50 protein-coding genes and 1 other RNA gene (2 of these 51 only partly in view) are annotated in these 56,658 nt (G+C 65.0%); 21 read left to right on the top strand and 30 right to left on the bottom strand.

The features are described 5' to 3' along the window. A protein-coding gene (locus KMZ68_RS24625; protein ID WP_371741389.1) for a mechanosensitive ion channel family protein crosses the window boundary here: on the bottom strand, positions 1–850 show its 5' portion. Its footprint begins 464 nt before the window's first position; the window shows 850 of its 1,314 coding nt (coding positions 1–850); the start codon lies at positions 848–850; its stop codon lies beyond the left edge, outside the window. A 221-nt stretch (positions 851–1,071) separates the two neighbouring features. On the opposite strand from KMZ68_RS24625, the gene KMZ68_RS24620 reads away from it, so the two are divergent. Both KMZ68_RS24620 and KMZ68_RS24615 read left to right on the top strand, forming a co-directional pair. Next, positions 1,072–2,865, top strand: a complete 1,794-nt coding sequence (locus tag KMZ68_RS24620; protein WP_215613693.1) for a potassium/proton antiporter — start codon at positions 1,072–1,074, stop codon at positions 2,863–2,865. Between the two features lie 77 nt (positions 2,866–2,942). Beyond that, the gene (locus tag KMZ68_RS24615; RefSeq protein ID WP_215613692.1) at positions 2,943–4,130 is read left to right on the top strand and encodes an MFS transporter; all 1,188 of its coding nucleotides are present in this window, start codon (positions 2,943–2,945) and stop codon (positions 4,128–4,130) included. Between the two features lie 32 nt (positions 4,131–4,162). Here the strand turns inward: KMZ68_RS24615 and KMZ68_RS24610 are convergent, their stop codons facing one another. Continuing rightward, positions 4,163–4,768 carry a GNAT family N-acetyltransferase gene (locus KMZ68_RS24610; RefSeq protein ID WP_215613691.1) on the bottom strand — a complete coding sequence of 202 codons (606 nt, stop codon included), beginning with the start codon at positions 4,766–4,768 and terminating at the stop codon, positions 4,163–4,165. Between the two features lie 153 nt (positions 4,769–4,921). Between KMZ68_RS24610 and KMZ68_RS26260 the strand changes: the two genes are divergently transcribed. After that, positions 4,922–5,644: an N-acetyltransferase gene (locus KMZ68_RS26260; RefSeq protein ID WP_371741388.1), complete on the top strand. Its 723-nt coding sequence runs from the start codon at positions 4,922–4,924 to the stop codon at positions 5,642–5,644. Here KMZ68_RS26260 and modC read toward each other — a convergent pair whose 3' ends face one another. The 4 genes from modC to mepA all read right to left on the bottom strand — a co-directional run bounded on the left by modC (position 5,645) and on the right by mepA (position 8,931). Then, a complete protein-coding gene (gene modC, locus KMZ68_RS24595) occupies positions 5,645–6,328 on the bottom strand; it encodes a molybdenum ABC transporter ATP-binding protein (protein WP_215613690.1) in 684 nt (227 codons plus the stop codon). It lies immediately after the preceding gene. 2 nt (positions 6,329–6,330) lie between these two features. Further along, positions 6,331–7,026, bottom strand: a complete 696-nt coding sequence (gene modB, locus KMZ68_RS24590) for a molybdate ABC transporter permease subunit (protein WP_215613689.1) — start codon at positions 7,024–7,026, stop codon at positions 6,331–6,333. Continuing rightward, positions 7,026–7,805 (bottom strand): molybdate ABC transporter substrate-binding protein, encoded by a 780-nt coding sequence (modA, locus tag KMZ68_RS24585; RefSeq protein ID WP_215613688.1) that lies wholly within the window; start codon positions 7,803–7,805, stop codon positions 7,026–7,028. Before modA ends, modB begins: the two co-directional genes overlap by 1 nt. A 178-nt stretch (positions 7,806–7,983) precedes the next feature. Continuing rightward, positions 7,984–8,931, bottom strand: coding sequence for a penicillin-insensitive murein endopeptidase (gene mepA / locus KMZ68_RS24580; RefSeq protein WP_215613687.1), 948 nt, complete (start codon positions 8,929–8,931; stop codon positions 7,984–7,986). A gap of 391 nt (positions 8,932–9,322) precedes the next feature. Between mepA and KMZ68_RS24575 the strand changes: the two genes are divergently transcribed. Further along, the gene (locus KMZ68_RS24575; protein WP_249779465.1) at positions 9,323–9,679 is read left to right on the top strand and encodes a L,D-transpeptidase; all 357 of its coding nucleotides are present in this window, start codon (positions 9,323–9,325) and stop codon (positions 9,677–9,679) included. 388 nt (positions 9,680–10,067) lie between these two features. Next, positions 10,068–12,308 carry a putative bifunctional diguanylate cyclase/phosphodiesterase gene (locus KMZ68_RS24570; RefSeq protein WP_215613686.1) on the top strand — a complete coding sequence of 747 codons (2,241 nt, stop codon included), beginning with the start codon at positions 10,068–10,070 and terminating at the stop codon, positions 12,306–12,308. Positions 12,309–12,424: 116 nt separating this feature from the next. Here the strand turns inward: KMZ68_RS24570 and KMZ68_RS24565 are convergent, their stop codons facing one another. After that, a complete protein-coding gene (locus KMZ68_RS24565; RefSeq protein WP_215613685.1) occupies positions 12,425–12,907 on the bottom strand; it encodes a DUF1801 domain-containing protein in 483 nt (160 codons plus the stop codon). Next, a complete protein-coding gene (locus KMZ68_RS24560; protein WP_215613684.1) occupies positions 12,904–14,049 on the bottom strand; it encodes an acyl-CoA dehydrogenase family protein in 1,146 nt (381 codons plus the stop codon). Before KMZ68_RS24560 ends, KMZ68_RS24565 begins: the two co-directional genes overlap by 4 nt. Positions 14,050–14,478: 429 nt before the next feature. On the opposite strand from KMZ68_RS24560, the gene KMZ68_RS24555 reads away from it, so the two are divergent. Beyond that, positions 14,479–14,970 carry a GNAT family N-acetyltransferase gene (locus tag KMZ68_RS24555; RefSeq protein WP_215613683.1) on the top strand — a complete coding sequence of 164 codons (492 nt, stop codon included), beginning with the start codon at positions 14,479–14,481 and terminating at the stop codon, positions 14,968–14,970. Between the two features lie 37 nt (positions 14,971–15,007). On the opposite strand, the gene lepA is transcribed toward KMZ68_RS24555, so the two are convergent. Then, the gene (gene lepA / locus KMZ68_RS24550; protein WP_215603900.1) at positions 15,008–16,819 is read right to left on the bottom strand and encodes a translation elongation factor 4; all 1,812 of its coding nucleotides are present in this window, start codon (positions 16,817–16,819) and stop codon (positions 15,008–15,010) included. Between the two features lie 113 nt (positions 16,820–16,932). Here lepA and KMZ68_RS24545 point away from each other — a divergent pair, with 113 nt between their 5' ends. Continuing rightward, positions 16,933–18,558: a glycosyltransferase family 39 protein gene (locus KMZ68_RS24545; protein WP_215613682.1), complete on the top strand. Its 1,626-nt coding sequence runs from the start codon at positions 16,933–16,935 to the stop codon at positions 18,556–18,558. A 36-nt stretch (positions 18,559–18,594) separates the two neighbouring features. Here the strand turns inward: KMZ68_RS24545 and KMZ68_RS24540 are convergent, their stop codons facing one another. From KMZ68_RS24540 to KMZ68_RS24520, 5 genes are all read right to left on the bottom strand, one after another. After that, positions 18,595–18,924: an HPr family phosphocarrier protein gene (locus tag KMZ68_RS24540; protein ID WP_215613681.1), complete on the bottom strand. Its 330-nt coding sequence runs from the start codon at positions 18,922–18,924 to the stop codon at positions 18,595–18,597. Then, a complete protein-coding gene (locus KMZ68_RS24535) occupies positions 18,921–19,322 on the bottom strand; it encodes a PTS sugar transporter subunit IIA (protein WP_024509305.1) in 402 nt (133 codons plus the stop codon). Before KMZ68_RS24535 ends, KMZ68_RS24540 begins: the two co-directional genes overlap by 4 nt. A gap of 131 nt (positions 19,323–19,453) precedes the next feature. Next, a complete protein-coding gene (locus tag KMZ68_RS24530) occupies positions 19,454–19,981 on the bottom strand; it encodes an HPr kinase/phosphorylase (protein ID WP_215613680.1) in 528 nt (175 codons plus the stop codon). Beyond that, positions 19,978–21,795 (bottom strand): sensor histidine kinase, encoded by a 1,818-nt coding sequence (locus tag KMZ68_RS24525; RefSeq protein WP_215613679.1) that lies wholly within the window; start codon positions 21,793–21,795, stop codon positions 19,978–19,980. Before KMZ68_RS24525 ends, KMZ68_RS24530 begins: the two co-directional genes overlap by 4 nt. Positions 21,796–21,910: 115 nt before the next feature. Further along, entirely contained in the window at positions 21,911–22,612 is a 702-nt protein-coding gene (locus KMZ68_RS24520; RefSeq protein ID WP_044412750.1) for a response regulator transcription factor, read from the bottom strand. Positions 22,613–22,829: 217 nt separating this feature from the next. Here KMZ68_RS24520 and KMZ68_RS24515 point away from each other — a divergent pair, with 217 nt between their 5' ends. Together KMZ68_RS24515 and KMZ68_RS24510 are read left to right on the top strand one after the other, a co-directional pair. Beyond that, positions 22,830–23,564, top strand: a complete 735-nt coding sequence (locus tag KMZ68_RS24515) for a HugZ family pyridoxamine 5'-phosphate oxidase (RefSeq protein WP_215613678.1) — start codon at positions 22,830–22,832, stop codon at positions 23,562–23,564. 368 nt (positions 23,565–23,932) lie between these two features. Further along, the gene (locus KMZ68_RS24510) at positions 23,933–25,546 is read left to right on the top strand and encodes a phosphoenolpyruvate carboxykinase (RefSeq protein ID WP_215613677.1); all 1,614 of its coding nucleotides are present in this window, start codon (positions 23,933–23,935) and stop codon (positions 25,544–25,546) included. Positions 25,547–25,618: 72 nt separating this feature from the next. On the opposite strand, the gene rocF is transcribed toward KMZ68_RS24510, so the two are convergent. The 4 genes from rocF to KMZ68_RS24490 all read right to left on the bottom strand — a co-directional run bounded on the left by rocF (position 25,619) and on the right by KMZ68_RS24490 (position 30,821). Next, positions 25,619–26,587 carry an arginase gene (rocF, locus tag KMZ68_RS24505; protein WP_215613676.1) on the bottom strand — a complete coding sequence of 323 codons (969 nt, stop codon included), beginning with the start codon at positions 26,585–26,587 and terminating at the stop codon, positions 25,619–25,621. A gap of 1 nt (position 26,588) precedes the next feature. Beyond that, positions 26,589–27,410 carry an acyl-CoA thioesterase gene (locus KMZ68_RS24500; protein WP_215613675.1) on the bottom strand — a complete coding sequence of 274 codons (822 nt, stop codon included), beginning with the start codon at positions 27,408–27,410 and terminating at the stop codon, positions 26,589–26,591. A 176-nt stretch (positions 27,411–27,586) separates the two neighbouring features. Continuing rightward, on the bottom strand, positions 27,587–30,076 hold the full coding sequence (locus KMZ68_RS24495; RefSeq protein WP_215613674.1) for a glycogen/starch/alpha-glucan phosphorylase: 2,490 nt from the start codon (positions 30,074–30,076) through the stop codon (positions 27,587–27,589). 451 nt (positions 30,077–30,527) lie between these two features. Then, positions 30,528–30,821, bottom strand: coding sequence for a GIY-YIG nuclease family protein (locus KMZ68_RS24490; RefSeq protein ID WP_215613673.1), 294 nt, complete (start codon positions 30,819–30,821; stop codon positions 30,528–30,530). Positions 30,822–30,995: 174 nt separating this feature from the next. On the opposite strand from KMZ68_RS24490, the gene KMZ68_RS24485 reads away from it, so the two are divergent. Beyond that, positions 30,996–31,427 (top strand): hypothetical protein, encoded by a 432-nt coding sequence (locus tag KMZ68_RS24485; protein ID WP_215613672.1) that lies wholly within the window; start codon positions 30,996–30,998, stop codon positions 31,425–31,427. A 123-nt stretch (positions 31,428–31,550) separates the two neighbouring features. Here the strand turns inward: KMZ68_RS24485 and KMZ68_RS24480 are convergent, their stop codons facing one another. Beyond that, positions 31,551–32,309, bottom strand: coding sequence for a DUF2865 domain-containing protein (locus tag KMZ68_RS24480; protein ID WP_249779464.1), 759 nt, complete (start codon positions 32,307–32,309; stop codon positions 31,551–31,553). 315 nt (positions 32,310–32,624) lie between these two features. Continuing rightward, positions 32,625–33,188 carry an orotate phosphoribosyltransferase gene (pyrE, locus tag KMZ68_RS24475; RefSeq protein WP_215613670.1) on the bottom strand — a complete coding sequence of 188 codons (564 nt, stop codon included), beginning with the start codon at positions 33,186–33,188 and terminating at the stop codon, positions 32,625–32,627. Positions 33,189–33,370: 182 nt separating this feature from the next. On the opposite strand from pyrE, the gene KMZ68_RS24470 reads away from it, so the two are divergent. Beyond that, a complete protein-coding gene (locus KMZ68_RS24470) occupies positions 33,371–33,997 on the top strand; it encodes a glutathione S-transferase family protein (protein ID WP_215603884.1) in 627 nt (208 codons plus the stop codon). A 116-nt stretch (positions 33,998–34,113) separates the two neighbouring features. On the opposite strand, the gene KMZ68_RS24465 is transcribed toward KMZ68_RS24470, so the two are convergent. From KMZ68_RS24465 to polA, 3 genes are read right to left on the bottom strand one after another with little or no spacing between them, the layout of a single operon-like run. Continuing rightward, complete coding sequence (locus tag KMZ68_RS24465; protein WP_215613669.1) at positions 34,114–34,749, bottom strand: LysE family translocator; 636 nt, start codon at positions 34,747–34,749, stop codon at positions 34,114–34,116. 54 nt (positions 34,750–34,803) lie between these two features. Then, positions 34,804–35,367, bottom strand: a complete 564-nt coding sequence (locus KMZ68_RS24460) for an NADPH-dependent FMN reductase (RefSeq protein ID WP_215613668.1) — start codon at positions 35,365–35,367, stop codon at positions 34,804–34,806. Positions 35,368–35,423: 56 nt separating this feature from the next. Further along, positions 35,424–38,459, bottom strand: a complete 3,036-nt coding sequence (gene polA / locus KMZ68_RS24455; protein ID WP_215613667.1) for a DNA polymerase I — start codon at positions 38,457–38,459, stop codon at positions 35,424–35,426. 149 nt (positions 38,460–38,608) lie between these two features. Between polA and KMZ68_RS24450 the strand changes: the two genes are divergently transcribed. After that, positions 38,609–39,199 carry a hypothetical protein gene (locus tag KMZ68_RS24450; RefSeq protein WP_215613666.1) on the top strand — a complete coding sequence of 197 codons (591 nt, stop codon included), beginning with the start codon at positions 38,609–38,611 and terminating at the stop codon, positions 39,197–39,199. A gap of 140 nt (positions 39,200–39,339) precedes the next feature. Here KMZ68_RS24450 and KMZ68_RS24445 read toward each other — a convergent pair whose 3' ends face one another. Next, a complete protein-coding gene (locus tag KMZ68_RS24445; RefSeq protein ID WP_215613665.1) occupies positions 39,340–40,407 on the bottom strand; it encodes an acyltransferase family protein in 1,068 nt (355 codons plus the stop codon). Positions 40,408–40,575: 168 nt separating this feature from the next. Here KMZ68_RS24445 and KMZ68_RS24440 point away from each other — a divergent pair, with 168 nt between their 5' ends. From KMZ68_RS24440 to KMZ68_RS24425, 4 genes are all read left to right on the top strand, one after another. Next, positions 40,576–41,895: a UDP-glucose dehydrogenase family protein gene (locus tag KMZ68_RS24440; RefSeq protein WP_215613664.1), complete on the top strand. Its 1,320-nt coding sequence runs from the start codon at positions 40,576–40,578 to the stop codon at positions 41,893–41,895. Between the two features lie 136 nt (positions 41,896–42,031). Then, on the top strand, positions 42,032–44,521 hold the full coding sequence (gene hrpB, locus KMZ68_RS24435; RefSeq protein WP_215613663.1) for an ATP-dependent helicase HrpB: 2,490 nt from the start codon (positions 42,032–42,034) through the stop codon (positions 44,519–44,521). A 224-nt stretch (positions 44,522–44,745) separates the two neighbouring features. Beyond that, the gene (locus tag KMZ68_RS24430) at positions 44,746–45,264 is read left to right on the top strand and encodes a TIGR02281 family clan AA aspartic protease (protein WP_215603876.1); all 519 of its coding nucleotides are present in this window, start codon (positions 44,746–44,748) and stop codon (positions 45,262–45,264) included. 120 nt (positions 45,265–45,384) lie between these two features. Next, positions 45,385–46,884 carry a phosphomannomutase/phosphoglucomutase gene (locus tag KMZ68_RS24425; protein ID WP_215613662.1) on the top strand — a complete coding sequence of 500 codons (1,500 nt, stop codon included), beginning with the start codon at positions 45,385–45,387 and terminating at the stop codon, positions 46,882–46,884. 129 nt (positions 46,885–47,013) lie between these two features. Here KMZ68_RS24425 and KMZ68_RS24420 read toward each other — a convergent pair whose 3' ends face one another. The 4 genes from KMZ68_RS24420 to KMZ68_RS24405 form a co-directional block, all read right to left on the bottom strand. Next, positions 47,014–47,517 carry an Lrp/AsnC family transcriptional regulator gene (locus KMZ68_RS24420; RefSeq protein ID WP_215613661.1) on the bottom strand — a complete coding sequence of 168 codons (504 nt, stop codon included), beginning with the start codon at positions 47,515–47,517 and terminating at the stop codon, positions 47,014–47,016. Between the two features lie 70 nt (positions 47,518–47,587). Beyond that, positions 47,588–48,553, bottom strand: a complete 966-nt coding sequence (locus KMZ68_RS24415) for a sugar kinase (protein WP_215616456.1) — start codon at positions 48,551–48,553, stop codon at positions 47,588–47,590. Positions 48,554–48,634: 81 nt separating this feature from the next. Then, complete coding sequence (nudC, locus tag KMZ68_RS24410; protein WP_215613660.1) at positions 48,635–49,585, bottom strand: NAD(+) diphosphatase; 951 nt, start codon at positions 49,583–49,585, stop codon at positions 48,635–48,637. Positions 49,586–49,589: 4 nt separating this feature from the next. Further along, positions 49,590–50,015 carry an HIT domain-containing protein gene (locus KMZ68_RS24405; RefSeq protein ID WP_215613659.1) on the bottom strand — a complete coding sequence of 142 codons (426 nt, stop codon included), beginning with the start codon at positions 50,013–50,015 and terminating at the stop codon, positions 49,590–49,592. A gap of 194 nt (positions 50,016–50,209) precedes the next feature. Here KMZ68_RS24405 and ffs point away from each other — a divergent pair. The 5 genes from ffs to KMZ68_RS24380 all read left to right on the top strand — a co-directional run bounded on the left by ffs (position 50,210) and on the right by KMZ68_RS24380 (position 53,772). Beyond that, positions 50,210–50,306: signal recognition particle sRNA small type (gene ffs / locus KMZ68_RS24400), an RNA gene on the top strand. 106 nt (positions 50,307–50,412) lie between these two features. Further along, positions 50,413–52,266, top strand: coding sequence for a DNA polymerase III subunit gamma/tau (locus tag KMZ68_RS24395; RefSeq protein ID WP_215613658.1), 1,854 nt, complete (start codon positions 50,413–50,415; stop codon positions 52,264–52,266). Positions 52,267–52,386: 120 nt separating this feature from the next. Continuing rightward, positions 52,387–52,707, top strand: a complete 321-nt coding sequence (locus tag KMZ68_RS24390; protein ID WP_215613657.1) for a YbaB/EbfC family nucleoid-associated protein — start codon at positions 52,387–52,389, stop codon at positions 52,705–52,707. 5 nt (positions 52,708–52,712) lie between these two features. Beyond that, entirely contained in the window at positions 52,713–53,318 is a 606-nt protein-coding gene (gene recR / locus KMZ68_RS24385) for a recombination mediator RecR (protein ID WP_215613656.1), read from the top strand. Between the two features lie 25 nt (positions 53,319–53,343). Then, positions 53,344–53,772: a hypothetical protein gene (locus tag KMZ68_RS24380; RefSeq protein WP_215603868.1), complete on the top strand. Its 429-nt coding sequence runs from the start codon at positions 53,344–53,346 to the stop codon at positions 53,770–53,772. Positions 53,773–53,950: 178 nt separating this feature from the next. Here the strand turns inward: KMZ68_RS24380 and KMZ68_RS24375 are convergent, their stop codons facing one another. Continuing rightward, positions 53,951–55,324 carry an AmpG family muropeptide MFS transporter gene (locus KMZ68_RS24375; protein ID WP_215613655.1) on the bottom strand — a complete coding sequence of 458 codons (1,374 nt, stop codon included), beginning with the start codon at positions 55,322–55,324 and terminating at the stop codon, positions 53,951–53,953. A gap of 245 nt (positions 55,325–55,569) precedes the next feature. Beyond that, a protein-coding gene (locus tag KMZ68_RS24370) for a DNA recombination protein RmuC (RefSeq protein ID WP_215613654.1) crosses the window boundary here: on the bottom strand, positions 55,570–56,658 show its 3' portion. 120 nt of this gene lie beyond the right edge of the window; only the last 1,089 of its 1,209 coding nucleotides appear in the window; its start codon lies off the right edge, out of view; it ends in the stop codon at positions 55,570–55,572.

Below are 56,658 nucleotides of genomic sequence, written 5' to 3'. Positions count from 1 at the left end.
AGCTGTCGCCGATGGTGACGAGATCGCCCGGCTTCACCGATTTGTCCGCCAAAAGGATGATGCCCGAGATGAAGTTGGCGACGATCTTCTGCAGGCCGATACCGATACCGACGCCGACCGCGCCGGAGAACACCGCCAGCGCCGAGAGGTTGATGCCGACCGCGCTGAGCGCGATCGCGATCGCGACCACCATCAGCCCCATCCGGATCATCTTGACCAGCAGCACCTGGATCGACGGGGTCAGGTCGGCCGAGCGGTTGATCCGGCTTTCGACGAAATTGCTGGCGATGTTGGTCAGCCACAAGGCCAGGATCAGCAGCGCGCCGAGCTTGATCAGCACCAGCGGCGTCAGCCTGAGGTCGCCGAGCACGATCGAAACCGAGTCCAGCGCGTCGATCGCCGGCCCGAGCTGGCCGATGATGCTGAGCGCTGCGATCGCCCATGCCGACAGCGATACCAGCCGGACGATGAAGGCGTTGCGGATCACCGAAGTAATCAGCCGGATCAGCAGCCAGGCGAGCGCGAGCTTGGCGGCGACCGCCAGCAGATAGCTGCGGCTCGGCCAGGTCGACGCCAGCATGACCACCCGCGCCAGCGTCATCAGTGCCGCGAACACCGCCGTCGGCGCGCTGCCGACCAGCACGCGCATGAACAGCCGGAACGGTGCCGGCCAGCCCATCGCAACCGAGGTGACGTCGACCTTGGCGCGCACGGCCGCGCCGGAGGCGTAGGCGATCCCCGCGGCGGTCAGGATCAGCCCCAGCTGCAGATAGAACCACGGCGAGGTGACCTCCGCGCCGACCGAACGCGCCGCGGATTGCAGGAATTCGGTGATCTCGTTCAGGTCCATCGTCAAAATCTCGTCGCAGGCAGATCGGGAGCAAACTTGATTCGAATAACCGGCAGATTCCCATAATGGCGGCGCCGGCGCCATCGATACGACACCCCGGTGAAGTCAATTAAGGCCGGAAAATCGGGCACATCGCGGCTCCCGACAGAAATGGGTTGGCGTCCAACTGTGGCGACGATAAGGATGAAAGTGCAAGTATTTGCACGCATTTCCGGAGGTTCATGGCTTCTCTCGACCAGGTCAGCATAGCCATCCTGCTTGGCGCGGTTCTGGTGATGGCCGGCATCCTGTCGAGCCTGCTCGCGCTGCGCTTCGGCGCGCCCTTGCTGCTGGTATTTCTGTTCATCGGCATGCTGGCCGGCGATTCCGGCCCCGGCCAGGTGCGGTTCGACGACGTGCGCTCCACCTATCTGGTTGGATCAGTGGCGCTGGCCCTGATCCTGTTCGACGGCGGCCTGCGAACCCGGTTTCAGAGCATCCGCGCGGTGCTGGCGCCGTCGATGGTGCTGGCGACCATCGGCGTGCTGCTGACGGCGCTGATTACCGCGCCGATCGCCAAATACGTGCTCGATCTGAACTGGACCGAGGCGCTGCTGGTCGGCGCCGTGGTGGCCTCGACCGATGCCGCCGCGGTGTTTCTGCTGGTGCATGCGCAGGGCTTGCGCCTGCGGCCCCGCGTCGGCGCGACGCTGGAGGCCGAATCCGGCACCAACGATCCGTTCGCGGTGTTTCTGACCTTGATGCTGGTCGAACTGATTTCGATCGGCGAAAGCTCGGCCCTGCATGTGGCGCTGGAATTCACCCGCGAACTCGTGCTCGGCACCATCGTCGGCGTGGTCGGCGGCCGGCTGGTGGTGCTGGCGCTCAATCGCGTCGCGCTGCCGCAGGGCCTGCACGCGCCGTTCGTCGCCACCGCAGCACTGGTGGTCTTCGGCGCGGCCCAGATCGCGCACGCTTCCGGGTTTCTCGCGGTTTACCTCGCCGGCATCATCATCGGCAACCGGCCGACCCGGGCGCATAATTCGGTGGTGACCTTTCTCGACGCCGCGACCTGGCTGGCGCAGATCGTGATGTTCGTGCTGCTCGGCCTGCTGGTCTCGCCGCAGCGGCTGGTCAGCAGCATCGTTCCGGCCGTGATCGTGGCGTTCGCGCTGATGCTTCTGGCGCGGCCGATCGCGGTGTTTTTGTGTCTGGCGCCGTTCCGCTTCAACTGGCGGGAAAAGCTCTTCATCGCCTGGACCGGCCTGCGCGGCGCGGTTGCGATCTTCCTGGCCTCGATCCCGATGCTGGTCGGGCTGTCGAAGGCCTACCTCTATTTCGACGTCGCCTTCGTCGTCGTCATCATCTCGCTGCTGCTGCAGGGCTGGACGCTGGCGCCAGCCGCGCGTCGGCTGCATGTGGCGCTGCCGCGCGCCGATCGCGGGCCGCGGCGGGTCGAACTCGATCTGCCCGGCCAGCTGGAGCAGCAACTGGTCGGTTATTCCGTCCGCTCCAAGAGTCTGTATTTCCGGCGCGGCCTCATTCCATCCTGGTCGAAGCCGACGCTGGTGATCCGCGACCAGCGCATCCTGTCGCCCGCGGAAGCCGATCCGGTCGCGCCGGGCGACTACATCTATCTGCTGGCGCCGCCGGAAAAGGCCGAAGCGCTCGACCGTTTCTTCGTCGACATGGCGCCAAGCCCGGCGCCCGATCCGCATCTGCTCGGCGACTTCATGGTGTCGGGCGAACACACCCTTGGCGAGCTTGCCGGGATCTATGGCGTGGCGATTGATGAAGAGCAGGCGAAGCTGACGCTCGCCGACTATTTCGACGTTCATCTCGACCGCGCGCCGAAGGAAGGTGCGACGCTCGAACTCGACTCCATCGTGCTGGTGGCGCGCAGCATCTCGGGCGGCAGGGTCAGCGTTGTCGGTCTTCGGCTGCCCGAAGACGAGGAGGAGACGGCGCCGCTGACGCGGATGGCGTCCCTGAAGCGCAGGCTGTCGGAAATGTGGTCGTCGGTGGCGGGGATTTGAAGCGTGGGCTCACATGCTGAAGGGTGTCGGGTGAAATCTGGCCAAAGCGGGCGAGTGGATGCGAACGGCGGCCGGTCATGAAGGACGCCAGCACCGGCCATGCCGGACCCTCCGGTTCGCTGCCCGTCATCCTGGCGCTGGGCACGACGCAAACCATCGCATGGGCGTCGAGCTATTATCTTCCGGCGATACTCGCAGCACCCATCGCGCGCGATCTTGGTCTGGTGCCGACCTTCGTGTTCGGCGCGCTGTCGGGCGCGCTGGTGATCGCGGGTTTGCTGGGGCCGCGGGTCGGCCATGCCATCGATACCTTCGGCGGGCGCGGCCTGCTCGCGATCTCGAACGGCATCCTCGCGGCCGGACTGTTGTTGCTGTCCTTTGCCGGCGGCGCCTATGGACTGATCGCGGCCTGGGTCGTCATTGGCGTCGGCATGGGCATGGGGCTTTATGAGGCGGCGTTTGCGAGCCTGACCCGGATCTACGGAACCGCCGCGCGCCGGCCGATCACGGGCATCACGCTGATCGCGGGCTTTGCCAGCACCGTCGGCTGGCCGCTGACGACATGGCTCGACGTCGAGCTTGGCTGGCGCGCCACCTGTCAGGTGTGGGCGCTGATTCATCTCGTGCTTGCGCTGCCGCTCAATTTCATTCTGCCGCGCGTCGGTCCCCTGCAGCCGGTCACGGCTGCGGAAGAAGGTCCGGGGGTGACCAAGCGCAGCGAGGCCTTCACGATGACCGCGTTGGCCTACGTGTTCGCGGCGACCGGCTTCGTCAGTTCGGGGCTCTCGGCGGTGCTGCCGACCATGCTGGTGCAATTCGGCGCGACGCCGGCGGCGGCATTGTTCGCAGGCACGCTGGTCGGGCCTGCACAGGTCGCCGCGCGCCTGGTCGAGGCAGGCTGGCTCGCGCGCTATCACCCGCTGGTTTCGGCGCGACTCGCGACGCTGACGACCCCGGTTGGCGTCATCGCGCTTGCCCTCGGCGGGCCGCTGCTGGCGCCGGTCTTTGCGGCATTCTACGGCGCCGGCAACGGCATCCTCACGATCGCGCGCGGCACCCTGCCGCTGGCGCTGTTCGGGCCGCAAGGTTTCGGCCGCCGGGTCGGGCTGCTCTCGCTTCCGGCGCGCGCCACCGGCGCGCTTGCGCCGCTCGCGGTTGGCCTGATGGTGGAGCATATCGGCACCGGCGCGCTCTGGGTCTGCGCGCTCGCCTCGGTTTCGGCCTTCGGCGTGCTGCTGCTGCTGAGGTCGGGCCGCGCGGCATAGCCCCCGCAGCTATCGATAAGAACAGGCGGCGGTCATGCCGCCGACGGCATCGCCTTATGCATCAGGATGCTGCCGCCATGGTGCGGGAGCCTCGGATGCGGCGGAATCGCGGCGACGGCGACCTCGACGAAGCCCCTCAGCTTGTAGAATTTCAATGCGGGCGAATTATCGGCCCATACGTGCAGGCTCAGGCGGTCGTAACCGGCTTCCGCCGTGCGGGTTTCGGCCCAATCGAGCAATCTTGCCCCGATGCCTGAACCGCGATGTGCGTCGCTGACGGCCAGGCTGTTCAGGAACATGCTGCCCCAATCCTGCAGTTCCAGCATCGGCCGGACGTGGTCATGGCGCTCGGAGCCAAGCAACACATAATTGTCATCCTTCAGCATGTCGGCGGGAAAGACATTGGCGGCGCCGATGATCGCGCCGTCGTCGCCGAGGGATGCAATGCAGCAATTGCGGTATGAGACGGGATAGCGTTCGCTGCCGATGCCGGCCGACAACATATCCACTGCCGTCACGAACGGGATCAGTTCGTCGAACAGGAATTCGTAGAGGCCGCCGCCGGCGATGCACATGTAGCGCGCGAGCTCGCCGCTGTCGTCGGGGCGGGCCATGCGGTAGGTGATCTGAACCGGCATTTCCTGGGTGACTTTCAGAAGGACCAGCGGAGAGGCTCGAGCCTGCCCGAAAGCAGGTACGTGATTCCTGCAATTTTTCGCAATTCGATGCAACCGCACCTCTTCCGTTGCTATAATAATCAATGGCTTCAAATGCCGGGGCTAGGAGGACGCATGGCCGGGAATTTCCACGACAATGAGGGTCGCCAGCGCTTCGAACTCGACGTCGAGGGCCACATCGCCTTTGTCACCTATCGCAAATCGCCCGGCGCCATCACCCTGGTTCATACCGAGGTGCCGCCGGAACTGGGCGGGCGGGGAATTGGCTCGAAGCTCGGACGCGCGACCCTGGACGCGGTGCGGGCGCAGGGGCGGAAACTCACCGTCGAATGCGATTTCATCCGCTCCTATATCGACAAGCATCCCGAATACAGCGATCTGCTGGCTCCCGGCGCGAAAGAGAAGCCGGTTGCCGCCGTCCACAAGGCTGGTTGCTTTTGCGGCGCGGTCGAGATCGAGGTGACGGGCAAGCCGACGTTCGCGGGCTATTGTCATTGCCGCGACTGCCAGGCCTGGTCTGCCGCGCCGATCAACGCCTTCAGCCTGTGGCCTTCGAGCAGCGTGCGGATCACCAAAGGCGAGGCCGATATCGGTACCTTCCACAAGACCGAGAATTCCTACCGCAAGTTCTGCAAGGTCTGCGGCGGACATGTCATGACGGAGCATCCGCGCCTGCGGCTGATCGACGTCTATGCCAATCTGCTGCAGGGCTTTGCGCATCAGCCGACGCTGCACGCCAATTACGGGAGCAAGATGGTTTCCGTGAAGGACGGGCTGCCGAAGTTCAAGGATCTGCCCGCCGAACTCGGCGGCTCCGGCGAGACCTTGCCGGACTAGCTAGCCGGGGTTTGAGGCGGCCGATGGCAACACCTCTGGTCCGCCGAACGCGACCACCCGGCCGCGCCTGAGCATCACGACCTGCGTCGCCAGCCGGCGCATTTCGGCGGCGTCGTGGCTGACATAGACCATCGGCACATTGGCCTCGTCGCGCAGGCGCACCAGATAGGGCAGGATCTCCACCTTGCGTTCTTCGTCGAGCGAGCCGAGCGGCTCATCGAGCAGCAGCAATCTCGGCTGCGCCAATAGCGCCCGCCCCAGAGCGACGCGCTGGCGTTCGCCGCCGGAGAGCTGGCCTGGACGGCGGTCGAGCAGGCCGCCGATATCGAGCAGGTCGGTGACGCGCGTGCGCTGCGCGGCATCGTCGGCCAGCCGGTTCATCCGCCGGCCGTAGTCGAGATTTTGCCTGATATCGAGATGCGGAAACAGCCGCGCATCCTGGAACACGTAGCCGATGCGGCGGCGATGCGCCGGGACATGGACATGGCGAGCGGTGTCGTCGAGCGTCTCGCCGTCGACGGCGATGACGCCGCGATCGGGCCGCAGCAATCCGGCGATGATGTTGATCAGCGAGGTCTTGCCGGCGCCGGAGGCGCCGAACAATCCGGTGACCCGGCCTTCGCTGGCGAACGAAGCTTCGATCGAGAACTCGCCGAGTTGTTTTGCGACGTCGACGCGCAGCATGGTCAATTCCCGTGCAGGCGTTTTGTGGCGCGCCGCGCGAACCATTCGGAGGCGACCAGCGCGGCCAGCGCGATGACGATGGATACCGCCACCAGCCGCAGCGCCGCGGCGTCGCCGTCCGGCGTCTGGATCAGCGAATAGATCGCCGACGAGATGGTCTGGGTCTCGCCGGGAATATTCGACACGAAGGTGATGGTCGCGCCGAACTCGCCGAGCGCCTTGGCAAAGCCCAGCACCATGCCGGCCAGCACGCCCGGCAGCGCCAGCGGCAGCGTGATGGTCAGGAACACGCGCCAGGGTGCGGCGCCCAGCGTGCCCGCCGCCTGCTCGAGCTTGCGGTCGACCGCCTCGATCGACAGCCGGATCGGCCGCACCAGCAGCGGAAACGCCATGATGCCGCAGGCCAATGCCGCCCCGGTCCAGCGGAACGCGAACACGATGCCGAGATGATCGGCGAGCCACGCGCCGACCAGGCCGCGCCGGCCGAAGGTCAGCAGCAGCAGATAGCCGGTCACGACCGGCGGCAGCACCAGCGGCAGATGGATCGCCGCGTCGACCAGCGACTTGCCCCAGAAGTCGCGCCGCGCCAGCAGCCACGCCAGCGCGATGCCGAGCGGCGTCGCCACCAGCGTCGCGACCGCGGCGACCCGCAGCGAAAGCTGGATCGCCGTCCATTCGGTGGGCGAGAGGTCGAACATCAGGAAGTCGGTCGGATCAGGAACGAGAAGCCGTATTTCTCGAAGATGGCCTTGGCCGCCGGCGAGCGCAGAAAGGCGAGGTATTCGGCGGCTTGCGGCCTGGCGGTCGCCGTCGCGGCCACGGGATAGATGATGGCGGGGTGGGAATCCGCCGGAAAGGCGCCGACGATCTTGACGCCGGGTTCGACTTTGGCGTCGGTCGCATAGACGATGCCGAGCGGCGCTTCGCCGCGCGCCACCAGCGTCAGCGCGGCGCGCACGTTCTCGGCCATCGCGAATTTCGGTTCCGCCGCCTGCCAGGCGCCGAGTTTCTCCAGCGCCGCCCTGGCGTATTTGCCTGATGGTACCGCCTTCACATCGCCGGTGGCGATCCGGCCGTCGCCGGCGAGTTTTGAAAGATCGAAGCCCGGTCCGATCGCCACCTTGTCGAGTTTGGATTCCTTCGGCGCGATCAGCACGATGCTGTTGCCGAGCAGATTGACCCGCGTCGGTTCGTTGATGGTCTTTTTTGCGATCGCATAGTCCATCCAGTCGGTGTCGGCGGATACGAAAACATCCGCCGGCGCGCCCTGCTCGATCTGTTTGGCCAGTGCCGAACTCGCGGCGTAGCTGGCGACGATCCTGATTCCGCTCCTGGCGGTATAGGCGGCGTCGACCTCGTCGAGCGCGTTCTTCATCGAGGCTGCGGCGAACACCGTCAGGCTCTCGTCCTGCGCCAGCACAGGGGCCGCTCCACACAAGAGGGCGAAGGCGGCAAGAAGTCCGGCGAGACGACGCATCGTGGCGCTCCATGCGTGAAGGCGGCGCGTTTTGCGCGCGCAAGTCAGGCGGTGATGGTGGAATGCGACAGGCGGAAGCGCCGTTCCGCTGCTCCGGAGGATTTACGATCCGTCCGGACATCGCCGAAAGAAAGCTTACAGCATTGCCGGGCCCGCGCAAAGGGCTCCGCGCGACCGGCTATTGCCTGGCGTCCGGCGCGTGCAACACCGCTTTGCAGGCGGGCGGCAGTTGCGCCAGCGTCATCGGCGGCCGCGGTTTCGGCGGCTCCTTCGGCGGCTTCGGGTGGATGATGGCATCCTTGAACCAGTAGGCAAGATCGCCGGGGCTGCAGCCCTCGCTTGCCGTCGGCTCCGGCTGGCTCTCGCATTCATCGCTGCCCGGCGGGCACTTGATGCGGACATGGAAGTGATAGTCGTGGCCGTACATCGGCCGCACCTTGTGCAGCCAGCTGCGGTCGCCCTTGGCTTCGCGGCACAGCGCCTTCTTGATCGCGGCGTTGACGAAGATGCGCTGCACGGTCGGCTCCTGGGCCGCGGCGCGGATCACATTGAGATGGGTCGGCGTCCAGGTGCTGGGCTCGATGTCGAGCCGGTCGGAGCGCACCATCATGACCGCGGACATTTCCTCGCGCTCGTTGCGCGACAATTGCCGGTTCGGCATCGGCGTCAGCCAGATGTCGGCATCCAGCCCGACTTGATGGCTGGCGTGCCCGGTCAGCATCGGGCCGCCGCGCGGCTGCGACATGTCGCCGACCAGTATGCCCGGCCAGCCGGCGTCCTTGTGCGCCTTGGCCGCCAGCCGCTCCACCAGCTTCACCAGGTCGGGATGTCCCCAGTTGCGGTTGCGCGACAGCCGCATCACCTGCCAGGTCGGGCCGTTGATCGGCAGCGCATCCGAACCCGCGATGCAGCCCTTGGCATAGAACCCTACCACGCGCGTCGGCATCGCCGTCGGCAGTATCTTGCGGCCGAACAGTTCCTTGGCGCCGAGCTTGGGATCGTTGGGGTTGGCCAGCGGCGGCAGCGGCTTCGGATTGACGCTGCCCTTGTCTTGCGCCAGTGCCATGCCGGAACTGACGGCGACGGACAGCAGAACGAGCAAAGTGAGAATCGGGCGGGGGCTCATCAATCGGATCACTCTATCGCGCGAAGCCTAATACCCGGAATCATAAATCGGTAATGCAGCCATCCTTCGAGACGGCCGCTTCGCGGCCTCCTCAGGATGAGGTCTAACTTGTTGATACACAACAACCTCATGCCCGGATGAGCGCTTCGCGCTCACTCGGGAGGAGCGAGCATCGCGAGCGTCTCGAAGCATGGGCAACAAGCGACTCACTGACCATTGATAATGAATACTAACACGCAATTCGACGACCGGCGATAAGCCGCGCCGGGCGCAACGGCCTGATTTTTCGGGCCGGGTTTTTGCGAATGCACTGCCGGCGGCAGGTTAAGATTAGCCGCTGACGCCGGCGCGCGCCGGTGTTGTCGTCCAGATCGACAAGTCGTCGCAGCGCATGGCCGTGAGCGTCGACGGCATGACGCGATACTCCTGGCCGGTTTCGACCGGCCGCAACGGCTACGGCACGCCGAGCGGCGTATTCCATCCGCAGATGATGGCGCGGCGCTGGTACTCGCGGCGTTATTACAACTCGCCGATGCCGCATTCGATCTTCTTCTATCATGGCTTCGCCATTCACGGCACCACCGAGCTGGCGCGGCTCGGCGGCCCGGCGTCGCATGGCTGTGTCCGGCTGCATCCGTCGCATGCGGCGGCGTTGTTCGCATTGGTGGAGCGCAGCGGCCCGCGCAACACGCGGATCGAGATTTCGAACCAGAGAGCGTGTTCGAGCGAAGCATGCCCTCGGACTTGATCCGGGGGTGGAAGCCGGTTCGCGTCAAGAACACGCGTCAAAACAGAGACTGGCGACGCGTTCCTTAACTGTCCGATAACCCTGTCGGGCATTGACGAAAATTCGTGCGACGCCGCGGAAATTCGCGCGTCCATTGTGCAGTCTTGATCTAGATCAACTATCCGCCGGCGATTCTGCCGCGCGCATTCGCCGATACCGCCGATCTTGCACCGTGGGACAACTTTCGTTGCGCGGATGTCCGGGAACTCGCCACTTAAACGGGCAGCCGAAACTTTAGTCTACCGACCGCGAACCTCGCCGGCACGGTGCCCCGGCAGGTAAGTGTTACCATTTTTTTCAGACACTTATCGGAGAACAGGCGGCGCAGAATGCGAGTGGACGTAAGCGAATGAAAAGTCATCGGCCAAAGCCAGCCAAGAAGAAATCGAAGCACGCGGCGATTGCCCGCCTTCCCGGCCGGCCGGCAAAACCCAGTCCCAAACTCTCTTCCTCGAGCCGGCGCGTTGCCGCCGAGATCGGCGAGATCGTGCGCAAGCGCGCCGAGGCGGAAGCCGCGATCGCCGAAGCGCGAAAATCCCACGAGCGGCTGCGCGAGGCGATCGACATCCTGCCGCAAGGCATCGTGTTCCTCGACGCCGAAGGCCGCTACATTCTCTGGAACAAGAAATATGCCGAGATCTACAATCGCAGCTCGGACCTGTTCAAGCCGGGCGCGCGGCTGCAGGACACGATCCGCATCGGCGTCGAGCGCGGCGACTATCCGGAAGCGATCGGCCGCGAAGAAGAATGGATCAAGGAGCGGCTGACAAGACTCTATCAGCCCGGCGAACGGCACGAGCAGACCCTCAGCGACGGCCGCTGCATCCTGATCGAGGAGCGGCTGACCGAAGACGGCGGTATCGTCGGCCTGCGCGTCGACATCACCGAGCTGAAGCAGCGCGAGGCTTCGTTCCGACTGCTGTTCGACAGCAATCCGGTTCCGATGATCGTCTGTGCACTGGACGACGAGCGCATCCTCGGCGTCAACGCCGCCGCCATCGAGCATTACGGCTACAGCCGCGCCGAATTCGAGAAGCTGACCATCCGCAGCGTGCAGGCCTTCGAAACCGAATTGCCCTGGGGCGGGGACCGCTCCAGCGACGAGCAGACCGCGCGGACCTGGAAGCACGTCCGGGCCGACGGCGCGCTGATCGATCTGGCGATCTATTCGCGCCAGCTGGTCTACAACGACCAGCCCGCGGTACTGCTGGCGCTGATGGATATCACCGAGCGCAAGCGTGCCGAGGCGCGGCTCGCCTTCATGGCCCAGCACGACAGCCTGACCGGGCTGCCGAACCGCAATCTGCTGCGTCAGCAGATGGATGACATCCTGCTGCATACGCGGCGCAGCGCCGAAAAGGTCGCGGTGCTGGTGCTCGGCCTCGACAATTTCAAGGCGGTCAACGATACGCTCGGCCACGGCATTGGTGACAAGCTGCTGCGCGGCGTCGCCAAGCGCCTGCGGTCGAGCTTGCGCGAGGAAGACGCGCTGGCCCGCCTCAACTCCGACGAGTTTGCGATCATCCAGAGCGGATTGACGCGCCCCGAGGATGCGGTGCTGCTGTCGAAGCGGTTGCTTGCGGCGATCGGAGAGACCTTTCTGCTGGACGGCCATTCGGTGGTCATCGGCGCCAGCGTCGGCATCGCCATGGCGCCGGGTGACGGTGACGATTCCGAGAAGCTTCTCAAGAGCGCCGACATGGCGCTGTCGCGCGCCAAGAACGAGCAGCGCGGCACCTTCAGCTTCTTCGAACCCGGCATGGACGCCCGTGCTCAAAGCCGCCGCAGGATCGAAATCGATCTGCGCGACGCGATCCAGAACGACGTATTGCGGCCGCATTATCAGCCGCTGATCGATCTGGCGACCGGTCGCATCACCGGCTTCGAGGCGCTGGTGCGCTGGCCGGATCCCGAGCGCGGCATGATATCGCCGGCCGAATTCATTCCGGTCGCCGAAGAGACCGGCCTGATCAATGCGCTGGGCGGATTGATGTTGCGCCGCGCCTGTACGGACGCCGCGCTCTGGCCCGACGACGTCCGTGTCGCGGTCAACCTGTCGCCGCTGCAGTTCCGTGTCGGCAACCTGCTGTCGCTGGTGATGGATGCGCTGAAGCAATCCGGCCTGCCGGCCAAGCGGCTGGAGCTGGAAATCACCGAAACGCTGCTTCTGGAAAAGAGCAGCCAGGTGCTGGCCACGCTGCACGCGCTGCGCGCGCTCGGCGTCCGCATCTCGATGGACGATTTCGGCACCGGCTATTCCAGCCTGAGCTATCTCAGGAGTTTTCCGTTCGACAAGATCAAGATCGATCAGTCGTTCGTGCGCGGCCTCGGCTCCAATCGCGATGCCCAGGCGATCGTGCGTTCGATCATCAGCCTCGGCAAGGGCCTCGGGGTCACGATCACCGCCGAGGGCGTCGAGACCGAAGCCGAATTGAGCTGCCTGCGCGCCGAAGGCTGCCACGAGGGGCAGGGCTTTCTGTTCAGCCGCGCGCGGCCGAACGCCGAGATCGTCAGCTTGCTGCAGGCACAGCGCGGCGCGGCGCCCGTCGCGCCGGTGGATACCGGCGAGGAAGCCGCGCTGGTGGCGTGAGGCAGTCATTCCGGGGCGATGCGAAGCATCGAACCCGGAATCTCGAGATTCCCCGGTGCGCAATTGCGCACCTGCGGTCTGGTGCTAGCGCACCATCCCGGAATGACAGCGGAATGCTATTTCCAGCGTCCCGCCTTGCGCTTGCGCCGATGATAGGTCAGCGCCAGCGCCACGCAGTGGCGCAGCGCCTGTTCGGGAATATCATCGTCCGCATTCAAGAGGATGCTGCGGTTGCCGCCATAGCTCAGTTCGGTCGGGTACAGCTCGCGAAAAGTCTCGACCAGGCCGGTCTGGCAATGGAAGAACACCGCGTAGCGGTTGGCGGCGGATTTTACCCGGTCGATCCGGATCGTGCTGCCGCTTTTGGTCTCTGACGTGAGATAGCTCGGCTGCCCCCATTTCAGGGCTTCCTCAAGCGCGCCGACGCCACCGGTGGTCCTGGCGGTGTCGAAGATCAGCCGGCGCAGCGCCAGCAATCTCGCCCGGAGCGGTTCCGGATAGGCGCTGAACACCGCAGCCACCGCGGGATCGGCAAATCCCGCGCCGGACTTCTTCGCGGGGTTCTTTCCCCCGCCGATCTTCCTTGCTGGGCGCTTCATCGGGAAAGGATCGCCTTGCCGACATCCTCGTAATGGCTGTCGCGGGCCTGGAGCTGCTGGGCGATGGCGTGCATGTCGCGAAAACGGCGCTCGAACCTGTTGGCGCTGAACACCGCAGTGGCGCCGGCCATGTGATAGGCGGCATCGACCACGGCGGCCGCCTGGTGAATAGTCCAGGTCGTGGCGAGCCGCAGCGCCATGCGGTGCTGTTCGGTGACAACGCCGTCGCGCGTCAGATCGCCCCAGACTTCGCGGGTCGTGGCATAGAGATAGGCGCGTGCCGCGCGCAAATTGCCTTCGAGGCGCCCGATCTGTCCCTGCACGGCATTGTTCTCGCGCATCGCCTTGATGCCGGCCGGGGTTTTGCTGCGCGCAAGCTCGATGGCGGCGTCCAGCGTGGCGCGGGCGACGCCGACCGAGACCGCGGCAAATCCCTGCGCGTACACCAGGTTGGTGGGGATCCGGTAGAGCGGCCCCTGTTCGCGCAAGGCCGTGGGCTCGTCGCGTAGCGCTGCGAATTTTTCCGGAATGAACAGGTTGTCGACCGAATAGGAGTCGGTGCCGGTGCCCTTCAGGCCGATCACGTCCCAGACGTCGTACATCGTGGCGCTGCTCGCCGGAAACAGGATGGTGCGTATTTCCAGCGCACCGCCGGGGCCCCGCCGCCGCGTGCCGTCGGCTTCGACGACCTGGACATGGGCGCCGAGCCAGCTCGCCTGACGGGAGCCGCTGGCGAAATTCCAGCGCCCGGTGGCGCGGTAGCCGCCGGGAACGGCATGAACCTCGTTGGCGATGGCGCCCCAGGCAAGGATATCGGTTGGCCGGGCGAAAATCTCGCGCGCCGCGTCGGCGTCAAGCCAGGCCGCAGTCATGGCGCAGACCGAGCATTGGCCGAGGCACCACGCCGTGGAGGCATCGGCTTTTGCAACCTCCTCCAGCATCTGCATGAAGATCTCGGGCGGCGCCTCGGTGCCGCCGAGGCTTTGCGGCAGCAGCGCCCGATAGAGCCCGTTCTCGATCAGGGCGGAAACCACCGGCTGGGTCAGCCGCCGCGTCCGCTCGATCTCGTCGGCCTCCTGCGCGATCAGCGGCGCCAGCGCCCGCGCGCGCTCGATCAGTCCGAAGCCGGGAAGTTTGTTCATGCGTTTCCTCGCCCTTTTTGGGTTTTTTGGCTGGCGAAGCCGCAATGGTGGTCCATCCGCCGCCGCCGATCAAGATGGCTGGAGCATGGGAGGAGTCCGGATTCGGGGCTGCGCGTTTCAAAACGCCGCAACTTCCTGCTAGGATATCCGTATTTCGCGTCGTGATCCCTTGCGTGATCCCTTGGGAGTACGGGCCTTGGCGCAAAACGGCTTTCTGCTCATTGCCGATATTACCGGCTACACCATGTTCCTGACGCGCCTCGAAGATCGCGCGGGAGCGGCTGGTAGCGGAAGACATCGCGGCTCCCGTCGCGTAGCGCGAGCAGACGGCGATGCCTGATTGTCCTTCATGGCACCTCGTGCTAGTCAGCCGCGCCCAAATCTGTCACCGCGCATCTGCGCCAGTTGGCTGGAACGGCCGGGACATCGATGTCGAAAATCAATATCGCCACGTTTGCCGCCGCCGATCAGCGTGGAGTCCTGGATGTCATCCTGCCGATCCAGCAACGGGAATTTGGCGTTCCCATCACCGAAGCGGATCAGCCGGACCTCACGAACATTCCCGAGTTCTACCAATCGGGGACCGGCGGCTTCTGGGTGGCTCGGTCTAATGACGAAGTGGTCGGAACCGTCGGATTGAAAGATATCGGTCTGCGGCAGGCGGCGTTGCGAAAGATGTTTGTTGCCGCTCCGTTTCGTGGCCGGGAGTTCGGAGTGGCGGGAAAGCTTCTGGATGCCTTGCTGGCGCATGCTCGCGCGCAGGGTATCGCCGAGATCTTTCTCGGCACCACGGACAAATTCCTGGCGGCGCATCGATTTTACGAAAAGCAGGGATTCAAGGAGCTGGAGAAAGCCGGCCTGCCCAAGGCATTCCCGATCATGGCCGTCGATTCGAAGTTCTATGTCCTGAGCGTGCCGTAGGGACTGCGAGTGCCATCAGGACGGCGATCGATTTTGCTCAGCTATCCACCTTCAGCGCCGCAATGAACGCTTCCTGCGGGATGTCGACCTTGCCGAACTGCCGCATCTTCTTCTTGCCTTCCTTCTGCTTCTCCAGAAGTTTGCGCTTGCGGGTGATGTCGCCGCCATAGCACTTGGCGGTGACGTCCTTGCGCAGCGCGCGGACGGTTTCGCGGGCGATCACCTTGCCGCCGATCGCGGCCTGGATCGGGATCTGGAACATGTGCGGCGGGATCAGTTCCTTCATCCGCTCCACCATGGCGCGGCCGCGGCCTTCGGCGCGGGTGCGATGCACCAGCATCGACAGCGCGTCCACCGGCTCGTTGTTGACCAGGATCTGCATCTTGACCAGATCGGCCGGCTTGTAGTCGGTGAGGTGGTAGTCGAACGAGGCGTAGCCCTTGGAGACCGACTTCAGCCGGTCGTAGAAATCGAACACCACCTCGTTGAGCGGCAGGTCGTATTTCACCATCGCGCGCGAGCCGACGTAAGTCAGCTCCTTCTGCGAGCCGCGGCGGTCCTGGCACAGTTTCAAGACGCTGCCGAGATATTCGTCGGGGGTCAGGATCGTGGCCTCGATCCACGGTTCCTGGATCTCGGCGATCTTGACCACATCGGGCATGTCGACGGGGTTGTGGATCTCGATCTCCTGGCCGTCGGTGAGGTGCATCTTGTAGATCACGCTCGGCGCGGTCGCGATCAGGTTGAGATCGAACTCGCGCGACAGGCGCTCCTGGATGATCTCCAGATGCAGCAGCCCGAGGAAGCCGCAGCGGAAGCCGAAGCCGAGCGCGGCGGAAGTTTCCATCTCGAACGAGAAGCTGGCGTCGTTGAGGCGCAGCTTGCCCATCGCCGCGCGCAGCGTTTCGAAGTCGTCGGCGTCGACCGGGAACAGGCCGCAGAACACGACCGGGATCGCCGGCTTGAAGCCGGGCAGCATCTCGGTGACCGGCTTCCTGTCGTCGGTGATGGTGTCGCCGACGCGGGTGTCGGCGACTTCCTTGATCGCCGCGGTGATGAAGCCGATCTCGCCGGGGCCGAGTTCGTCGACCTGCGTCATCTTCGGCGTGAAGAAGCCGACGCGCTCGACGTCGTAGGCGGCGTTGGTGCCCATCATCCGGATGCGGCTGTTCTTCTTCATCACGCCGTCGACGATCCGCACCAGCACCACGACGCCGAGATAGACGTCGTACCAGCTGTCGACCAGCAGCGCCTTCAAGGTGGCGTCGCGGTCGCCCTTCGGCGGCGGCAGTCGGGTGACGATCGCCTCCAGCACGTCGGGAACGCCCAGGCCCGTCTTGGCCGAAATCATCACGGCTTCCGACGCGTCGATGCCGATGACGTCCTCGATCTGCTGCTTGACCTTCTCGGGTTCCGCCGCGGGCAGGTCGACCTTGTTGAGGACCGGCACGATCTCGTGATTGTTGTCGAGCGCCTGATAGACATTGGCGAGCGTCTGCGCCTCGACGCCCTGGCTGGCGTCGACCACCAGCAGCGATCCTTCGCAGGCCGCCAGCGAGCGCGAGACTTCGTAGGCGAAGTCGACATGGCCCGGCGTGTCCATCAGATTGAAGATGTAATCCTTGCCGTCCTTGGCGTGATAGTTGAGCCGGACGGTCTGCGCCTTGATGGTGATGCCGCGCTCGCGCTCGATATCCATGGAATCGAGCACTTGTTCCTTGCCCGCCATTTCGCGATCGGTCAGGCCCCCGGTCATCTGGATCAGGCGGTCGGCCAGCGTCGATTTGCCATGGTCGATATGGGCGACGATGGCGAAGTTGCGGATGTTGGAAATGGGGACGGTTGTCATGGGCGCGGGATAGCATTCGCGCCCCCCAGCGGCAACCATATTGCGCTGTTTTTGCAGGCTTCTTCACGCCAAGCTGATTCCACTTGAGGCCAAAACGCGCTACGCACTGGGTCATGTCGACTGCATCATTTTTGCCCGCGGCTTCGCGCGCGCGCCGCAGGCCAAGCCTCAGGCGATTGGCGGCCTGGCTCGCGGCGAATGCCTGCGATCCCAGGGCCGGGCTCTGGCTGGTGATCGGCTTTGCCGCCGCCCATGCGGTGCTCTGGACCCTCATCCTGATCAATCTCAAGGCGGCGCAGGACGTCCATATGGACGTCGCCGAAGCCTTCGCCTGGGGCCAGAAGTTCCAATTCGGCTACGGCAAGCATCCGCCGCTGTCCGGCTGGATCGCCGGTCTGTGGTTCAAGGTGTTCCCGGTTGCCGACTGGGCGACCTATGCGCTGGCGATGACGACGCTCGGCTGCGGGCTCGTGATCTCCTGGCTGATCGCCTTGCGCGTGGTCGATCGCCGCCGCGCCTTCTTCGTCGTGGTGATGCTCGCGCTCTATCCGATCTTCAATTTCAAGGGCTTCAAGTACAATGCGGACCTGCTGCAGCTCGTCACCCTGCCGCTGGTGGTGCTGGCCTATCTGAATGCGTTTGAAAAACGCAGCGTGAAATCGGGTCTGTGGCTGGGCCTCGCCGGCGCGCTGGCGCTGATGACCAAATACTGGGTGCTGACCATGATCGGCGCCATCGGGCTCGCCGCACTGCTGCATCCCGACCGCTTGTTGTTCCTGCGCTCGCCGGCGCCGTGGGTCGCGATCGCCATCCTGGCGGCGGCGATGCTGCCGCATCTGTGGTGGCTGCGCGAAGTCGATTTCGTGCCGCTGACCTATGCCGGCGATGTCTATGGGCTGTCGAACCGCGCGCAGAGCATCCAGCTCGTATTCGGTTACATCGGCCACAATCTTGCGCTGCTCGCTATTCCCGTGGCGCTGGCGGGGCTGGCGCTCGCCTGGCGACCGTTGTCCTGGGCGACGCTGACGCGACGGCCGTCGGCATGGATCACGCGCAACTGGTCGCGCGGTGCGAACGGGAGCGTGAACCTGCCGCAGGCGCGCAATATCTGGATCATCCAGGCGATCGTCGCGATCGGGCCGCCGCTCGGCGGCTTGTTCTTCACGATCTATATGAAGACCGATTGGGGAATTTCGCTGTTCTTCCTGACGCCGCTGGCGCTGGCCGCGATCCCTGCGTTGCGCGTGCAGAAGATGGCGCTGTTTCATTTGGCCGCGATCTGGCTGGCGATCACGCTCGCGGTGCTCGCCGCTTCGCCCTGGATCGCGGCAAAGGAGATGGCGATCAATCCGAACGGGGCGGCGACCTACGGTGCGCGCTCCGAACTCGCCCGCGAACTGACGGCAGCCTGGCGCACGCGGTTTCATTCACGCTGGGCGGTGGTCGCGGGCACCACGGAAATGGCCGAGCCGCTGGCGTTCTACAGCCCGGATCATCCGGCGCCGTTCACGCCCGGCGAAGTCTGGTCGTCGGGGCTGACGTCGCTCGAAGAGGCCAAACGGCTCGGCTTCATCGGCGTCTGCGATACCACCGACGGCCGTCTGCCGATCTGCGAAGCGTGGATGAAGGCCAACGGCAAGGACGCCGAGCAACTGACCATTACCACGCAGCGCTTCTTCAAGGGACGGCCGGGACCGGCGATCACCTGGAAGGTCTTCATCGCGCCGCCGGCGAGGTAGTCTTGCCGATTCGCACGTCTCGAAGTTGAGGTCCGCTCAAACGCCTTCTTCGTTGAACTTGCTGCCGACCAGCTCGGTGATCGCGTCGAGGGCGGCTTGCGCCTCGGGGCCGGTGGCGGAGACGAGGATGGATGTGCCCGGTCCCGCCGACAGCATCATCAGTCCCATGATCGAGGTTCCGCCGACGGTCTCGCCGCCCTTGGTCACCCAGACCTCGGCGTTGAAGCGCTCGACCGTCTGGACGAATTTCGCCGAAGCGCGCGCGTGCAGACCGCGCTTGTTGATGATGGGAAGTTCCCGTGACACCGCGCCCGGCGGGACACCCGGCCCGGCATCGTTGGGAGGTGCCGCGCCATCCTCGCTCATTTGCCGGCGAGAACCCGGCTGGCGATGGTCACGTATTTGCGGCCGGCTTCCTGGGCCATGGCGATGGCGTCGGGGAGCGAACGCTCCTCGCGAACCTTGGCAAGCTTGACCAGCATGGGGAGATTGATGCCTGCGAGCACTTCCACCTTGGGACGGCTCATGCAGGAGATCGCGAGGTTGGAGGGCGTGCCGCCGAACATGTCGGTGAGGATAGCAACGCCGTCGCCACTGTCGACGCGGTTGACCGCTTCGATAATGTCACTTCGACATAAATCGGAATCGTCCTCGGCACCGATCGTGACGGCTTCGATTTGTTTTTGCGGACCCATGACGTGTTCGAGCGCCGCCTTGAACTCGTCGGCAAGGCGCCCATGGGTCACAAGTACTAGACCAATCATCGGAAACTCCTCGCGGGTGCTTTTTGGTGCACCGCACGAACGCGCCACTTTGACCATCCAGAGCCCCCGCGCAAGAGGGGATCTTTGCGATTCTCCCGGAAATAGCGGTAGGGAGGGAAGCCGGGGCCGGTCTATTCGGTCGCGATAGTGGGGCTGATATGGTTACCAATTCCCTTCGGGCAATCAGCCGAAGGTCGGGGTGAAGGTGAATTCGCGGTCATGGTCAGTGCAGCGATGACGAGTGGTGCCGCCGCGTAACCAATTCCCACGGGAATTCTAGGTATTTCAATACCATGGATTCGTGTCCACAGCGCTTCCGGCTGCGGCAGGCGATCCGCATCGGGCGCAGAAAGATCGACCGCCAGGCCGACGATGGCCTCGGGCGCGAAGTCGCAACTGCGGATCCCGAGCCCGCGAATCTCGATCAGGCCGGCCAGTTCGGCCGCCGGGTGGACCACCAGTTCCCCGCCACGCGCCTCGAGATGGACGCGATCGTCGCCGACCAGCACGGCCGGCGGGATCTGTCCGGCGCGCCCGGCAAGGATCAGATCGAGCGCGAGACGGGATTTGCCGGCGCCCGAGGCCCCGCGAATCAGCACCGCGCGCTTGCCCACCAGCACGGCGGATGCGTGCACGCTCGCTGTTGCCGCCGCCGTCATGGCGCGGGCAGCCTGACCACGAAGCGCGCGCCGGCTACCGTCGGCTCGCCATCGGGTCCGGTGGGACCCGGGCGATTCTCGGCCCAGATGCGCCCGCCATGAGCCTCGATGATCTGCTTGGAGATCGACAGGCCCAGTCCGGAATTCTGCCCGAAGCCCTGATGCGGCCGGTCGGTGTAGAAGCGCTCGAAGATCCGCTCCAGCGCATCCTCGCCGATCCCCGGCCCGTCGTCGTCGACCACGATTTCGATTTCATTCTTCACGCGGCGGCAGACGATGCGCACTTTGCCGCCGGCTTCGGAAAACGACTGCGCGTTGGAGAGCAGATTGGAAATCACCTGTCCGAGCCGGGAATCGTGGCCCGGCACCGAGAAGGTGTCGTTGGGCCCGCGGCCCTCGAAGCGAACCTCGACGGCGACGTTGTTGCCGCGCCTTGTTTCGTTGGAGACCGTGGTCAGCGCGGTCAGCAGGCGGCGCAGATCGACCGAGGTCATGTCCTGGCGCTGCAGTTCGGCATCGAGCCGGCTGGCGTCCGAGATGTCCGAGATCAGGCGGTCGAGCCGCTTGACGTCGTGCTCGATGACGGCCAGCAGCCGCGAGCGGCTGTTCTCGTTGCGCGCCAAAGGCAGCGTTTCGACCGCCGAGCGCAGCGAGGTCAGCGGGTTCTTCAATTCGTGGGCGACGTCGGCGGCGAACATCTCGATCGCCTCGATCCGGTTATAGAGCGCATCCGTCATGTCGCGCAGCGCGCCGGAGAGATGCCCGATCTCGTCGCGGCGGCGGGTGAAATCCGGAATCTCGACGCGGGTGCGGATGCGGCGGCGGACGCGCTCGGCGCTGTCGGCGAGCCGGCGCACGGGCCCTGCGATGGTGCTCGCCAAGAGCAGCGACAGCACGATCATCACCGCGGCGGCGACGCCGCCGATTTTCAGGATCGCGAGCCGTTCGGCCGTCACCATCTGGTCGATGTCGTCGCCCTGCGTCGACAGCATCAGGGCGCCGTGCACCGCGCGAAACCGCTGCACCGGGACCGCGACCGAAACGATCACCTCGCCGCGGTCGTTGATGCGCACCATGCTGCTCTTCAGGCCGTCGAGCGCCTGCACGACTTCCTGATAGCCCTTGCCATTCTCCGGCCCGAGCTCGCGATAGAGCGGCAGGTCGCCGCGGTTGAGCCAGGTGCGGATCGCGATCATGGAGCGCTCGGCCATGCCCGGCTTGTCGGACGACGGCGGCGGCAGTTCGAAGCGCATCACGTCGCCGCGACCGTAGAGGCTGCGGCTGTCGAGGATCAGTCCACCGTCGCCGCCATAGATGCGGGCGCGGGTCTTGGTCGGCGAAATCAGCCGTCGCAGCACCGGCGCGACGCGCTCCGGATTGATCGGAAAATCCAGCCCGGAATATTCGTCCGGAACGCCGTAGGTCTCGCCCGGCTTCAGGTCGAGCAGCCGGTCGGGATCGATGGTGATGGTATTGGTCTCGACGGTGGCGGACGCCGCGATCGCACCGGCGATGATCTCGGCCTGCACCAGAAGGCTCTGCGCCTTCGCGTCGATCAGGCCGGCGCGGAACTGCGAGAGATAAAGAATGCTCGCCACCAGCGCGACGAGGCCGGCGATGTTCAGGGAAACGATTCGGCGGGTGAGGCTGGAGAAGGACAGCGCGAAGAAAAACTGACCGGCGCGGCGCAAAAAGCCGAGCACCCGTTGCCCGCTGTGCTGCGGCGGGGTGTCGACGGCAGCATCGCCCAAGGCGAGTGACGGCAAGGCGCCCTCGGCATTCAGGCTTGGATCAGGCTGCGTTCGATCGAGCAATGGCCAAAACTGCCGGTTGTTTCGGGTTCCGTCATCGGGATGTGCGTCGCCTTCGCATCCTACCCGAGATGCGCGGGGGCGTCAGTCAACAAAACGCCCGTCGAACGCCCTCAAATCAGGTTTCCTTGAAGCGGTAGCCGACGCCGTACAGGGTTTCGATCATCTCGAAATCGTCGTCCACCACCTTGAACTTCTTGCGCAGCCGCTTGATGTGGCTGTCGATGGTGCGATCGTCGACATAGACCTGATCGTCGTAGGCGGCGTCCATCAGGGCGTTGCGGCTCTTGACGACGCCGGGGCGCGTCGCCAGCGCCTGCAGGATCAGAAACTCGGTCACCGTCAAGGTCACCGGCTCGTTCTTCCAGGTGCAGGTGTGGCGCTCCGGGTCCATCCGCAGCAGGCCGCGGTCCAGCGCCTTGGCGTCGGTCTCCTTCGGCGCCGCGGTCGGATCCTTCGGCGCGGCGCGGCGCAGCACAGCCTTGACGCGCTCGACCAGAAGGCGCTGCGAGAACGGCTTGCGGATGAAATCGTCGGCGCCCATTTTGAGGCCGAACAATTCGTCGATTTCCTCATCCTTGGAGGTGAGGAAAATCACCGGCAGGTCGGACTTCTGCCGCAGCCGCCGCAGCGTCTCCATGCCGTCCATGCGCGGCATCTTGATGTCGAGGATCGCAAGGTCGGGCGGTGAGGTGCGGAAGCCGTCGAGTGCGGAGGCGCCATCCGTGTAGGTCATGATGCGATAGCCCTCGGCTTCGAGCGCGATCGAGACGGATGTGAGAATGTTGCGGTCGTCGTCGACCAGGGCGATTGTGGGCATGAGCCTGCTTTCAGATACACGTGTGGCTGAAACGGCAGCAATCCAGTGATGCGCCGCATATTTGGGCTTCGAACGCGGTCAACGAGCAATGCAAGCTGGGCTGAAGTGTGACCGAATTCCGTAAAACGCCCGAGCTATCGAAGGGTCCCAGACCTATATAGATACCCTTTCTGCCGGGAAAAGGCCCTTTTTGCAATGAGATATGGGGAACTGAGCAATGCAGCCCACCGCTGATTTCGATGCCGGCCGGCTGGTCCGGTCGCTATTGCGCCGCAGCCGGCAGGGGGCGCTGGCGACCCTGATGGCCGGCAGCGGCGACCCCTATTGCTCGCTGGTCAACGTCGCCAGCGCCCCCGATGGCTCCCCGATCCTGTTGATTTCCCGGCTGGCGGTGCATACCCGCAATATTCTCGGCGATAGCAGGGTGTCGCTGATGCTGGACGAGCGGGCCGAGGGCGACCCGCTGGAGGGGGCCCGGATCATGCTGTTGGGCCGGGCCGAAGAGGCCGGGTCCGAAGAAGGGGCGGTCCTGCGCCGCCGCTACCTCAACGCCCATCCGTCCGCCGAAGGCTTTGTCGATTTTAAGGATTTCTCCTTCTTCCGGATCCTGCCTTCGGGCATGCATCTGGTGGCGGGTTTCGGGCGCATCGTCGACCTCCGGCCCGATCAGTTTCTGACCGATATCTCCGACGCCGGCGCGCTGGTGGAGGCCGAGCAGGACGCCATCGACCACATGAACGCAGATCACCGCGACGCGACTAAGCTGTACGCGACCCGGTTGCTCGGCGCGGAGGTCCTCGATTGGCTCTGCACCGGCTGTGATCCCGGCGGGCTCGACCTGCAGGCCGGCTCGAAAACCCTGCGGCTGGATTTTCCGGAGCGGGTGACCGGGCCGGCCGAGTTGCGAAAGATGCTGGTCAGGCTGGCAGGCGAGGCGCGGGCGAAGGCCTGACGAAAACTCACCTCAACGCAAACGAGGCGAAGAGAGAACGCATCATCATGATCGGCGAAGGCGCCGCGCGTTAACAAATGTGGATTGTGCGTCGCAATAAGGTGACGATCGCGGTGAATGGTCGCGCTACCGTGCGTCCAAACCTTTGAATATCGGCCGGTTTGGCTCGCGTTGCGGCGCGCCATGAGCGGCCTCAACGAGTCGCCTTCGAATAAACCAAATATCGCGGCATCGGCTTGGCAAGCCCGGTGTTCATAAGTATTAGGTCGCCGGACATGGCCGGAAGGCTATATAGAAGGTCACCGCGACAGCGGCGCGTTTGTCGGCATTCGCGCTGGAGATACGCGGGTTCCAGGAGGATTCTTCCAGTGCAAGAGACGGGAATACGCAACGGTGCCTTCGGCGCCGACAAATTCGGCTTAAGAAATCTCAAGCAGGTGCACTGGAATCTCGGCGCGCCGCAGCTCTACCAGTATTCGTTGTCGGCGGGGGAAGCGGTGCTGTCCGCCGATGGCGCCTTGTGCGCCGACACCGGCGACTTCACCGGCCGCAGCCCGAAGGACAAGTTCACGGTGCGCGACGCCTCGACCGAGAACATGTGGTGGGGCGGCAACCAGTCGATCACGCCTGAGCAGTTCGAGGCGCTGTATCAGGACTTCCTCAAGCACGCCGAAGGCAAGACGCTGTTCGCGCAGGACCTCTACGGCGGCGCCGATCCGAACTTCCAGATCAAGACCCGCGTGTTCACCGAACTCGCCTGGCATTCGCTGTTCATCCGTACGCTGTTGATCCGGCCCGAGGCCGCAGTGGTCAGGCATTTCGTGCCCGAGCTGACCATGATCGACATGCCGAGCTTCCGCGCCGATCCGAAACGCCATGGCGTGCGTTCGGAGAACGTGGTCGCGATCGACTTCGCCCGCAAGATCGTCCTGATCGGCGGCTCGCATTATGCCGGCGAGATGAAGAAGAGCGTGTTCACCACGCTGAACTACTACCTGCCGGCCAAGGGCGTGATGCCGATGCATTGTTCGGCCAATGTCGGGCCCAAGGGCGACAGCGCCATCTTCTTCGGTCTCTCCGGAACCGGAAAGACCACGCTGTCGGCCGATCCGAAGCGCACGCTGATCGGCGACGACGAGCACGGCTGGGGCAGCGAGGGCGTCTTCAACTTCGAGGGCGGCTGCTACGCCAAATGCATCAAGCTGTCGAAGGAAGCCGAGCCCGAGATCCACGCCGCGAGCAAGCGCTTCGGCGCCGTGCTCGAGAACGTGGTGCTCGACGAAGACACGCGGGTGCCGGATTTCGACGACGGTTCGAAGACCGAGAATACCCGCTCGGCCTATCCGCTCGACTTCATCCCCAACGCCTCGCGCACCGGCCGCGCCGGCCACCCGAAGAACGTGGTGATGCTGGCGGCGGACGCGTTCGGCATTTTGCCGCCGATCGCGAAACTGAGCCCGGCGCAGGCGATGTATCACTTCCTGTCCGGCTATACCGCCAAGGTCGCCGGCACCGAGCGCGGCCTCGGCAACGAGCCGCAGCCGGAATTCTCCACCTGCTTCGGCTCGCCGTTCCTCCCCCTCGATCCGTCGGTGTACGGCAACATGCTGCGCGAGCTGATCGCCAGGCACAACGTCGATTGCTGGCTGGTCAACACCGGCTGGACCGGCGGCAAGTTCGGCACCGGCTCCAGGATGCCGATCAAGGTGACCCGCGCGCTTCTGACCGCAGCCCTCGACGGCAGCTTGCGCAATGTCGAATTCCGCACCGACAAGTTCTTCGGCTTTGCGGTGCCGACCGCGCTGCCGGGGGTGCCGAGCGAGATCCTCGATCCCGTCAACACCTGGAAGGACAAGGCCGAGTTCGACAAGACGGCGCGCGCGCTGGTCGGCATGTTTCAGAAGAACTTCGCCAAGTTCGAAGCCCAGGTCGACGCCGACGTCCGCGCCGCCGCACCGGATCTCAAGCTCGCGGCGGAGTGAGTTTCGGACGATCGATTTCGTGAATCAAAAGGGCGGCCGCGAGGCCGCCCTTTTTTGTTCGGTTCCAGTCCCTCAGCTATCATCCGGCAGCACCGCGTTGCTCGGCGTCCGGCGGTCGGTGATCTGCATGCCGAACAGGCTGCCGACCAGTTCGACCGCGACGCGTGCGGTGCGGCCGCGCTCGTCGAGAAACGGATTGAGTTCGACGATGTCGATCGAGCGGACCAATCCGCAATCGTGCAACAGCTCCATCACGAGATGCGCTTCGCGATAGGTGGCGCCGCCCGGCACGGTGGTGCCGACGCCCGGCGCCACCGCCGGATCCAGGAAGTCGACATCGAAGGAGACATGCAGGACGCCGTTATGCGCCTTCACCTTTTCGATCACCCGCCGGATCAGGACGCCGACGCCGAACTCGTCGATCGCGCGCATGTCGGCGACCGCGATCGGACGCTCGCCGACGAGTTTCTTCTCCAGCGGATCGATCGAGCGGATTCCGAACAGATCGAGCCGGTCGGGACTGATCGAGACCCGCGGCTGGTCGCCGAGCAGGCGATCGAGGCCGGGCTCGCCGCACAGGAACGCCGCCGACATACCATGCATGTTGCCGGTCTCGGTCGTGTCGGGCGTGTTGTAGTCGGCATGGGCGTCGAGCCACAGCACGAACAGCGGCCGGTTCAGTTCCTGCCAGTAACGCGCGACGCCGTTCACCGATCCCATCGACAGGCTGTGATCGCCGCCCATGAAGATTGGAACCGCGCCGGAACGGGCGAGCAGGAAGGCGCGCTCGCTGAGCGCGCAAATCCAGGTTTTGATGTTGTCATAAAACCTGGCGTTGGCCGGCGCTGGGTCGTCGGACGCTGCGGCCGCTGTCATCTCGAGGTCGCCGTGATCTTCGACGGCAAATCCGAGCTGATCGAGCATGCGGCCAATGCCCGCCGTCCGCAGCGCATCCGGTCCCATTAGGGTGCCGCGCTGCGACGCGCCGATCTCGATGGGAACGCCGAGCAGGGCGATGCGCGGCTTGTTGGGTTCGGACATTCTAGGCCTTGAAATACGCGATCTGGGTCGTGGTCGCCAGCAGGCGCCCGTTCGGCGACCACAATTCGCCGTTCTGGTCACCATAGCTCTTGTGGAAGATCTTGGCGTCGGCGACCGCGAGCACGCGGGTAGTATCCTCAGCCGAAAGATCGTCCGCGTCGGCGTGAAAATAGGTCGTCAGCGACACAGTGCCGAACGGCACCATCTGGCGCCGCGCATGAAAGACCCGTCCGAAGAACGCGTCCGACATCGCTGTCAGCGACAGCATGTCGATCTTCCGGGGCACGCGGTCGCCGATCCATAGTTTGGAATAGGCGCTCGCGGGCTCGGCCGGCGGCGCCGTCCCGCTGAAATCCGGGTTGCCCTCCATGAAGCGAAAATCATACTGATTGGCCCAGGTGGCCTCGATCTTGGGATAGGGCCGGATCTGTTCGAACGGCAAGCCTTGCGGAAACGGCGCGGGCTGGTGCGTCCATGACGGACGGCGTTCGGCGAACACCGCGGTGGCCAGCGTCGCCACCTCGCCGCCGCCTTGCGTCAGCTCGACGCACCAGTGCTGCGACGAGCGGTTGGCCTTGATCAGGCGAACGTCGAGGTCGAACCCGCCAGCTGCGATCGGCGCGCAATAATTCACGGTCATGGCGAGCGGCGTGCCAGCCCGCTCCGGATGATCCAGCAGCGCCCGCAGGATGGTCGCGGCGGTGGCGCCGCCGAACGGGCCGACAAAGGCCCAGTAATCCTCGCTGGTCTGTCCCTGCCAGCGGCTGTCGCCGGCGGTCACGCGCGTGGCCTCGTCGAAAAGGTGCGGGGTTTTCGTCAGCATTCCAGTACTTTCCGTCATTGCGGGCGAAGCGAAGCAACCCAGAAGCGACAAAGCAAGTATGGTTTGCTTCGTCGCTTTCGCTCCTCGCAAAGACGCTCTTGCGGTTCGCGCATTATCATGCCGGCGCGGCCGAATTCAATGACGTGCGAGGTAGTGGTTCGGGATGGTCCTCTCTCCTAGCCGGCGCCGCGCTGCGCGCCCGGTTCCTGCAGGATCCGCGGCAGGGCACCGCGCACCGGCACGTTCCAGATCTCCTCGGCATATTCGCGGATGGTGCGGTCGGAAGAGAACCACGGCATCCGCGCCACGTTGAGGATGGAAGCCCGCGTCCATGCCGGCGCCACCTGCCAGCGCGCGTCGATGCCGCGCTGGCATTCGTAATAGGAGTCGAAATCGGCGCTGACCATGTAATGGTCGTGATGGCGCAGCGCGTGCGCGATCGATTCGAACCGGTCGGGGTCGCCGGGCGAGAATTCGCCGCACCCGATCGCGCTGATGGCGCGCGAAAGCTGCGGCGAGCGCCGGATGACGTCGGTCGCATCCAGCCCCTGCTTGCGCCGCACCACCACATCCATCGCCTCCATGCCGAAGATCGCGATGTTTTCCGCGCCGACATGGTCGCGGATTTCGATATTGGCGCCGTCCAGCGTGCCGATGGTCAGCGCGCCGTTCAGCGCCAGTTTCATGTTGCCGGTGCCGGAGGCTTCCATGCCCGCGGTCGAAATCTGCTCGGAGAGATCTGCGGCGGGAATGATTACTTCGGCGAGGCTGACATTGTAGTCGGCGAGGAATACGATCTTCAGCTTGCCGCCGATCGCAGGGTCGTTGTTGACGATCTCGGCGACGTCGTTGATCAGCTTGATGATCAGCTTGGCGTAGCGATAGCTCGCCGCCGCCTTGCCGGCGAAGATCTTCACCCGAGGCACCCAGTCGCGCTGCGGGTCGTCCTTGATCGCGTGATAGAGCGCCACGGCCTCGAGGATGTTGAGCAGCTGCCGCTTGTATTCGTGGATGCGCTTGATCTGGATATCGAACAGCGCCGACGGGTCGATCTTGACGTTGAGGCGTTCGCCGATCAGCCGCGCCAGCGCCGCCTTGTTGTGATGCTTGACGGCGCGGAACTGCTGCTGGAACGCATTGTCGCCGGCGCGGGCCTCCAACAGCCCGAGCCGGGAGGGATCGTCGAGCACCGCCTCGCCGCAGGCCTCGCGCAACAGCTCGGTCAGCTTCGGATTGGCCAGCATCAGCCAGCGGCGGAAGGTGATGCCGTTGGTCTTGTTGGTGATGCGCCCCTGATAGAGATGATTGAGATCGTGGAACACGGTCTCCTTCATCAGGTCCGAATGCATCGCCGAGACGCCGTTGATGCGGTGCGATCCGACGAACGCCAGCTGCCCCATCCGCACCCTGCGGCCGGACTTCTCGTCGATCAGGGACACCGAGGCCTTGAGATCGTCATCGCCGGGGCAGCGCTCGTCGGCGAGCGCCAGATGGTTGACGTTGATGCGGTAGATGATTTCGAGATGGCGCGGCAGCATGCGCTCGAACAGTTCGACCGGCCAGGTCTCCAGCGCCTCCGGCAGCAGCGTGTGGTTGGTGTAGGACAGCGTCGCCACCGTGATCTTCCACGCCTCGTCCCAGCGGAAATTGTGCAGGTCGACCAGGATCCGCATCAGCTCGGCGACGGCGAGGCTCGGATGGGTGTCGTTGAGCTGCACCGCGGCCTTCGTCGCCAGCCCGCGCAACTGCCCGTCGGACGAAAGATGGCGTTTGACCAGATCCTGCAGCGAGGCCGAGACGAAGAAATATTCCTGGCGCAGCCGCAGCTCGCGGCCCGCCGGGCTCTCGTCATTCGGATAGAGGAACTTGCAGATCGATTCGGCGCGCGCCTCCTCGGCGCTGGCGCCGAGATAGTCGCCGGTGTTGAAGACGTCGAGATTGAGCGGATCGGCCGAGCGCGCCGACCACAGCCGCAGCGCGTTGACGTGCTGGCCGCGCCAGCCGACGATCGGGGTGTCGTAGGCGACGGCCTTGACGGTTTCCGCCGGATGCCAGATGGCGCGGTCGCGGCCCTTGACTTCGACATGTTCGACACCGCCGCCGAAATGCACGTGATAGACCACTTCCGGCCGCTGGAATTCCCAGGGGTTGCCGAAGGACAGCCATTCGTCCGGATATTCCTGCTGCCAGCCGTCGTGGATGATCTGGCGGAACAGGCCGAAATCGTAGCGGATGCCGTAGCCGATGGCGGGGATCGCCAGCGTGGCCATGCTCTCCATGAAGCACGCCGCCAGCCGTCCGAGACCGCCATTGCCGAGCGCCGCATCCGGCTCGCACTTGCGCAAGTCCGACAGTCCGACGCCGAGATCGCCCAGCGCCGTCTCGAACACCGGCAACAGCCCCATATTGTTCAGCGCGTCGGTGAAGAGCCGGCCGATCAGGAATTCGAGCGAGAGGTAATAGACCCGCTTGCGGCCTTCGTCGTAGCTCTGCTTGTCCGTGATCAGCCAGCGGTGCACGATGCGGTCGCGCAGCGCCAGCGCCGCCGCCTTGTACCAGTCGCGCGTGGTCGCGATGCCGGCGTCCTTGCCGACCGCCAGCGTGAGCTTGACGAGGATCGCGCTCTTGATCTCGGCCAGCGCCAGCTCGTCGACCGGCTGGCCCATCGCCGGAAAATTCCCTGGGAAAGATTGACCTGGCAAATCTCAAATCCTTCTTCGAGCCCCGGCAAAATGATACGCGCCTCGCACAGGCATCGAAACCGCCGGGGGCACCATTGTGCACTGCGTTGGCATGATTTTATGCAAGGACCGGGCCGATTTGACCGCCTCCGCGCCAGCTCGCGCCGGTGCTATGATTCATCCGAAAGACGAGAGACTGCGATAGCTTAGGGGAGAGCCGCGCCATCAAGAGCGCCGACGGCCTGAGCTGTTCCTTCAGCGTCGCGAAAAACGCCTCGCCGGCTGCCCGCTGCGCAGCGATCAAGCGGCGGTGCGGCGGAAAGTTCTACGCCAAATATTGCGGGGATAAGATGCTGTCGGCGATGTGAGATCTTGAACAGGAATCGCGCTTTCCTTCGTCGTCCCGGCGAAGGCCGGGACCCATAACCACCGCTCTTCAAAGTAGGTGGGACAGGTCGCTCCAGTCGAGATTGTCTTCTTCGATCAAGCGGATTTTCCAATTGCGGTGCCAGTTCTTCAGCTGCTTCTCGCGTGCGATCGCCTCCGGCGCCGATGTGAACGATTCCACATAGACGAGACGGTACACGCCATATTTTTTGACGAATTCCGAGCCGCGACCGCTGCGATGCTGCTCAAGCCTTGTCCGCAGGTTATTGGTGACGCCGATGTAGAGCGTTCCGTGCCGGCCGCTGGCGAGGATGTAGACGTAGTATGCGTTTACCCTGCACATTGGCACGACTCCGCACGCCTGTGACATCCGTGGTTATGGGTCCCGGCCTTCGCCGGGACGACAACGGTCGATCGGAACAAATTAAGAACACTTTAGCAAGTCTTTGATATATCATAGTGATTCGACGCGCTGTCGACACAATATCTATGGTCTGTCCAAGCCTGTGAGGACTACATGTCCACCATCGCCTTCGATCAATTCGCGCTCACCCGCATCGCCGACTTCGCCCGGTCGCTGTCGCGGCTGCATCAGGCCTCCCGCCGCAGGATCGTCGATGACGACGCGATTGACCGCGAATTCAACGCCGTCTGCATGTCGGTGTGGGGCTACACCACGGACGATTTCAGCGACGATCTGTTTTCCGACCAGGATCACGTCTTCCTCGATTCGCTCGACGAAGCGCATGCGCGGATCTTCGCCGCCGAACAGGGCTACGACCTCGTCGACGACGAGGGGATGCTGACGGACTGGTGGGGCTATTGCTGGATGATCCTGGCCGAAAAGCGCGGCCTGCTGACGCCGGAAAACCGCGCCGCGGCCCGCGCCGAGATCGAGGAGAAATATCTGTCGGCGCCGAACGTGATCGGCGTCATCGTCGGGCGGTGATTCTTGCGGTGGCCTCATCCTGAGGAGGCGCGTCAGCGCCGTCTCGAAGGATGAGTCGGATTGCATGCCAGATGGTTCGAGACGCGCGGCGTTGCCGTGCTCCTCACCATGAGGGAGTGATGATCAATTCGCTTCCGCGCGCTTGTCTCTGGTCGAAACCGTCTTCGGCACCGAGGTCGCGGGCAGCGCGACCTCGCGGCTCGCTTCCGGCGCGGATGTGGCGACCATTTCCGCGGTCACCGGCGCTACCTTCATCTCGCCGAGCCGGGCGCGGACGTCGGCGGTGAGGCCGGGATAGGAGGCCACCGGCGTGAATTCGGCCGCCTGCTCGGCGCCGAGTCGAACGCCGGTATAGGCCACCAGCCCGCTGGTGGTGGCGATCACGTCGCCCGACCGCAGCGAATTGTCGAGCGTGAGATCGACCGGGGCCAACCCTGCAGGGTTGCGGCCGTTGCAGGTGCAGTCGGCGCGCAGCGCCTTGCGATAGGCGAAGGCGTTTTCGCTGTCGGCATAGCGCTCGCCGGTCGCCGAGGATGCGCCGTCAATGCTGCTGCCGAAGAAGATTTTTGTGGGACTTGCCGGGCAGAACGCCTGGCACATCTGGGCCGGCGAGGCATTGCCGCGCATCAGCGGAAAATACTTGCCGTCGCAGCTGCGCACGCAAAAGGCGGGTCCGGAACCCGACGCGACGCGCTGCGGCGGCGCCGGCATCTGCGGGTTCTGGTTGAACGGATCGGCAAAGAAATTGGCCTGTGGCGGGGCCTGGCGCGCCTGCTGCCGCTGGGCGCCGCCGAAAAAGAAATCGAACAGGCCTTCGGCGGACGCGACGCGCGGCGCCAGGGCAAGCGAGCCCATGAGCGCGGCGGCGGCAACAAGCATCATGCGGCGCCGCATGCGCTGAACACTCAACTCTTTACGCAACGCAAACTCCACCCGACGCAACAAGACCGGCCGCAGCGATACGCGCCTCGGCACGGATTCACATTAGTGCGGGATGGTAAACGAGCGGTGACCGGGAGAAGAGATTGCCGAAAAGAAATGCGGATGTTCTCCCTCTCCCGCTTGCGGGGAGGGTTGGGGTGGGGGTGTCCGACGAGAATGCGGTGTGAACGGTGAGAGCCCCCACCCGCCGCGCTCTGCGAGCGCGTCGACCTCCCCCGCAAGCGGGAGAGGTAAGAAGAAAAGCAATTGGGGTTGTCAGCCCTTCAGAAATTCACTGGCCTTGTAGAGCGAGCGGAAGTTCAGGCCGGCTTGCGCGAAGGTTTCGCTGGCGCCTTCCTCGCGGTCGACCATGGTGAAGACCAGCGCGATCTCGCCGCCGGCGTCGCGCACCGCTTCCACCGCCTTCAGCGCCGAGCCGCCCGTGGTGGTGACGTCCTCGACGATGACGATGCGCTTGCCTTGCAGGCTCTCGCCTTTTGCCAATCCCTCGACCGCGAGCCGGGCGCCGTGCTCCTTCGGCTTCTTGCGCACGAAGAACGCCGCGATCGGATGGCCCTTGATCCAGGACAGTTGCGCGATCGCGCCGGCGAGCGGCACCGCGCCCATTTCGAGGCCGCCGACATAATCCAGGTTATCGTCCTTCAGGGCCTCAAAGGTCAGTTCCGCCAGCAGCGTCGCGCCTTCGGGATCGAGCATGGTCGGCTTCAGGTTGAAATAGAAATCGCTCTTGCGGCCCGAGGCCAGCGTGATTTCGCCGCGCCCGAACGAGCGTTTGCGGATGATCTCGGCGAGGCGGGCGCGGGAGGCTGATTTGGACAAGGCGTTGCTCTTGATTGGGGAGGGGCGGGCGCAATCTATCGGCGGCCGCGGGCACATTCCAGCGCCGATCTCGTTCCGTCAACAACGCATGGTGTCCCTATTGGCACCGGCGGCAGCAGCGGTTGTAACCCCCCGGGGTTCCGGGCTACTGAATACCCCGCTTCGCGGGGGAGACGACGAAAATGACCATCGAGCTCTACACCTGGAACACGCCGAACGGCCGCAAGATCTCGGTCGCGCTGGAGGAGATGGGGCTGCCGTACAAGGTATTTCCCGTGAACATCGGCAAGGGCGAGCAGATGGCGCCGGAATTTCTCGCCATCAGCCCCAACAACAAGATTCCCGCGATCGTCGATCCCGACGGCCCCGGCGGCAAGCGGGTCAGCGTGTTCGAATCCGGCGCCATCCTGCTCTATCTCGGCGAGAAGACCGGCAAGTTCCTGCCCGTCCCCCTGATCGACCGCATTCCCGTCTATGAATGGCTGATGTGGCAGATGGGCGGCTTCGGGCCGATGCCGGGCCAGGTGCATCATTTCATCGCGCTGGAGAACGAGACGGATCGCGCCTATGGCCTGAAGCGCTTCATGGCGGAGACGCGAAGGCTCTATGGCGTGCTGGACCGCCGCCTGGCGACCAACGAATTCGTCGCCGGACCCTTGTCGGTCGCCGACTTCGCCATTCTCGGCTGGGCCTGGCGCCATCCGCGCCACAAGGTGGAGCTGAAGGATTTTCCGAATGTCGAGCGCTGGTACAACGCCCTGATGGCGCGGCCGGCGGTCAAGCGCGGCATGGAAGCAAAGCTGGATTGAGTTCTATTCAGTGTCATTGCCGGGCTTGACCCGGCAATCCATCCCCTTCGACCAAATTTCATGTCTGCTGCCGCAGACGATGGATGCGCGGGTCAAGCCCGCGCATGACGAGCGCGCTACGCCCGCTTCGTCTCCAGCGCCATCCGGACCGCCAGCCCGGCGAGCACGGTGCCCATCAGCCAGCGCTGCACCAGAAGCCAGCTCGGCCTGGTGCCGAGGAACAGCGCGATCGAGCCGGCGGCCAGCGCGATCAGCGCGTTGACGCTGACGCTGATCGCGATCTGCGTGAAGCCGAGCGCCAGCGACTGCGTCAGCACACTGCCGTGAGCCGGATCGATGAACTGCGGCAGCAGCGCCAGATAGAGCATCGCGGCCTTGGGATTGAGCAGGTTGGTGAACAGGCCCATCGCGAACAGCTTGCGCGGGGGATCGACCGCGAGTTCGCGCACCTGGAACGGCGAGCGCCCGTTCGGCTTGAGCGCCTGCCACGCCAGCCACATCAGATAGGCGGCGCCGGCGAGCCGCAGCGCGTCATAGGCGAACGGCACCGCGAACAACAGCGCGGTGATGCCGAGCGCCGCGCACAGCATGTAGAACACGAAGCCGAGTGCGACGCCGCCGAGCGAAATGATGCCGGCCATCGGCCCCTGCGTGATCGAACGCGAGATCAGGTAGATCATGTTCGGCCCCGGCGTCAGCACCATGGTCAGCGCGACCAGGGCAAAGCCGAGCAGGGAGGTGAGGTCGGGCATGGGAGACTCGCGAAGTGAATTCGCGCGGTTTCTACCGCGTGCGATGTCGCGATGTCATTTCGTAAATTGCTCCGAGTGCAATTCTTCTTTCGCGATAGCCCTGAGCGCACGAACATAGATCTCGAGCGCGCTCCGGAGCGGGCCGGCAAACTCGGGATTCGTCGCGATGCTATCCGCGTCGTTCACCGTGCCGAGCAACGGCAGCGTAATCGACGCGTCCTTGACGAGCCGCGCCGACATCGTCTCGAGCGTGATCGTCAGAGCTGCCAGCGCGTGGGTCGCTCGCGGCGAAGTATTGATCAGCGCCACCGGCTTGTTCGGAAATTCGAAGCTGCCCACCAGCCAATCGAGCGCATTCTTTGTCACCCCGGCGACGCCACGGGCGTATTCGGGGCTGGAGATCAGGAGTCCGTCGGCTGTTCCGATAATGTTGCGAAAATCGGCGATTTGCCGGGGCAGGCGTTCGCCATCGAGGTCGGGATTGAAGAAGGGAAGCTGCCCGATTCCTTCATAGACCTCGATTTCCACGCCGGCAGGAGCGAGGCGGCCGGCGGCGTGAAGTACTGCGGTGTTCAAGGAGACAGCGCGAAGGCTGCCGGAAATCGCAATGATTTTCATCGGTGGTCCACGGTGGGGTTGCAGGCTGGTTTGGGCTTTCGGCGCGCTGAAAACGCTCAATGCGCCTCGTCCCAATTGTTCGCCGCCCGCGCGTCGACATGCAGCGGCACCGACAGCACCACTGCGGGGAACGGCGCGTCCTGCATGACATGCTGCACCACCGGCAAGGTCGCGGCGACTTCCTCGTCGGGCACCTCGAAGATAAGCTCGTCGTGGACCTGCAGCAGCATCTGCGCCGAGAGCTTTTTCTCGGCCAGCGCGTCCTCCATCCGCGTCATGGCGCGGCGGATGATGTCGGCGGCAGTGCCCTGCAAGCGCGCGTTGATCGCGGCGCGCTCGTTGAACGAGCGGATCGAGGCGTTGGAAGCCTTGATGTCGGGGTAATGGCACTTCCGGCCGAACAGGGTTTCGACATAGCCGTGGCTGCGGCAGAAATCCCGGGTCGCGTCCATGTAGGCGCGGATGCCCGGAAAGCGCTCGAAATACTTCTTGATGTAGGCGGAGGCCTCCTCGCGGGCGATGCCGAGCTGGTTGGCGAGCCCGAACGCCGAGATGCCGTAGATGATGCCGAAATTGATCGCCTTGGCCCGGCGGCGCACCTCGCCCGGCATGTCCTTGATCGGCACGCCGAACATTTCCGAGGCCGTCATGGCGTGAATGTCGAGCCCATCCTTGAAGGCCTGCTTCAGCACCGGGATATCGGCGATCTCGGCGAGCAGCCGCAGCTCGATCTGCGAATAATCCGCCGACACCAACTTGTGGCCGGGGGAAGCAATGAAGGCGCGACGGATCTTGCGGCCGTCCTCGGTACGCACCGGAATGTTCTGCAGGTTCGGCTCGTTCGACGACAGCCGCCCCGTCGTGGTCGCCGCCAGCGCATAGGTGGTGTGGACGCGATGGGTCTGCGGGTGCAAGTAAGTCGGCAGCGCGTCGGTATAGGTCGATTTCAGTTTCGAGACCTGCCGCCACTCGAGAATCTTCTTCGGGAGGTCGTGGCCCTGCTCGGCGAGATCGTCGAGCACCTGCGCGGTGGTCGACCACGCCCCGGTCTTGGTCTTGGTGCCGCCGGGCAGGCCCATCTTGCCGAACAGGATATCGCCGATCTGCTTGGGGCTGCCGACATTGACCGGCTCGCCGGCGATCTCCTGGATTTCGGCCTCGACCCGCGCCGCGGTCTGGGCGAAATCGGCCGACAGCCGCGAGAGCACCTGGCGGTCGATCGAGATGCCGCGCCGCTCCATCCGCGCCAGCACCGAGATCAGCGGCCGTTCCAGCGTCTCGTAGACGGTGGCCATGCGCTCGGCGACCAGGCGCGGTTTCAATACCTGCCACAGCCGTAGGATCACGTCGGCATCTTCGGCCGAATAAGCGGTTGCCCTGTCGATCGCGACCTGATCGAAGGCGAGCTTGCCCTTGCCGCTGCCGGTCAATTCGCCATGGCTGATGATGGCGTGGCCGAGCCAGCGCTCGGACAGTGCATCGAGCGCATGCGAATTGCGGCCGGCATCGAGCGCGTAGGACATCAGCTGCGCGTCGTCGTGATTTTGCAGGGTGATGCCGTGTTGCGCGAACATCACCGCGTTGAACTTGATGTTGAAGCCGATCTTCAGGATACCCGCCGATTCCAATAGCGGCCGCAGCGCCTCCAGCGCGTCGGCCGCCCTGATCTGGTCGGGCGCAAGGCCGGCGGCGAACAGGCCGGCGCCGTCGCCGGAGGCCTTGTGGGCGAGCGGAACGTAACAGGCGTCGTTCGGCGCCAGCGCCAGCGCGATGCCCGACATCTCCGCCTGCATCGGGTCGATCGAGTTCGCCTTGGCCTCGATGGCGAAATAGCCGACGTCATGGACCCGCGCGATCCAGACATTGAGCTGATCGAGGCTGCGGATGGTCTGGTACTTGTTGCGATCGACCGGCGTTTTGCGCGCGGCTTCGGCGCGGGCGGCGGCGAGCGCATGGGGCGTCAGGACGACGTTCGATCTATCCGGCTTGCCCTCTTTTCCGACGGCGGAGGCACCGCTCTTGCCGTTGGCGGAACCAGGCGGAGCCTGATCGCCGAAAAGATCGCCTTCCGCCGCGCGCGGGGGAGGCGGCGAAGAGCCTGCCGATTTGCCGCTGGCGCCGCTGGCGTTCCTCGCGTCGGCTTCCACGTCCGAGGGGTCGATCTGCGAATATTCGGCGACGCGGCGGGTGAGGGTGGAAAATTCCATCGCCTTCAGGAACGCGATCAGCTTGCGCGCATCGGGCTCATGTACCGCCAACTCGGCCAGCGGCACGTCGAGCTTGACCTTGTCGTCGAGCAGCACCAGCTGCCGCGAGATCCGCGCCTTCTCGGCATTCCCGATCAGCGCCTCGCGCCGCTTCGGCTGCTTGATCTCGCCGGCGTGCTTGAGCAGCGTCTCCAGGTCGCCATATTCGGCGATCAGTTGCGCGGCGGTCTTGACGCCGATGCCGGGCACGCCCGGCACATTGTCGGTGGAATCGCCCGCCAGCGCCTGGACCTCGACCACCTTCTCCGGCGGCACGCCGAATTTCTCGATCACTTCGGGGATGCCGATGCGGCGGTCCTTCATGGTGTCGTACATGGTCACCTTGTCGGTGACGAGCTGCATCAGGTCCTTGTCGGAGGAAACGATGGTGGTGGTGGCGCCGCGCTCGCCGGCCTCGCGGGCATAGGTCGCGATCAGATCGTCGGCCTCGAAGCCGCCCTGTTCGAGGCAGGGCAGGTCGAAGGCGCGCACCGCCTCGCGGATCAGCGAAAATTGCGGGATCAGATCGTCCGGGGCCGGCGGCCGGTGCGCCTTGTAGTCGGGATAGAGCTTGTTGCGGAAGGTGATTTCCGACTTGTCGAACACGATGGCGAGATGCGTCGGCCGGTTGTCCGGCGGCATGTCGCGCAGCAGCTTCCACAGCATGTTGCAGAAGCCGAGCACGGCATTGACCTGCAGACCGTCGGATTTGCGGTTCAGCGGCGGCAGCGCGTGATAGGCGCGGAAAATATAGGAGGAGCCGTCGACCAGAAAGACATGGTCGCCCTTGGCGGGCGCCTTGACGGCAACGGGTTTGGCAGCGGCTTTGGGGGATGTTTTAGGCATGGCCGAAACTTAGGGATTTTTGCGCGAATTGACAGCCTTTGGCGGCGGTTGTGCCGCGATTTTTGTGTCCGGCCGGCCATCCCAGCAGGAGTTGCAATGGGCGCCGTTCCGTGTCCCCGTGCGGGGACAGTCGGACCGAAGGAACGGATATGGCCACGCAACTCGACGAACTCACGGAGAAGCTGCACCAGGTCCAGGCCGAAATCGAGGTCGAACTGGCCAAACGGCGGGAGGAGCTGCGCTTTCACCTCGAAAACCGCCGGATCGTGTTCGAGCGGGAGGTGCTGCGGATCCACCGCGAGTTCAAGACGCGGGTGACGCGCTATCTGCTCGACGCCAATCCGCTGATGATCCTGAGTGCGCCGGTGATCTATCTGCTGGTTATCCCGATCGTATTGGTCGATCTCTGCGTCATGGCCTTTCAGGCGATCTGCTTTCCGGTCTACAAGATTCCGAAGGTGCGCCGCCGCGATTACCTGGTGTTCGACCGCCACCACCTCGCCTATCTCAACGCCATCGAAAAAATCAATTGCGCCTATTGCTCCTACGTCAACGGCGCGTTCGCCTTCATGCGCGAGGTGGCGGCGCGCACCGAGATCTACTGGTGTCCGATCAAGCATGCCCGCCGGGTGCTCGGCCCGCATCCGTATTACCAGGGCTTTGCCGATTTCGGCGACGCCGAGGCGTTCCGCGCCAAGCTGACGCAGATGAAGACTGGCGTGAAGATCGAGGGGGCGTGACAACACGCAGGTTGTCGTCACCCGCGAAAGCGGGTGACCCAGTATTCCAGAGGCGTTGGAGAAATGCGGTTAGGCCGCGGCGTACTGGGTCGCCCGGTCAAGCCGGGCGATGACAGTTGTGGGTGGTGCGAGCGGGAGGATTACTCCGCCGGCTGCAGCGTCGGGCGAGCCTTCTTCGGCGCGATCCAGAACGCGGCCGGGCGCTCGAACAGGAAGTTGGCCCCGGACTTCAGCGCGATCCGCCAGATCGCCAGCGCGCCGGCGATGCCGACCACGGTAACTACAAGCGAGATCGTCCCGATATCGTGGATCAAGCCGGTTTTCAGCAGCAGCGTCCGCGTCGTCGCCATCGGCAGGAAGAACGCCAGATAGATGACGATGGAATGCTCGCCGCAATAGCGCAGGAAATTGAGCCAGTGCGCGCGCGCCAGCAGCGTGCCCGCGGTGACGATGGCGAGAGCGCCCGCAAGCCCCAGCGCCAGCGAGACCAGCGGCCATTCGCTGAAGCCCAATTCGACCAGGCTGCCGTTGACCAGCGCCCAGAGCGCGAGGCCCGCGAGCGCCCACGCAGGACGCGCCCGCGCGCGGTCCGACCAAGCGAACACCAGGCCAGCGAACAGGTAGCCGGAATAGAAATAGACGAAGCGTGCGCAGAACTCGTCGATCACGGTCCACCCGGTCGAGATGTGCGCCATCTCCAGCAGCGCCGCGACGCCCCAGATCAGGGCCGGCGGCAGCTTGCGGCTCGCCTTGGTGACGACGAAGAACACCGGCAGCAGATAGATGAACCACAGCGTGCCGAACGGCTCGATGAAGGATTCCAGGTACAGCAAGCCGACATGGGCCCAGCCCGCCTCGGCGGCGAAGGAGGGCGCCTTGAAGCCGAACTGGATCGTCACCCAAAGCACGTAGAAATAGGCGAAGTGCACCACCTTGCGGTCGAGATAGGTGCGCCAGTCGCGGTCGATCACGACCGCGAGAAACAGGCCCGAGATCAGGAAGAAATCCGGCATCCGGAACGGCTTGGCGAAGGCGACCAGGATGTGCATGAAGCCGGTCTGGCCGGCCGCCGCCTCGACGCCCAGCACCGAATGCATCATGACCACCATGACGATGCAGATGCCCTTGGCGTAGTCGACCCAGTCGATGCGGCCGGGCATTGACTGGATGGGACGCGTTGCGCCTGCGGATGTGCCGTTTGTGGTCATGGGTGTCCCTTTTCGCCGCATCATCGGCGGAATCGGTTTCGTTCTCCTTTATTCATTCAAAGGATATGCCGGTTTTCCGGAACCTTCCGGTTTCCCCTCGGGCCGGAAATGCTTTAAAGACCGCCTCGAAATCGGGCTTCGAATTAACCATTATCGACGGGTTTTGAGATGCGTATTGCCATGATCGGCACGGGCTATGTGGGGCTGGTTTCCGGCGCCTGTTTTGCCGATTTCGGCCATCACGTCACCTGCGTGGACAAGGACGCCGACAAGATCGCCAGCCTGCGCCGCGGCGAAATCCCGATTTTCGAGCCGGGGCTCGATATGCTGGTGGCGTCCAACGTCAAGGCCGGGCGGCTGGATTTCGCCACCGACCTGGCAGTGCCGGTCGCCGAGGCCGACGCGGTGTTCATCGCCGTTGGCACGCCGTCGCGGCGCGGCGACGGCCATGCCGACCTCAGCTACGTCTATACCGCCGCGCGCGAGATCGCCGCGGCGCTGGATGGTTTCACCGTGGTCGTCACCAAATCGACCGTGCCGGTCGGCACCGGCGACGAGGTCGAGCGCCTGATCCACGAAACCAATCCGGCCACCGACGTCGTGGTGGCGTCCAATCCGGAGTTCCTGCGCGAGGGTGCGGCGATCCGCGACTTCAAGTTTCCCGACCGCATCGTGATCGGCACCTCGGATACCCGCGCGCAAAAAGTGCTTGGCGACATCTACCGGCCGCTGTCGCTCAACCAGGCGCCGCTGATGTTCACGGCGCGGCGCACCGCGGAACTGATCAAATACGCCGCCAACGCTTTCCTCGCCACCAAGATCACCTTCATCAACGAGATCGCCGATCTCGCCGAAAAGGTCGGCGCCGACGTGCAGGAAGTCGCGCGCGGCATCGGGCTCGACAACCGCATCGGCTCGAAATTCCTGCATGCCGGTCCCGGCTTCGGCGGCTCGTGCTTTCCCAAGGACACCCGCGCGCTGGTCAAGATCGCGCTCGATCATGACGTGCAGCTGCGGATCGTCGAGGCGGTGCTCGGGGTCAACGACAACCGCAAGCGCGCGATGGCGCGCAAGGTCGCGAATGCGGCCGGCGGCAGCCTGCGCGGCAAGACGGTGGCCGTGCTCGGCCTCACCTTCAAGCCCGACACCGACGATATGCGCGAGGCGCCGTCGATCCCGCTGGTGACCGGTTTGCTCGACCTCGGTGCCAAGGTGCGCGCGCACGATCCGGTCGGCATGGAGCAGGCGCGCCGTGAACTGCCCGACATCGAATATTGCGACGATCCCTACACTTGCGTGCGCGGCGCCGACGCCATGGTGGTGGTGACCGAGTGGGTGCAGTACCGCACCCTCGATCTGGAACGGCTGAAGAGCGAGTTGGCGCATCCCGTGGTGGTCGACCTCCGCAACATCTATCGCCCCGAGGAAATGGCGGCGCTCGGCTTCATCTATGAGAGCGTCGGGCGGTCGGCCGAGCCGCGGGGGTGAGGCCTCTTTGCGCTCTCGCACAATGACGATTTCCGTCATGGCCGTGCTTGTCACGGCCATCCACGTCTTGTCTTCTCGCGCAAGGAAGACGTGGATGCCCGGCGCAAGGCCGGGCATGACGAGTTGGTGAGAGACCTTGCCCCGCAGCTTCGACACGCCCCTCCCGATCGACGCGGTTCTCGACGAGCTGGCCCGCACGCTCGCGGCTGACAACTCAGCGGTGCTGGTGGCGCCGCCAGGCGCCGGCAAGACCACGCGGGTGCCGCTGGCGCTATTGGATGCGCCCTGGATAGCCGACAGGAAGATCATCGTGCTGGAGCCGCGGCGGATCGCGGCCCGCGCCAGCGCCGAGCGCATGGCAAAGACATTGGGCGAACGCGTCGGCGACACCGTCGGCTACCGCGTCCGCTTCGGCTCGCAAGTATCGCGCGCGACGAAAATCGAGGTCGTCACCGAGGGCATCTTCTCGCGGCAGATTCTCGACGATCCGGAACTGTCGGGCGTCGCCGCCGTGCTGTTCGACGAGTTCCACGAGCGCTCGCTCGATGCCGATCTGGGCCTCGCGCTGGCGCGTGACGCGCAAACCGGTCTGCGCGAGGATCTGCGCATTCTCGTGATGTCGGCGACGCTCGACGGCGCGCGGGTGGCAAAACTGCTCGGCGACGCGCCAGTTATCGCCAGCGAGGGCCGTGCCTTTCCGGTCGAGACCCGCTATCTCGGCCGCAAGGCCGATGCGCCGCTGGAGCGGCAGATGGCGGATGCGATCGCGATGGCGCTGCGCGCCGATCCCGGCTCGGTGCTGGCGTTCCTGCCGGGTGCTGCCGAAATCCGCCGCACCCAGAATTTCCTCGGCGAGCGCGTCCACGACGCTTCGATCGAAATCGTGCCGTTGTTCGGCGCGCTCGATGCCGGGGTGCAGGACCGCGCCATCGCGCCCGCCCCAAAGGGTCATCGCAAGGTGGTGCTGGCGACTTCGATCGCGGAGACCTCGCTGACCATCGAGGGCGTGCGCATCGTGGTCGATTCCGGCGTGGCGCGGGTGCCGCGCTACGAGCCCGATATCGGGCTGACGCGGCTGGAAACCGTGCGCGCCTCGCGCGCCGCGGTCGATCAGCGCCGGGGCCGCGCCGGGCGCACCGAGCCCGGCGTCTGCTACCGGCTATGGGACGAGCCGCAGACCGCCTCGCTCGCCGCTTACACCCAGCCCGAAATCCTTTCCGCCGATCTGTCGTCGCTGGTGCTCGACCTCGCGCAATGGGGCGTCAGCGACCCCGCGACGCTGGCGTTTCTCGACCCGCCGCCGGCGCCGGCGCTGAAGGAAGCGAAAAGCCTGCTGCATGAACTTGGCGCGCTCGACGCCGACGGAAGGATCACGGCGGAAGGCAAGAGCCTGCGCGCGCTGGCGCTGCCGCCGCGGCTGGCGCGCATGATCGTGGATTCGCATCGGCTGGGCGCCGGCGAGGAAGCCGCCGACATCGCCGCCATCCTGACCGAGCGCGGGCTCGGCGGCGACAGCGCCGACCTCGATTTCAGGCTCGACCAGTTCCGCCGCGACCGCTCGCAACGCGCTTCCAGCGCGCGCAGCCTCGCCCGGCGCTGGGCACAGCAGGTGGCGGCCACGGAGGGGCGGCCCGGCGAGGATACTTCGCCTTCAACCGGCGTGATGCTCGCCTTTGCCTTTCCCGACCGGGTCGCGAAGAACCGCGGCAATGGCTCCTTCGTGCTGGCCAACGGCCGCGGCGCCGCCGTGGACCAGACGTCCGCGCTGGCGCGTGCGCCCTATATCGCGGTCGCCGAACTGACCGGCACCGCGGCGCAGGGCCGCATCCTGTTGGCTGCCCTGATCACGCAGGCCGAGATCGAGCTGCGCTTTGCCGACCAGATCGAGACCGCGGACGAAATTTCCTTCGATCGCGGCGCGATGGCGTTGCGGGCGCGGCGCAGGAAGACGCTGCACGCGATCACGCTGTCGGAGGCCCCCTTAGCGCTGCAGCCGTCGGCCGATACCGCACGGGTGCTGGCCGACGGGCTGGTCGCCGCCGGGCTCGACAGACTGCCATGGTCGAAAGCGCTGAAACAATGGCGCGACCGCGTGATGTTTCTGCGCAAGGCCGAAGGCGACACGTCACAGCATTCCTGGCCCGATTTGTCCGACGGCGCGCTGGCGGCGCAGCGCGAGGCATGGCTGGCGCCTGTTCTCTACGACAAGGCGGCGCTGAAGGATCTTTCGGCCGGCGAGCTGTCCGATGCGCTGATGGGCCTGCTGCCCTGGGAATTGCGCGCGCGACTGGAGAGGGAAGCGCCGACGCATTTCGAGGCTCCGACCGGCACCCAGCTTGCGATCGATTACGAGGCCGAGCAGGGGCCGACGATTGCGGTCCGCTTGCAGGAATTGTTCGGGCTCAACACCCATCCGTCGATCGCCAAAGGCGCGGTGCCGCTGGTGCTGGAATTGCTGTCGCCCGCGCACCGGCCGGTGCAGGTGACACGCGACCTGCCGGGGTTCTGGCGCGGCAGCTATGCCGCGGTGCGTTCCGACTTGCGCGGGCGCTATCCGCGGCATCCCTGGCCGGAAGATCCCGCTCACGCGGCGCCGACGCGGCGGGTCAAGCCGCGGGGAACTTGACTTAGGGTTGTCATTGCCGGGCTTGATCCGGCAATCCGTCATCTCATGAAGCGTTTCTTGCGAAGGGGATGGATGCCCGGATCAAGTCCGGGCATGACAGCATTGAGTCTCCGTTAACACTTCGCTCATCCTTTTCGCCAAAATGGCAGGCTCCGCCGCCGCCTTCAGTCGCGGGTGAGCGGCGGATGTGGTGAAATCGCGGTCTTCTCAGCGAGTGTGGCGTGATGCGTAACATTATGATTATTGCCGCGTTCATGGTCGGCCTCGGCACCATCATGGCGCAGATGGCCGACAAGATGACGGCCTCTCCCGCGCTCGCCAGCAATGCATCCCGGAAAACCGCCGCGGTCGAAATGCCGGCGCAGACGGGCGGCCGCAGCCTCAGCATTCCGCGCGACGCCCGCGGCCATTTCCAGACCGAGGGCCGGATCGACGGCCAGCGCATCGGCTTCATGGTCGACACCGGCGCATCGGTGGTGGCGCTGAACGAGAAGTCGGCGGCGCGGTTCGGTTTCCGCCCCTCACGCAGCGATTACAACGCCACCGTTTCCACCGCCAACGGCACCATCAAGGCGGCGCGCACGCGGCTTGCCATGGTCGAACTCGGCGGCCTCGTGGTGCGCGACGTCGACGCCATGGTGCTGCCCGACGAGGCGCTGTCGGAAAACCTGCTCGGCCTGTCGTTCCTGTCGAAGCTGAAGCGGTTTGAGTATGCGAACGGCAGGCTGGTGCTTGAGCAATAGGCAGCTTCGCTGCCAATCCGCCGCAATTAATCGCCAGAAGCCATTATCCCGCCTTTCGCCGCGCCCGCGCATTCGCTATGGCTGCGGTGCGTTCCTTTTGCGTATCACCACGAGGCCTGAATGTTTCCGAAGCCGAAATCCGCGCTGGTTCCGAATACCTATGCCTATGAATCCGAGCCGATGGTGAAGGCGACCGGCTTTCGCGAATATGACGCGCGCTGGCTGTTCGGCAAGGAAATCAACCTGATGGGGATCCAGGCGCTGGGCATGGGGCTGGGGGCGCTGATCGCGGAGCTCGGCGTCAAGCAGGAGGTCGTCACCGGGCACGATTTCCGCGGCTATTCGGCCTCGATCAAATACGCGCTGATTTCGGGGCTGCAGGCCGCGGGCTGCAGGGTTCACGACATCGGATTGTGCATGACGCCGATGGCGTATTTCGCGCAGTTCGAGCTCGACGTGCCCTGCGTCGCGATGGTGACGGCGTCGCATAACGACAATGGCTGGACCGGGGTCAAGATGGGCGCCAACCGGCCGCTGACCTTCGGGCCGGACGAGATGACCCGGCTGAAGGAGATCGTGCTCAACGCCGACTTCAGGAACAAGGCCGGCGGCTCCTATCAGTTTCACGAGAATTTCCCGGCGCGCTACATCGCCGATCTGACCAGGCACCCGAAGCTGAAGCGCAAGCTGAAAGTCGTGGTCGCCTGCGGCAACGGCACCGCGGGCGCGTTCGCGCCGCAGGTGATGGAGGCGATCGGCTGCGAGGTAGTGCCGCTCGACACCGAGCTCGATTACACCTTTCCGAAATACAACCCCAACCCCGAAGACATGGAAATGCTGCACGCCATCCGCAACGCGGTGCTGGAGCACAAGGCCGATGTCGGCCTCGGCTTCGACGGCGACGGCGACCGCTGCGGCGTGGTCGACAATACCGGCGAGGAGATCTTCGCCGACAAGGTCGGCGTGATGTTGGCCCGCGACATGTCGGCGATCCACAAGAACGCGCAGTTCGTGGTCGACGTGAAATCGACCGGGCTGTTCGCGACCGACCCGGTGCTGCAGGCGCAAGGCGCCAACACCACCTACTGGAAGACCGGCCACTCCTACATGAAGCGTCATACCAACGAGCTCGGCGCGCTGGCGGGCTTCGAGAAATCCGGCCATTTCTTCTTCAACAAGCCGTTCGGCCGCGGCTATGACGACGGCCTGCTCTCGGCGATAGCGGTCTGCGAGATGCTCGATCGCGCGCCCGGCAAGTCGATGGCGGATCTGAAGGAGGCGCTGCCGAAAACCTGGTCGTCGCCGACCATGTCGCCGCATTGCGCCGACGAAACCAAATACGGCGTGGTCGACGCCGTGGTGAAGCATTTCGAGGCGATGCAGAAGCAGGGCGCGAAGGTGGCGGGACAGAAGATCCGCGATCTCGTCACCGTCAACGGCGTGCGAGTCACCGTCGAGGATGGTAGCTGGGGCCTGGTGCGGGCGTCATCCAACAAGCCGGAACTGGTGGTGGTGGTAGAGAGCCCGGTTTCCGAACAGCGTATGCATGACCTGTTCGAAGCGATGAATGTGGTGCTGCGCACCCATCCCGAGGTCGGCGAATACAATCAGACGATTTGAGCGGCGCGCTCCAACTCGTCATTGCCGGGCTTGACCCGGCAATCCATCTGTCATGAAACGCCTATTGAAGAATGATGGATACGCGGGTCAAGCCCGCGGATGACGGCAGTATGGGATCGATCGGCCTAGCTACGCCGCCGCCGGCACCGGGTATGCGGTGACCGACTTGATCTTTTCCATCGCAAAGCGCGACGTCACGTTCTTCAGCGGCACCGCACCGATCAGCTTCTTGTAGAACACGTCATAGCTCTGCATGTCCGCGACCACGACGCGCAGCATGTAGTCGACGTCGCCGGCCATCCGGTAGAACTCCATCACCTCCGGCATCGCGCTGACGGCGCTGGCGAAGGTCTTGAGCCAGGCCTCGGAATGATCTGAGCTCTCGACCGAGACGAACACGGTAATGCCGAGCCCGATCTTGTTCTGGTCGACCAATGCGACCCGGCGCAGGATCACCCCGTCGGCCTCGAGCCGCTGGATCCGCTTCCAGCACGGTGTCGAGGACAGGCCGACGCGGTCGCCGATCTCGGCGACCGAGAGCGAGGCGTCCTCCTGCAGCACGGTCAGAATCTTGCGGTCGATGGCGTCGAGGCGGCGGTTGGGCTCGATAACCTGGGTGGCGAGGTCGGTCATGGGAAGAACTTTTTTCCATATTTGAGGTTTGTGTCCCTCATATAGAGAAAAATCTTCTAAGACAAGCCCGTCATTGGCCGTCTTGAGCCGGATTGGCGGCGGCCTGGCCCTGGCCCAAAAGCTGTTCCACTTCAGCGCGTTGCGGGGCGGCAAAGGCGCCGCCGAAGCGGGTGCATTTCAAGGCCGCCGCGGCCGAAGCGAAGCGGAGCGCCTGCCGCAATTCCTGTCGTTCGGTGATCGCGAGCGCGAACGCGCCATGGAATACGTCGCCGGCGCCGAGCGTATCCACGGTGTGCACCGGGAAGGCCGGCGTCTCCTGCAGGCGGCCCTGCTCGTCGAGCCAGATTGTGCCTTTCGGCCCGCGCGTCCCCGCCAGGAACGACGGCGTCAGCTTCGCGATCTTCCTCAGCGCCTGGCCGTCATCGGTGACATCGGCGGTCTCCTGCAGCGGCTCGCTCGAGAATACCAGGTGGGAAGATGCGGTGAGCAGGCCTTCCCGCAGCGACATCGCGCGATCGACGTCCACAATCACGGGGATGCCGCGCCGGCGCGCCTCGGCGCACAGATCGGTGCAGAATTCCGCGCAGCGGCTCTCGGTGAGGATGGCGGCGCAATCCTCCAGCAGCGTTTCCGTGTCGGGCAGGCGGACCTTCCACAGTTCCGGATCGCGGAAGGTGACGATGGTGCGCTCGCCGCTCGGATCGACCATGACGGACGAGATCGGCGTCACCAGTCCCGGCATGTGCACGATGTGCCGGGTTTCGATGCCCTCATGGGCTAGTTTTTCGAAGATGAAGCGGCTCGAGGCCTCGCGGGCGTCGCCCGTCGGGCCGCAGATCGTGGCGCGGCCGCCGAGGCGGACGATTCCGATCGCGGCGTTGAGCGCGTTGCCGCCGCAGATTTCGTCGAAATGGCTGGCGTTCTCCTTGGAACCGCGCGCGGGAACGCCGCTGACGCGGAACGTCAGGTCGCGCACCGGCATGCCGATGCAGAGGATGCGCGGCGGAATCTTCGGCGCGGCGGCGTGAAAGTTCATGCGGGAATCCGTCATGCCGGTTCCGCGTTGTCCCGGAACCCTGGTCCGGAGTTAATCGATCGAGCCATGCGGCGTTCCCCGCTATGTGCGCGCGTCCGGACCCTCATGCAGCCAGCGTCCGAGCAAATGGTGGGCAATCGCAAACGGATGCGGTCCGGCGAGGCCGTCGGGATGCTGCCGCTTGATCATCAGCGTGGCCTCGGCGCGGTCGAACCAGCGGGCATCCTCCAGTTCGGCGTGATCGACGATGATCTCCTCGCTGGTGGCGCGCGCGGTGCATCCGATCATCAGGGATGACGGATAGGGCCAGGGCTGCGTCATGTAGTAGCTCACGTCGGTGCAGTGGACCCCGGATTCCTCGAAGATTTCGCGGCGGACCGCGTCCTCGATGGTCTCGGCGGCCTCGACGAAACCCGCCAGACACGACCACATGCCCGGCGGAAACTGCTTCTGCCGGCCCATCAGGCATTTGTCGCCTGATGTCACCAGCATGATCACGACGGGATCGGTGCGCGGAAAATGCTCGGCCTTGCAGTTCGGGCAGTCGCGCTTCCAGCCGCCTTCCTTCATGGCGGTGCGGGTTCCGCAATTGGCGCAATAGCCGTGGCGCTGATGCCAGCTCACCATCGATTTCGCCATCGCGATCGCCGAGAGCTGCTCGGGCGGGATCACGCCCTGCATCGCCATGCCGCGCAACTCGGTGACGGCGACGTCGTCGCGGGTCAGGAGCTTCTCGACCGATGCGGCCGGGATGCCCATGCCGAACACCGGCGCGCCGTCGCGCAGGCCGAGGAAGATCGTGCCCGGATTGGCGCCGAATTTCAGCGCCTCGTCGATGGTCAAGAGCGCGCGGGGGCCGCCGGCTTCCTGCTTCACCACCAGCGAATCGCGATGCACCACATAGGCGCGGGCGTCGCGATGCCCTTCCAGAGCGAGCAGTTTCTCGTCGTTCGAGCGCAGATGCGCGGCGCGATCCAGAATATTGGTGACGAAGGCGGGCCGCCCCAGTGGAAACTTGTCGAATGCTGTCATGGGTTCAACCAAGCCAAATCTTGCGGCGCAGTGCGCTGATGAAATTCTGGACTTCTTCGGCGTCGTGCGCCAGCGGCGGCATCACCCCCCAGACTGGACGCGGCCAGGCGGCGTCGCTGGAGCGCCGCGCGATGATATGAACGTGCAGTTGCGGCACCAGATTGCCCAGCGCTGCGATATTCAGCTTGTCGCACTTGGTGACTTCCTTCAGGGCCCGGGCGACGCGGTTGATCTCGGTCATCAACTGCGCCTGCTCGATCTCGCTGAGGTCGATGATCTCGACGGCGTCGGGCCGGCGCGGCACCAGCAGCAGCCAGGGGTAGTGGGCGTCCTTGATCACGAGCACCCGGCACAGCGGCAGGTCGCCGATGTCGATGGTGTCCTTTTTGAGCTGTGAGTGCAGCGACCAGGCGGGAGCGTCAGAAGGCATACATGTTCCCTCGTCATGCCCGGCCTTGTGCCGGGCATCCACGTCTTCCTTGTTTGGCAGCAAAGCAAGACGTGGATGGCCGGGACAAGCCCGGCCATGACGGCAACTAATGCCTTTCCGCCTTTTTGAGCAAGTCCCGCAAACCGGTCTCGCCCCGCTTGCTTTCCGGGGCTTTTGGCCCCAAATAAGGACCGGGAGATTGGCGGTGGACGAGCCACTCGCCAACCGGGTCAGGTCCGGAAGGAAGCAGCCCTAACGAGGTCCGGATCGGGTCGCTCGTCAGTCTCCTACCTGTTTTTTCGAGCGAATCGCGCAAGATGGGCTATCCCGTGCTGTGCTGGATTCGGCTCCCTTTCCGCAAGCCGGCTTCGAGAGACAATCAATTGCGGATCGATCGATGACCGACGCTGGCATCCCCGTAACGCCCCCAAACGATGCCGAAAGCGCCCATCAGGGCGGCTTCGATCTCGGCGGCCCGCCGGAGGCCGGCAAGCATTACCGCGTGCTGGCGCGGAAATACCGCCCGTCCAGCTTCGACGACCTGATCGGCCAGGATGCCGTGGTCCGTACCGTTTCCAACGCGTTCGAAACCGGGCGGATTCCGCAGGCCTGGATCCTGACCGGCGTGCGCGGCGTCGGCAAGACCACCACGGCGCGGATTCTCGCCCGCGCGCTGAATTACGAGCTGCCGGACGGCTCGGTGAAGGGGCCGACCATCCACATGCCGGTGCCGGGCGTGCATTGCCAGGCGATCATGGAAAGCCGGCACATGGACGTGCTGGAAATGGACGCCGCGTCCCATACCGGCGTCGACGACGTGCGCCAGATCAACGACAGCGTGCGCTATGCGCCGGCCAGCGCCCGCTACAAGGTCTACATCATCGACGAAGTCCACATGCTCTCGACCGCGGCGTTCAACGCGTTCCTGAAGACGCTGGAAGAGCCGCCCGAGCACGCCAAATTCGTGTTCGCCACCACCGAAATCCGCAAAGTGCCGGTCACGGTGCTGTCGCGCTGCCAGCGGTTCGACATGCGCCGGGTCGACGCCGACGTGCTGATGGGGCATCTTGCCAATATCGCGGCGAAGGAGAACGTCGAGGTCGAGCCGGAGGCGCTCGGCATCCTGGCGCGCGCGGCGGAAGGCTCGGTGCGCGATTCGCTGTCGCTGTTCGACCAGGCGATCGCGCATGCGGCGGGCCCGGTGCGCGCCGATGCGGTGCGGCAGATGCTCGGCCTCGCCGACCGCACCCGGGTGATCGATCTGTTCGAACAGTTGGCGCGCGGCGACATCGCCAGCGCCTTCAGGGAATTCCGCGAGCAATACGACACCGGCGCCGATCCGATCGTGGTGCTGTCCGATCTCGCCGAATTCGTCAACTTCGTCACCCGCGTCAAGATCGTGCCGGCAACGGCCGACAACGTCGCCTTCGGCGAGACCGAGCGCGTGCGCGCCCGCGATTTCGCGTCCAAGCTGTCGATGCGGGTGCTGTCGCGGATGTGGCAGATGCTGCTCAAGGGCATCACCGAGGTGCAGGCCGCGACCCGGCCGGCGGCGGCCGCGGAAATGGTGCTGGTGCGCATCGCCTATGTCGCGGATTTGCCGACGCCGGACGAGGCGATCCGGATGATCGAACAGAATGGCGGCGCTTCGCCGGTTGCCGCAGCAAGCGCAGCATCGGCGCGGACGGCGCCCGCTTCGACGATGTCTTCGATGCCGGCCTCGGCGCCGCGCGCGTCTGCCGCGCCGCGCGCCAGCGCCGAACCTTCGGCACGCCCGCAAATGATGGCGCCGATGGCGGAGACGCAGTCCGCACCCGCAGCGCTCAGGATCGCAAGCTATCCGGAACTGGTGGCGCTGGCCGGCGAGAAGCGCGATCTGTTGACAAAAGCCGCGCTGGAAGCCGATGTCCGCCTGGTCCGGATCGAGGACGGCCGGCTCGAACTGGCGCTGGAGCGCAGCGCGGCGCGGACCCTGATCAACGATCTCTCGCGCAAGCTGGAGCAATGGACCGGGCGGCGCTGGACCGTGATCGTGTCCAACGAGGCCGGACAGCCGACGCTGCGGTCGCAGAACGAGTTGCAGAAAAGCCAGCGCGAGCGCGCCGCGGAAGCCGATCCCAGGGTACAGGAGGTGCTGGCGCGATTCCCCGGCGCCAAGGTGGTCGAGGTCCGCCGGCTTGCCCCCGAGCCGCCGGAATCCGATGCTAGCGGAGAAGATCCCGCCGAGCGTCCCGACAGCGACGATTTCTAGGGCGTTTCGAGCGAAGCGGATAACGGTTCGCGTCAGGAAGACGCGCGTCAAAACAAACGAATGGAGCCTCGATTCTGATACAATCGAATCGGGGCTCTGGAATCTCAAAGGGAAGCATTCATGGCTGATTTCCTCGGCATGATGAAACAGGCAGCCCAGCTGCAATCGAAGATGCAGGCGATGCAGGAAGAGCTCGGCAATGTCGAGGTCGAGGGCGTTTCCGGCGGCGGGCTGGTCGCCGTGCGCATGACCGCGAAGATGCAGGTCAAGGCGGTCAGGATCGATCCCTCGCTGATGAAGGCGGACGAGCGCGAAATCCTCGAGGATCTGCTGGTGACCGCGCATAACGACGCGCAGCGCAAGGCGGAAGCCGCGATGCAGGAGAAGATGCAGGCGCTGACCGGCGGGCTCGGGCTGCCGCCCGGATTGGGTCTCGGCTAGCCGGCATGTCTTCCGCGGTTGCCGGTCCCGAAATCGAACGCCTGATCCAGCTGCTGGCGCGGCTGCCGGGGCTCGGCCCGCGTTCGGCGCGGCGCGCGGCGCTGCATCTGATCAAGAAACGCGAGGCGCTGATGACGCCGCTTGCGGGCGCGCTGCAGGTGGCGATCGACAAGATCCAGGTCTGCAAGACCTGCGGCAATATCGATACGCAAAATCCCTGCACGGTGTGCACCGATCCGCGGCGCGATCCCTCGATCATCGTCGTGGTCGCCGATGTCGCCGATCTCTGGGCGCTGGAACGCGCGCATGCCACCAACGGTTTCTATCACGTGCTCGGCGCGACGCTGTCGCCGCTCGATGGCGTCGGCCCGCAGGACCTCACCATCGACGCGCTGGTGGCGCGCGCCCACGACCCGCGGGTGACGGAAATCATTCTGGCGTTGAATGCGACCGTGGACGGCCAGACCACCGCGCATTACATCACCGACCTCCTGCAGGAGGCAAACGTCAAGGTGACGAGGCTGGCCCACGGCGTGCCGGTGGGCGGCGAACTCGATTATCTCGACGAAGGCACGCTGTCCGCAGCCATGCGGCAGCGTACGTTGTTCTAGCAATCAAGAGACGGAACTGATCGACATGACGAAACGACGATTCGCCGGACGCCTGGCTTTTGCGGCAATGATGGTGGCTCTCGCCGCTCCATCCGGCTGGGCACAGCAGGCGCAACCGGTGCCGAAGCCGGGCAAGCCGATCAAGGCCGGCGACGTGCTGTCGGGAGAGCTCAACGCCATGAAGGTCCGCGGGGCCAAGAAGGGCAAGCGCGTCGCCACCTACCAGCTCACCAGCGAACCGCGCCGGCTGCCGCCGCCGAACGGGCTCTGCAACCTCGAGACCGGCCCCGAGACGTTCCAGCTCGTCACCTCCAGCGACGCCCAGGCCGCGCAACTGAAGGGCTTCATCGGCAAGGAAATCTCGATCAAGGTCGACGAAGTCGCCTGCGCGCAGGACGCCGGGCAGATGAGCGAGGCCGTGGTGACGAAGTGGAGCGTGGTGACGAAGCATTGAGACAGGGCCGTCCGCACGAAGTCGTCGCCCACAAATACCGCTGTCATCGCCCGGCTTGACCGGGCGACCCAGTGCGCCGTGCTCTCTCGGTTCTATCGCAGCTGCTCTGGAATACCGGGTCCCCGCCTTCGCGGGGACGACAACTGAGGATGCTGACGCCGCGTTGCCAACTCGCCGCTTAAACCTTCACCGGCCCCAACTCGTCGAAATGCCCGCGCCGCTGCAGCCAGGCCAGCAGGATCAGGCTCGGCACCGCGACCACGACGCAGATCGCGAAGAACAGCGGCCAGCCGGTCGCCTTCGCCACATAGCCCGCGCCTGACGACAGATAGGTGCGTCCCACCGCGGCGAGCGCGGTAAGCAGCGCATACTGTGTAGCGGTGTGCAGCGGATTCTTGCACAGCGCCGACAGATAGGCGACGAAGATCACGGTGCCGATCGCGCTGGTGAAATTTTCCGCCGAGATCGCAAACGCCAGCGCCCATTGATTGACGCCGACATAGGCGAGCCAGGAGAACGACAGGTTGGCGATCGCCTGCAGCACGCCGCCGATCCACAGGCTGGCGGCCAGTGGATAGCGCCGCGCCACATAGCCGCCGGCGAAGCCGCCGATCAGGGTGGCGGCAAGGCCGACGCCTTTGACGATGGCGGCGTAGTCGTTGCGGGTGAAGCCGAGGTCGATCACGAACGGCGCGGTCATGGTGCCGGAAAACGCGTCGGTGAATTTGAACAGCACCACGAAGGCGAGCGCCGCCAACGCATCCTTTCGGACGAGAAATTCGGAGAACGCGCCTACCGCCGCATGCATCACGCGCGTGAATGCGCTGTCCGCGCTTGTGGCGGCTTCCGCGCGCGCCGATTGGCCGGGCTCGGTGGCGGCCAGCGCCGTGACGGTGCCGATCAGCACCAGCGCCGCCATCGCCACGTAGCCCCACATCCATGCCGAGCCGCGCGTCAGGCCGGTTGATTCGAACGCGCTCACCATGAACAGCGCGCCCGCGGTCGAGACCAGCATGCCGATGCGGTAGGCCGCGACATAGGAAGCCATGCCGGCGGCCTGTTCGCTCTCGGGCAGGCTCTCGACGCGAAACGCATCGACCACGATGTCCTGGGTCGAGGACATCGTCGCAACCAAAAGCGCACCGAGCGCCACGAACAGCGGCGAGCGCGCCGGGTCGGTCAGCGCCAGCAGCAGGATCGCGCCGATCAGCAACAGTTGCGAGAATACCAGCCAACCGCGCCTGCGGCCGAACGCACGCGTGAAAAACGGCACATGCAGCGCATCGACCAGCGGCGCCCACAGGAATTTCAGCGTGTAGGGCGTGCCGACCAGCGCGAACAGCCCGATGGTGCCGAGATCGACGCCGGACTCGCGCATCCATACCAGCAGCGTCGACCCCGACAGCGCCAGCGGCAGCCCGGAGGAAAAGCCGAGCAGCAGCACGATCAGGACCCGCCGCTGCAGGTATACCGCCCATCCTTCGCGCCAGGAGGCGCGGGGCGCGGAGCGGACGGATGGCGGTTTGGTGGCAGCTTCGGGTGTGGATGTCATGCCGCAGTGCTAGCAGATTCGCGCTTCTTCCCCTCTCCCCTTGTGGGAGAGGGGGCATAGGCGGTCTTCGACCGCCGTTCTTAGACAAGACGCCGATGCTTTGCATCGGCTATGGCGAAGCATCGCGGGCGGGTGAGGGGTCTGTCTCCGCGGATAGAGACCCCTCATCCGGTCCTCGCTTCGCGAGAACCACCTTCTCCCACAAGGGGAGAAGGGAAGGAAGAGCCGGGTAATGACAGTTGGTGTTATTCCCCCGCCTGCAGCTTGCGCGGCAATGGGAACAGCTCCGGCGCGACCGGCTTGACGATGCCTGCGGGCTCGGCAGGCGCTTCCGCCTTGCTGAAATCGAGTTCCTCGATCCGTCCCGCCCGTTTTTCGATCTTGTCGGCGGAGATCAGGATCTGGCGGACGTCCTCGTTGACGTCGCCGAAATGCTTTTGCAGCTTCAGCACGCGGTCGCGGAGGCGATTGAGATCGTCGCCGAGGTTGAGCACCTCGGTGCGGATCTGGTCGGCGGCGTCGCGCATCCGCGCGTCCTTGAGGATCTGCTGCATCACCTGGATCGCCAGCATCAGCAGCGACGGCGACACCAGCACGACGCGGGCGCGATAGGCCTTCTGGATCACGTCGTCGAAACCGTCGTGGATTTCGGCGTAGACCGATTCCGATGGCACGAACATCAGCGCGGTGTCCTGGGTCTCGCCGGCGATCAGGTATTTCTCGGCGATGTCGCTGACATGCTTCATCACGTCGGCGCGCAGCCGCTGCGTGGCGAATTTCCGTTCCTCGTCGCTGCGCGCGTCATGCAGCGCGGTCATGGCTTCCAGCGGGAACTTGGCGTCGATGCAGAGCGGCCGCTGATCGGGGAGGAACACCACGCAATCCGGCCGCTTGCCGGAGGAAAGCGTGTACTGGAATTCGTAAGCCCCCTTCGGCATGCCGTCCTGGACGATAGCTTCCATCCGGGCCTGGCCGAAGGCGCCGCGTGACTGCTTGTTGGCGAGCACGTCGCGCAGCGTCGTCACCTGCGAGGTCAGGTCGGTGAGATTTTTATGCGCATTGTCGATGATGCCGAGCCGCTCGTGCAGCACGCGCAGGGAATCCATGGTGTTGCGGGTGGTCTGTTCCATCGACTGGCCGACGCGATGGGTGACCGAATCGAGCCGCTCGCTGACCGCGCGCGCCATGTCGGCCTGGCGGCCGGCCAGCGCCTGGCCCATGGCGTCGACGCGACCGGTGGCCTCGCTCTGGGCGCGCAGCATTTCGCTGAGCCGCTCTTCCAGTTCGTCGGCCCGGATGGCCTGCGCCATCGCCAGTTCCGCGCCGCGCCTGCC

Source organism: Bradyrhizobium sediminis (assembly GCF_018736105.1).
Lineage (GTDB): Bacteria > Pseudomonadota > Alphaproteobacteria > Rhizobiales > Xanthobacteraceae > Bradyrhizobium.
Note: the sequence above shows the minus strand (reverse complement) of the source record. Positions and strands in the feature narration are given on the sequence as shown.

Excerpts from the sequence above, each read along its gene's own strand:
- KMZ68_RS24500 (WP_215613675.1), bottom strand. The coding sequence starts at position 27,410 with ATGCTGACGAAAACCCCGCACCTTTTCGACGAGGCCACGCGCGTGACC.
- KMZ68_RS24620 (WP_215613693.1), top strand. The coding sequence starts at position 1,072 with ATGGCTTCTCTCGACCAGGTCAGCATAGCCATCCTGCTTGGCGCGGTT.
- KMZ68_RS24430 (WP_215603876.1), top strand. The coding sequence starts at position 44,746 with ATGCGTAACATTATGATTATTGCCGCGTTCATGGTCGGCCTCGGCACC.
- KMZ68_RS24490 (WP_215613673.1), bottom strand. The coding sequence starts at position 30,821 with ATGTGCAGGGTAAACGCATACTACGTCTACATCCTCGCCAGCGGCCGG.
- KMZ68_RS24555 (WP_215613683.1), top strand. The coding sequence starts at position 14,479 with ATGTCGAAAATCAATATCGCCACGTTTGCCGCCGCCGATCAGCGTGGA.
- KMZ68_RS24445 (WP_215613665.1), bottom strand. The coding sequence starts at position 40,407 with ATGACCACAAACGGCACATCCGCAGGCGCAACGCGTCCCATCCAGTCA.
- KMZ68_RS24480 (WP_249779464.1), bottom strand. The coding sequence starts at position 32,309 with ATGATGCTTGTTGCCGCCGCCGCGCTCATGGGCTCGCTTGCCCTGGCG.
- KMZ68_RS24380 (WP_215603868.1), top strand. The coding sequence starts at position 53,344 with ATGACGAAACGACGATTCGCCGGACGCCTGGCTTTTGCGGCAATGATG.
- KMZ68_RS24570 (WP_215613686.1), top strand. The coding sequence starts at position 10,068 with ATGAAAAGTCATCGGCCAAAGCCAGCCAAGAAGAAATCGAAGCACGCG.
- KMZ68_RS24405 (WP_215613659.1), bottom strand. The coding sequence starts at position 50,015 with ATGCCTTCTGACGCTCCCGCCTGGTCGCTGCACTCACAGCTCAAAAAG.
- KMZ68_RS24545 (WP_215613682.1), top strand. The coding sequence starts at position 16,933 with ATGTCGACTGCATCATTTTTGCCCGCGGCTTCGCGCGCGCGCCGCAGG.
- KMZ68_RS24575 (WP_249779465.1), top strand. The coding sequence starts at position 9,323 with ATGGCCGTGAGCGTCGACGGCATGACGCGATACTCCTGGCCGGTTTCG.
- KMZ68_RS24420 (WP_215613661.1), bottom strand. The coding sequence starts at position 47,517 with ATGACCGACCTCGCCACCCAGGTTATCGAGCCCAACCGCCGCCTCGAC.
- KMZ68_RS24495 (WP_215613674.1), bottom strand. The coding sequence starts at position 30,076 with ATGGGCCAGCCGGTCGACGAGCTGGCGCTGGCCGAGATCAAGAGCGCG.
- KMZ68_RS24540 (WP_215613681.1), bottom strand. The coding sequence starts at position 18,924 with ATGAGCGAGGATGGCGCGGCACCTCCCAACGATGCCGGGCCGGGTGTC.
- KMZ68_RS24520 (WP_044412750.1), bottom strand. The coding sequence starts at position 22,612 with ATGCCCACAATCGCCCTGGTCGACGACGACCGCAACATTCTCACATCC.
- KMZ68_RS24610 (WP_215613691.1), bottom strand. The coding sequence starts at position 4,768 with ATGCCGGTTCAGATCACCTACCGCATGGCCCGCCCCGACGACAGCGGC.
- KMZ68_RS24470 (WP_215603884.1), top strand. The coding sequence starts at position 33,371 with ATGACCATCGAGCTCTACACCTGGAACACGCCGAACGGCCGCAAGATC.
- KMZ68_RS24415 (WP_215616456.1), bottom strand. The coding sequence starts at position 48,553 with ATGAACTTTCACGCCGCCGCGCCGAAGATTCCGCCGCGCATCCTCTGC.
- KMZ68_RS24465 (WP_215613669.1), bottom strand. The coding sequence starts at position 34,749 with ATGCCCGACCTCACCTCCCTGCTCGGCTTTGCCCTGGTCGCGCTGACC.
- KMZ68_RS24425 (WP_215613662.1), top strand. The coding sequence starts at position 45,385 with ATGTTTCCGAAGCCGAAATCCGCGCTGGTTCCGAATACCTATGCCTAT.
- modB (WP_215613689.1), bottom strand. The coding sequence starts at position 7,026 with ATGTTCGACCTCTCGCCCACCGAATGGACGGCGATCCAGCTTTCGCTG.
- rocF (WP_215613676.1), bottom strand. The coding sequence starts at position 26,587 with ATGTCCGAACCCAACAAGCCGCGCATCGCCCTGCTCGGCGTTCCCATC.
- KMZ68_RS24460 (WP_215613668.1), bottom strand. The coding sequence starts at position 35,367 with ATGAAAATCATTGCGATTTCCGGCAGCCTTCGCGCTGTCTCCTTGAAC.
- KMZ68_RS26260 (WP_371741388.1), top strand. The coding sequence starts at position 4,922 with ATGGCCGGGAATTTCCACGACAATGAGGGTCGCCAGCGCTTCGAACTC.
- KMZ68_RS24375 (WP_215613655.1), bottom strand. The coding sequence starts at position 55,324 with ATGACATCCACACCCGAAGCTGCCACCAAACCGCCATCCGTCCGCTCC.
- recR (WP_215613656.1), top strand. The coding sequence starts at position 52,713 with ATGTCTTCCGCGGTTGCCGGTCCCGAAATCGAACGCCTGATCCAGCTG.
- KMZ68_RS24560 (WP_215613684.1), bottom strand. The coding sequence starts at position 14,049 with ATGAACAAACTTCCCGGCTTCGGACTGATCGAGCGCGCGCGGGCGCTG.
- KMZ68_RS24530 (WP_215613680.1), bottom strand. The coding sequence starts at position 19,981 with ATGACGGCGGCGGCAACAGCGAGCGTGCACGCATCCGCCGTGCTGGTG.
- KMZ68_RS24515 (WP_215613678.1), top strand. The coding sequence starts at position 22,830 with ATGCAGCCCACCGCTGATTTCGATGCCGGCCGGCTGGTCCGGTCGCTA.
- nudC (WP_215613660.1), bottom strand. The coding sequence starts at position 49,585 with ATGACAGCATTCGACAAGTTTCCACTGGGGCGGCCCGCCTTCGTCACC.
- modA (WP_215613688.1), bottom strand. The coding sequence starts at position 7,805 with ATGCGTCGTCTCGCCGGACTTCTTGCCGCCTTCGCCCTCTTGTGTGGA.
- KMZ68_RS24565 (WP_215613685.1), bottom strand. The coding sequence starts at position 12,907 with ATGAAGCGCCCAGCAAGGAAGATCGGCGGGGGAAAGAACCCCGCGAAG.
- lepA (WP_215603900.1), bottom strand. The coding sequence starts at position 16,819 with ATGACAACCGTCCCCATTTCCAACATCCGCAACTTCGCCATCGTCGCC.
- modC (WP_215613690.1), bottom strand. The coding sequence starts at position 6,328 with ATGCTGCGCGTCGACGTCGCAAAACAACTCGGCGAGTTCTCGATCGAA.
- polA (WP_215613667.1), bottom strand. The coding sequence starts at position 38,459 with ATGCCTAAAACATCCCCCAAAGCCGCTGCCAAACCCGTTGCCGTCAAG.
- KMZ68_RS24615 (WP_215613692.1), top strand. The coding sequence starts at position 2,943 with ATGAAGGACGCCAGCACCGGCCATGCCGGACCCTCCGGTTCGCTGCCC.
- KMZ68_RS24485 (WP_215613672.1), top strand. The coding sequence starts at position 30,996 with ATGTCCACCATCGCCTTCGATCAATTCGCGCTCACCCGCATCGCCGAC.
- KMZ68_RS24535 (WP_024509305.1), bottom strand. The coding sequence starts at position 19,322 with ATGATTGGTCTAGTACTTGTGACCCATGGGCGCCTTGCCGACGAGTTC.
- KMZ68_RS24440 (WP_215613664.1), top strand. The coding sequence starts at position 40,576 with ATGCGTATTGCCATGATCGGCACGGGCTATGTGGGGCTGGTTTCCGGC.
- mepA (WP_215613687.1), bottom strand. The coding sequence starts at position 8,931 with ATGAGCCCCCGCCCGATTCTCACTTTGCTCGTTCTGCTGTCCGTCGCC.
- KMZ68_RS24450 (WP_215613666.1), top strand. The coding sequence starts at position 38,609 with ATGGCCACGCAACTCGACGAACTCACGGAGAAGCTGCACCAGGTCCAG.
- KMZ68_RS24390 (WP_215613657.1), top strand. The coding sequence starts at position 52,387 with ATGGCTGATTTCCTCGGCATGATGAAACAGGCAGCCCAGCTGCAATCG.
- KMZ68_RS24395 (WP_215613658.1), top strand. The coding sequence starts at position 50,413 with ATGACCGACGCTGGCATCCCCGTAACGCCCCCAAACGATGCCGAAAGC.